The organism is Arthrobacter sp. 05L421 (genome assembly GCF_056397785.1).
Window position 1 is genome coordinate 114,842 of the sequence record NZ_JBFTOC010000002.1, and the last position, 53,481, is coordinate 168,322.

The following is a 53,481-nucleotide window of genomic DNA, read 5'->3' on the forward strand; positions in this document are numbered from 1 at the left end:
CAGTTTGGCAGGAAGGACGCGGTGTTGCCCGCCCCACGCCGCTCTTCCCAGCGGAGCTCCGGCGATAAGCGCGCCCTGGAAGATGGTCAGGCCGGCCAGAAGTGCGCAGGCGAGTGTCGCGAAAAGCTGATCTAACGGCATCTAAACCCATCCTCTTGTCCAGTCCTAGGCAGCGTGGTGTTCCTGTGCCCTGTTGTGGTGGCTGTGGAGAGCATATTCGTGAAACCGGCAGAATCATGGCAATCACCATCCGCGCCCCTCCCTTCCGCGCCGGATGGCCCTTCGAATGGCCACCGGGAGAGATCCGGCCAATACAGCAAGCAGGAGGCCAAGCACGATCAGTCCGGAAACCCGGATAGAGGCGCCTCCGGCCGGAAGGTCCAGATGCGCCGTGGGATAGTCGATCATCTTGGCTGCCGATACAGCCGTCGCACGGTCGGTGTGCTGCGCCAGATACTCGATGGCGCCGTCGAACCCGAGCGCTCCGTCGGCACCAGTAAAGGCATCGACGGGCGTGCTGCGGGACGCGGCCCAGTCACGCAATTGCGGATCAATGTCCTGGGCCCGGGCCGCGCCGGGGGCGATGAACCGGTCCATCGGGGGAGCCTGATGTTCCGGGACGGTCAGGAGAATGAGACCATGCTTGGTGGTGACGGTATCAGTGGCGCCGACCGCCACGGCCCGGGCGGCGAAGGACATGTTGTAGACCTCGAAGGCGCTGGCGACGTCGATCTCACCCACCCCGTTGAAGAGCCCGACGCCTATCGTCGGCCGGAGCCACGGGACGAGGGCGTTGAGTCCGACAGGAATGTCCGCGGCGGAGAAGGACTGGACGGGTATCTGCGCTGGCGACGCCGCCTGCCAACCCGGGTATTTCATCAGCCGGCCGACTCGTCCGGCTTCGACGGCACCCGCCATGTCCTCCATGACTTTCAGGGCGCCGGGGATGCCGGAGGTTACGCCGGCCGTGGTGGTGATCCTGCCGTCCTGAACAAATCGCAGACCTCCCGTCCACTGGACCTCGGGATGGCTCTGCTTGAGGGCACCCAGACGGGACCAGTGGCTTGTCGCCTTATGCCCATTCAAGAGGCCGGTCCCGGCGAGGACGCTCGATCCGTTGCAGACGCCCAAGATGCGCGCACCGCGACCTGATTGCTCCACGATCCACTCGCGCATTGCGGTTTCCTCCGGGCCCTCCGGGGCGCCGACGGCCGGCACAACGACGACGGCCGGCTGCCGGGCCTTGCCCGATCGGACGTCCTCGAACGTGTACGTGGGCACTATCGCCGGACCCCCGTCTATTGGCACAGGGGCGGACCGAGCGGCAATTGTGTACACCGAAAAATCCGGCGAGCTGGCAAATACTTCGTAGGGGGCCAGAACATCACTTCCAACGGTTCCTGACGATCCCAGGACGACGGCGACAACTATCGGGCCGGAGGAGGAGGGCCGATTCACGGGCAGCTCCTTCGGCTCTTGGCCGGCGGGGCGGACGTGACTTTCCGCATCCGCCACCGACGCGCCCGCGAAAGCCATCGCAGTCACAGCGAGGAGGAAGAAGCCAACCGAGAGAGCGGAATGAATGATTCGTGTAGGGAGGGATGCCATTTGTGAGTCTCGATTCCGTATGGAGTTGCGGGGCCATCGCCTTCCATGTGCCCCGCCTTGCTCTTTCACGCTACGGATCGCCCCCTCCACCCACATCGGCCGCGAGGACTCTCTTGGACCAGCCCAACCGGTACCGGGGTACTACGTGACCGCGCCCTAGGGCTTCGCCTACCTCGCAGGTTGCACGGTCCACTCCGCGGTGACCGACCGGAATCCCGGCGGCGGCCGCATGGCGTGGCTTTGCGCCACACTCCGTGCGCAGCGAAAACCGGGGTACTCTGAGGCGCATGGAGATGCGCCTCGAGGTTGTACAGGTACCCGTCAGCGATGTGGACAAAGCCAAGTCGTTCTACACAGACCGGCTTGGGTTCGCCCTGGACCACGATGTGGAATACATACCGGGCATCCGGGTCGTCCAACTTACGCCACCCGGCTCCGCCGCCTCCATCGTCATCGGCACGGGAATGACCAGCATGCCGCCGGGCAGCCTGGAAGGCCTGCAACTCGTGGTCCCGGACATGGCATCCACAAGGGCTGAGCTTCTACATCGCGGAGCGGAGATCAGCGAGGTCCAGGACATGGGTGGAATCGCCTTCGCCTATTTCAGCGACCCGGACGGCAACCGCTGGGTCATCCAGGAAGCTACGCCGCCGGACGTTCGGGAAGCCTTTCAGCGCTAGGCGCATCCGCCGTGCGATTCGATCGATCTGAGCTTAAGGCGTTCCGGGCAGCGGCCTCGAACCTTGGGCGCTCGGGACTGACACGGCCATCGAGTAGTAGAGATAGTCGCTGTCCGCGTGGGTCCGTTCAAAGCCGGCCTGTTCGTACAGTTCCCGTGCGGGGTTGACCTGGTGCACTCCCAAGGTAAGCGTGCTTGACCCGCTGGCTGATGCATCGGACACGAACCGCTCCAGTAGGCGTTGACCGAGTCCCTGTCGCCGGAATTGTGGCAGGACGTGGATGGTGACCAGTACTGCCACTCCCTCAGGCAACGGCATCCACAGCATGATGCCTGCCGGCTGACCGCCAACGTCGATAACCCGAGCTCGGGAGAGGTTCGTTGTCCAGAGCTCCAGATTCCGATCAACCGCCTGCAGCCATTTGTCGACGTGTTCGCTCTCAATTTCCCGCATATACAGCAGTTCGGACCTATAGAGCATCGGCAGGTCTGTCGGCTCGGCAGGGCGCACGGCCAGTGCGGCGGGCCGGCCGTGGGAATTGACCGAACTTGGCGCTTCCGTCATCAATATCTCTCTTCTTCGAAACAGCTGGCCCGACCGTGCCTATGTCGGCACTGCACTGTGTCCGACTGCAAGGTGAGCCTACCTGCGGCGGAGGGCGTGGAGGAGGTACTGCCAGTACACGTGTCGGGAGGCACTCCCTCATTCTTCAGGATTGCAGTTGGCCGGACTCGTGGCCTATACCAGCAACCGTTCCCCAATCATGAACGACCGGACAGAAAGGGCTGCCAGCGCAGCGGCCCACAAAAACCACGGCGAGCTTTTTCCGGGGCATGTCTCGACCCTGGCGGTCACCGACCCCGAGCTCATCGGGTATTTCGACAACTTCGCCTTCGACGAGGTGCTCCGCCACGGAAACCTGGACACGAGGACCTGGCTCATGGTGCAGCTCGCATCGATGATTGCCTCGCAGGCCATAGGGGAGTACCACGTCATGCTCGGCGCGGCGCTCGCCGTGGGCATCATGCCGGTCGAAGTCAAGGAAATTGTCTACCAGGCCGTCCCGTATGTGCGGATGGCCAAGGTTGTCGACTTCATTCACGCAACGAATGACGCCCTTACCGAGCGGGGCATCGAGCTTCCACTGCCGGGCCAGTCCACCACCACGCCGGCCGACCGTGCGGAGAAGGGACTCGCCGTGCAGAAGGACATCGTCGGGGGTGACGTTATCGAGGGCATGTATGCTTCGGCGCCCGACGACGAAATCCACTTCCAGCGCTACCTCTCAGCCGATTGCTTTGGAGACCACCTCACACGCACCGGCATCGACGTGCCCACGCGCGAGTTCCTTACACTGGCGATGCTCGTCTCACTCGGTGGGTGCGAAGCCCAGGAGTCACTTCGACAGGGATACGCAACACGCGCCCTTGTCCGGCAACCGACGACTTTGACGCACTGATTGCCCGGTGGAAGCGGACGCGGCCGGCGGGCTCGACGGAGTCCGCGACACGGCGAACATGCCACTGGCCGACGAGCCAGCTCATGTGCGGGACGACCTCGCCGCCGTCGGATCCTGGCCCCGGGAGCGCCTGGTGGCGTATGGCCACGACCCGGATGCGCGCCCCGACGGCACCTTCCGGAGCCTCGTTCCACCTGGCAGTGTTCAGCGGCGCTGGAAAAGGCGGTCAGGAGGCCGCAGGCTCTGCGGCCAAGCCCGGTGGAGAACCGATGCTTGCCGGGGATGATTAAGGCAGACTGGTGGCGTGAGTGGAATCCGGTGGGTGCTGCACGTCGATCTCGACCAGTTCATCGCGGCGGTCGAAGTGCTCCGCCGGCCGGAGCTTGCCGGCAAGCCGATCATTGTCGGCGGGCGGGGCGATCCCACCGAACGGGCCGTGGTGTCCACCGCATCCTACGAAGCCAGGGCGTTCGGCGTGGGCTCCGGAATGCCCTTACGCATTGCGGCCCGGAAGGTACCCGACGCTGTGATCCTGCCCGTCGACCAGGAGGCGTACCTGGCGGCGTCTGAAACCGTGATGGCTACCCTGCGCGCACAGCCCGGCGCCACCGTGCAGGTGCTGGGTTGGGATGAGGCCTTTGTAGGCACCGAAACAGAGAATCCGGAGGCCTACGCCCGGCAGGTGCAGGCCGCAGTCCTGGAGCGAACCCAGCTGCATTGCAGTGTTGGCATCGGCGACACCCTGGTCCGAGCCAAGGTCGCCACCGGTTTCGGCAAGCCGGCCGGCGTCTTCCGACTTACTGCCGGGAACTGGCTCGACGTCATGGGCAGTCGGCCCACCAAGGACCTGTGGGGTGTCGGAACCAAAGTGTCGGGCCGGCTGGCCAAACTTGGCATCAACACAGTCGCCGAGCTCGCCGGCTCCGACCCCCAAGACCTGGTCCCGGAGTTCGGCCCCAGGATGGGGCTTTGGTACGCGGAGCTCGGACGCGGGGACGGCGCCAGCGTTGTGGACGACACCCCGTGGGTTGCCCGCGGGCATAGCCGGGAGACCACCTTCCAGCGGGACCTGACCGAGGCCGCTCAGGTGGACGACGCCGTCAGGGAGCTGACAGCGCGTGTCCTTGAGGATGTTGTGGCCGAAGGACGGCCTGTGATCGGGCTGACCCTCAAGGTTCGGTACGCGCCGTTCTTGACCAAAACCCACGCGAGGAAGATTCCTGAGACATTCGACCGGAACGAAATCCTCGCGCAGTCCTTGGACCTCGCAGAGGGAATCGAAGCCGGCCGTCCGATCCGGCTGCTAGGCCTGCGGGCCGAAATGGCAATGCCCGACGACGCCCGAAAGGGACATACGCCGACGCGCGGCGGTTGGTGACGGCGTCGTACCCTTCCTTGCCAGCGCGGATGAATAGCTTCGCGGCAGTAACCGTCCTTGTTGTCCAGCGCGCCGGAACGCCGAAGGGAAACTCTCCGTCGACGTCTCGGGTCTGCGAATAACATCTGAGGGTTAGCGGCCGTTGTATTCGTCGTCGGTGATGTGCTTGCCCCAGGTCGTGGTTGTGGCGGGGTCCTCGCCGTTCTGAAGCATGGCGATGTGCTCCATGAAGCAGCCGGGGGCGGCAGCGTGCCAGTGCTCTTCGCCGGGCGGGGTGTAGAGCGTCTGGCCGGGGTGGACCTCGATGATCCTGCCGTCCCGGCCGCCGAAGCGGCCGACGCCTTGAGTGACGCGCAGGTACTGGCCGTGCTTGTGCGAGTGCCAGGCGGTGCGGGCACCTGGAGCGAAGCGAACGGTCGCGACGACCATCGTCTGGTCCTTCTCGTGAGGCAGTGCGATCGGATCCAGCCAGACGTCGCCGGCGAACTGGGCCGCCGGGTTCTTCGTGGTCGGCGCTGAGGGTTCGATGTTCATGATTTTCCTTATTTGTTGTCTGTGAAGAGTTGCTTGGCGATGCCCATCGCGGACATGCCCTTGGGCCAGCCGGCGTAGAGCGTGACGTGGGTGATGGCTTCGATGAGCTCTTCCTGGGTCATACCGTTTTCGAGGGCGCGGCCGAGGAGGGAACCCAGCTGTTCGGTGTTCCCTCCGGCGGTCAGCACGGCTACTGTGATGAGGCTGCGATCGCGGGCGCTCAGTTCGGTCCGGTTCCAGACGTCCTTAAAGAGGACGTCGTCGGTGAGCTCGGCGAGCTTGGGAGCGAAGTCGCCGAACATTCTCCGTCCGCCCCCGACCTGCTTGGGCTGCTCTCCCTGCCGCGGCGGTCGCATGTCTGTCACCGCCGTCGTGCCTGCGCTGTGAGTTCATGGGCGCCGTAGCTGTTGTCGTCGGGGTTGACGGTGACGCCGGGTGCGACGATTTGGTCGATGCGGTCCAGCACCTCGGTACCCAGTGTCATGTCAGCGGCGGGCAGGTAAGACTCGAGTTGTTCCATGGTGCGCGGGCCAACGATGGCGGCCGTCACGCCCGGGTGGTTGATCGCGAAAGCGATCGCCAGCTCGATGAGGGTCAGTCCGTTGTGTTCGGCGAGCTGGGCAAGTTCTTCGACGATGTCAAGTTTTCGCTGGTTCGCCGGGCTGCTCATGTCGAAGCGGGCGTTCGGACGTGCAGGGGAGGTGGGCGTCGATGCCGAGTCCTTGCGCCAGCGCCCTGAAAGCCACCCGCCGCTGAGCGGGCTGTAGGTGAGCGTACCCATGCCGTGGCGTTGGGCCGTGGGGAGAACGTCTTCTTCGATGCCGCGGACCAGAATCGAGTAGGGCGGCTGCTCGGTGACGAACCGCTCCAGGTTGCGTTCCCGGGAGGCCCACTGGGCCTCCACGATCTGGGACCCGGAGTAGGACGAGGAACCGAGGTAACGGACTTTGCCTTGGCGGACGAGGTCGCTGAGCGCTCCGAGGGTTTCTTCGACGTCGGTATCGGGGCTGGGGCGGTGGACCTGGTAGAGGTCGATGTAGTCGGTGTTGAGCCGGCGAAGGGAGTCTTCGACTGCTTGCATGATCCAGCGGCGAGAGCCGCCGCGCTGGTTGGGGTCCTCGCTCATGGGCATGAAGAACTTGGTGGCGAGGAACGCCTCGTCCCGTCGCCCGTCGAGTGCCTGTCCGACTATTTTCTCGGATGCCCCGCCCGAGTAGACGTCGGCGGTGTCGATGAAGTTGATGCCCGCGTCGAGGGCGCGGTGGATGATGCGGATGGAGTCGGCGGTGTCGTTGTTGCCCCAGGGGCCGAACATCATCGCACCGAGACATAGGGGGCTGACCTGCACGCCGGTGCGGCCCAGGGGACGGTATTCCATAGTGGTTTCTTCTCTCTGTCTTAGGCTTCGGGGATGACCATGGCGAAGCGATCCTCGCGGGCTTCGTCCGGGTCCGGACCGTTGCGGTTGCCGGTGTTGAGCGAATCGATGGCGGTGAGTTCCTCGGCACTGAGTTCGAAGTCGAACACGTCGAAGTTTTCGGCGATGCGTGCCGGGTTGGTCGATTTCGGGATGGCGGAGCGGCCCTGCTGCAGGTGCCAGCGGAGCATGACCTGGGCCGGACTCTTGCCGTAGGCCCGTGCGATGGTGGCGATTGTCGGGTCTTCCATGACGTTCCGGCGCTCCTGGCCCCACCCTGGGTAGAAGGTGATGCCTCCGATCGGTGACCAGGCCTGGGTGAGGATGCCGTGCTGGGCATCGACTGCCTGTACGTCCGGCTGCGTGAAGTAGGGGTGCAGTTCGATCTGGTTCACGGCCGGGACGACGTCGGCCGCGTCGAGCAGTCGCTGCAGGTGGTGCGGCATGAAGTTGCTGACGCCGATCGCCCGGACGCGCCCGTCGGCAAGCAGGCTCTCCAGCGCCTTGTACGCGGCGATGGTTTTTTCGAACCGGTCGGGGGCGGGTTGGTGCAGGATGAGCAGGTCAAGATAGTCGACGCCGAGCTTGCCCGTCGCTTTGTCCCAGGCGTGAAGTGTTTGGTCGTAGCCGTAGTCGCTGACCCAGACCTTGGTCTCGATGAACACCTCCGGACGGTCAAGGCCGGAGGTGCGGATGCCCTGCCCGACTTCCCGCTCGTTGCCGTACGCGGCGGCGGTATCGATGTGCCGGTAACCGGTGCCCAGCGCGGCCTCGACCGCGGCAGTGGTCTGCTCCGGGGCACTTTGGAAAACCCCCAGGCCCAGGGCTGGCATTGTGACGCCGTTGTTGAGGGTCAGTTTCATGTTCATGCCTTTCACGATATTGAGACGTACGGAATTGTGGGAGTGCACGTCATTACCCCCTTCTTGTGGATGGCGTTGTTGGTTCAACCGACCTCTTGGACCTGCGGCGCAGGGGCGGTCCTGGCGTGCTGCTTCTGTGTGCGGCGGGCGGCAAGATCGGCGGGCAGGATGGCGGCTGTGGTCACGATCAGGGCAAGGAGCAGGAGAATGCTGCCCGTCGTGAGGGCGACGCTGACCTGCGAGGCCAGGTGCGCTGCAGCGGAACCCGCCGCCGGGACGGCCGCTGCCGCCGCGACCGCGATGCCAAGCCCCAAGCAGGTGCCGACCTGATGGAAGGTGTTCACCAGGCCCGATGCCGCGCCGGCGTCGGCCGCGGGAGCGCCGACGATGCCGAACGAGGTCAGCGGCGCAAACGCGAGGCCCTGGCCGGCGCCGATGAGGACCATCGGCAGCGCCACTCCGGTCAGATAGCCGGAGTCCACACCGACTCGGCTGAGCCAGAACATCCCGGCAAGAGTGATCAGGATGCCGGCCACGAGTGGAACTGAACCGGGCACTTTACCCATGAGCCGCGGAATGCTCATTGCAACAGCGAAGTTGACCGCCGTCATGGGGAGGAACCCGATGCCGGCCTGGAGAGGGTCGAAGCCAAGTACTTCCTGGAGGAACTGGGTGGTGAAAAAGAAGAATGCGATCATCGCGCCCAGGTACAGAAAGCGGGCGACATAGGCGCCGGTTCGGCGGCGGCTCGCGAACAGCCGCAACGGCATGATGGGCTGGGCAGCCCTGCGCTCGATCAGGACGAACACGATCAGGAGCACGACGCCGGCGCTGACGGCCGTGATTGTGACCGGGGAAGCCCAGCCGGCGTCGACGGTGTTGATGATGCCGAATACGAGAGCGCCGACACCCAGCGTGGCGCTGACTGCCCCGGATAGGTCAAAGCGGCCGCGGGCACGGCCTGATTCCGTGAGGAACCGTGGGGCGAGTGCGATCATCGCGGCGCCAATGGGTACGTTGACGAAGAACCCGGCCCGCCAGGAGATCCAGTGGGCCAGCGCCCCGCCGATGACTAGACCGAGGCTGGCGCCGATCCCTGCGGTGGCGCCGTACAAGGCGACGGCCCGGGTGCGCTCGCGGCCTTCCGGGAAGCTGGCCGTGAGTAGGGAGAGTGCGGCGGGCGCGACGATCGCAGCCCCGACACCCTGCACGGCACGGCCGGCGATCGCCCACCAGCCAGTCGGTGCCAGTCCGATCAGCAGCGACGCGATCGAGAACACAACCAGCCCGAACACGAAGACCCGCCGGCGTCCGAGTAGGTCTCCTGCCCGGGCACCGAGGAGCAGCAGGCCGCCGAAGACCAGCGTGTACGCGTCCTGAACCCAGGTGAGCTCACCGGTGCTCAGCTGCAGATCTGCCTGCAGGCTCGGCAGGGCGGTGAAGATAACCGAGTTGTCCAGCAGGATCATGAAGTAGCTGGCGAGGATGATCGCCAGAATCGCAGCCGGGTGGGCTGTTGTGGGTTCAGGTTTCATGCTTTCAATGCAACCGTGATTCCTCACGGGCCGGGAGTCACGGTTGTTCCGGGTAACGCCAGTGCCTCCCTCGAGCATCACCCACCGCGTAGCGTGGATGCCATGACACACAGTGACGACGTGCGGAAGTTCCTGACCTCCCGCCGCGCAAAGATCACGCCGGATGAGGCCGGGCTGCCCGTCTACGGCGGCAACCGGCGCGTTGCCGGCCTGCGCCGCGAGGAAGTCGCGATGCTCGCCGGAATGAGCATCGACTACTACATACGCCTGGAACGGGGGAACCTTTCAGGCGCCTCGGACAGCGTCCTCGAAGCCCTCGGGCGTGCCCTGAAGCTCGACGACGCCGAAACGGCCCACCTTTTTGACCTTGCCCGGGCCGCCACCGCCGCTCCCCGTGTCCGGCGCAAGCGCAGCCCCCAGACGGTCCGGCCGAGCGTGCAACGCGTCATTGATGCGATCACGGCCGCACCGGCCTGGGTCCGCAACGACCGCGGGGATGTCCTCGCCGCCAACGAGCTGGGCCGTGCGCTATATCTGGACTTGATGGCCGAGCAGACCACTCCACCGAACAGTGCACGCTTCACCTTCCTGAACCCGAAGGCCCGGGACTTCTTCGCCGATTGGGAACGCGCGGCGGATGACATCGTCGCTGTTCTGCGGTCCACGGCCGGGAAAAACCCCTACGACAAAGACCTCACGGACCTGATCGGTGAACTCTCAACCCGAAGCGAGGAGTTTCGTACCCGTTGGGCGCGGCACGATGTGAAGTACCATCGCGCCGGCCGGAAGCGGCTTCATCACCCAATTGTTGGGGACCTTGACTTGAGCTTCGAAGCGCTTGAACTGCCCGCCGACCCGGGAATGCGCATCAACGTCTACACAGCAGATCCCGGAACGCCCTCCGAGGACGCGCTGAAAGTCCTCGCCAGCTGGGCCGCCACCCAGCGGACCACCGCAGTGACCGCAGTGAAGGAGAAAAAATGAACGACCGGCCCTCCACTGTTCTGGTCGTCGGGGCTACCGGCAGCATCGGCCGCTACGCCGTGGCCGAGGCGCTGCAGCACGGTTACGCGGTGCGGGCTCTTGTGCGTGACCAGGCCCGCGCGGTCCGCATTCTTCCCGAAGGAGTGGACTTGGTGATCGGGGATCTGACCCGTCCAGATACTCTCGGCCCGGCTGTCGACGCAGTCGACGCGATCGTGTTCACGCACGGATCCACCACCGGCGAACGGGACGTGCGGGACAACGACTACACCGGCGTAGCGAACGTCCTCAAAGCCTTGGACGGCCGCCGCGCCTATATTGTCCTCATGACTGCTATCGGCACGACCCGGCCCGGCGTCGCCTACGCCCAGTGGAAGCTGCGCAGTGAGCGGCTCATCCGCGCCAGCGGCAACCCCTACACGATCGTGCGGCCCGGCTGGTTTGACTACAACCAGCCAGACCAGCGGACGATCGTCATGCTCCAGGGCGACAGGCGACAGTCCGGCTCACCCGCCGACGGCGCTATCGCCAGGGACCAGATCGCGCGCGTACTCATCGACAGTCTTCACATTGTTGCCGCCGACCACAGGACTCTCGAACTCGTCGCCGAGCACGGACCCGACCAAGATAACCTCACCGCCGTCTTCGCCTCCCTGTCGCCAGACTCGGATGCATCTCTCGATGGAGCCGAAGATATTGTTGACCTCCCCATGGAGAGTGAGCCGGAAATGTTCCGCCGCGACCTCGCAAAAATCAGAGCAGGAAGCCTCAAAGTCGGAGATCCGAACTCCTAGTCGACTGAGGAGAGGATCTCGACTTGCGGTCCATGGGTGCGGTTATTCCTCAACAAGTGTCACTTTATTCATGTTTGACCCCTAAAATCTAAATAGCAGGGTGACTATTTAGACTTCCGGAGGATCCATGACCCGTTGGCCCGCACACGGTAGCAAGACGATGCCGTGGAAGTCGTCCGGGCGGCCGCCGCGCGAAGACCGGGAATTCACCGAAGTTGTGGTCTCGCTGCCACCCATGATCGCCGGGAGCTGGTTCGAACCGGGCCGCGAGACCATTGTCGCCCTTGAGGAGGCCGCGGTTGCCATAGCTTCCCTGGACGTCACGGCCGGCGCGCGGATGGCCGCCATCAGCGGGTTCCTGCTCCGCAGTGAGGCTGTCTCCTCCTCCAAAATCGAGCACGTCAACGCCAACCGCGACGACTACGCCCGGGCCATGATCGGGCACAAGGCCAGTGATGACGCCCGCTCAATGGTGGCTGCAGCCGATGCCGTACAAGGGATGATCGACGACGCCGGGCGAACCGGGGAGATCCGGTTGGAGGCAATGCTGGGTGCCCATCACACGCTCATGAAGGATGACCCGATGGACGGCCCACACGCCGGCAAGTTCAGGGACGTTCAGAACTGGATCGGCGGCAGCGACCATTCACCGCGCGGCGCCATCCATGTCCCGCCCCCGCCGGAGCTCGTGCCGGAGCTGATGGAGGACTTGATGGTCTTCTGCAACCGCCGCGACGTCCCCATCATGGCGCAGGCGGCGATAGCGCACGCCCACTTCGAATCCATCCACCCGTTCACCGACGGCAACGGCCGGATCGGCCGGGCCCTGATCGGTGCGATTTCCCGGCGTCGGGGGCTCACAAAGAACACGGTCACCCCGATCGCGTCGGCGATGGTCGCCGACGTCGACACGTATTTCGGCCTCGTCAACAACTACCGCTCCGGCGACGCCGATCCGTTCGTGCTCTACCTGGCCCGTTCCGCGGTCCGCGCCTCGAACGCCGCCCGGGAATCCGTGGCCGCACTCGATGCCCTGCCGGCGATGTGGCTGGAGCTGGCCAGGCCACGCAGAGGCTCCGCGGACGAAAAGATCATCCCGTGGCTGCTGGAGCGGCCCGTGTTCGAGGCGCACAGCGCTGCCCATGTTGCCGGCGTCGCCGAAAGTTCCGTCTACGCCGCGCTGCAAAGGCTCTCCAATGCCGGGGTGATCACCCCGGTCACCCAGTCAAAGCGCAGCCGTGCCTGGGCGGCGACCGAAGTCCTGGACGAGGTGGACCGGCTCAACAACCGGCTGGCCGACGCCGGGAAGACCGGCTGAGCCGGCGACGACTTCTCGCAGGCGGTCAGGTGGCCTTGATCCTCACGCGGCGTGAGGATCTACCGTTGTGCCTATGAAACAGACGAGCGGTGCAGCAGGTCAATGGAGCATCGGCGAACTCGCGAGGGCGAGTGGCGTCACGGTCCGGACCCTCCATCACTACGACGAGATCGGACTGCTGTCAGCAGGCCAGCGGACCGCCTCCGGTCACCGGCGCTACACCGAGGATGACGTGCCGCGGCTGTACCGGATCCGGGCGCTGCAGATGCTGGGCCTCCCGCTGGCCGATATCGGCGCCGCGTTGGCAACCCCTGCCGATGACATGGCCTCGCTGCGCATCCTCCTGGAACAGCAATTGCAGCACATGAGCCGGCACGCCGAGCAGGTCCACGCCGTCCAAAACCGGCTACGGGACCTGCTTTCCCGCCTCGACATTTCACGCAGCGAGGGCGCCGCCATGCCGTCGCCGGAACAGTTCATGTCAACGTTGGAGATGATCACAGTGCTCGAAAACCACTTCACACCAGAACAGCGCCAGGAACTGGCCGACCGCAGGGCCGAACTCGGCACCGACCGCATCGAGGCCGCCAAGACCCGATGGGCCGCGTTGGTCGAGGAAGGCCTCAGACACGTCGAGAACGGGACGCCGGTCTCTGATCCCTCCATTCGGGAGTGGGTCAGGACATGGGACGAAATCGGATCCATGTTCCACTCAGGTGAGCAGACCAAAGCCGCCGCCCGTTCCATCTGGCAGGACAATAGGGGCGCCCTCAGCGCGGATCTGCCATGGTCCTCGGAGCAACTTGCCGGGCTCCTGGCCTACCTGCAAAAGGCAAGAACGCAACCCTGACCACCTGTGCTTCCTGACAGTGCCTTTTGGCACTGCTTTTTGACGGTGCTGGATGCAGAATGGAAGGAAGCCGGCTGATTCCTCAGCCCCTCCAGCGTCGAGGACGGCACATCATGACGAGTAATAAGACACGGACTGCACTCGTGTTGGCCACGGTTTTGATTGGGCTGAGCGGCTGTGCCGGAGGCGGCGGAACACCGGCGTCGGCCCCGGCCACGACGGCCGGGACCTCTTCCAGCATGTCGATGGAGCCGTCTGCCCCGGCGGGCTCCACTTCCGGGCCGGGAAGCGGAGCGGCAAACACCGCCGCTGCGACAATCACGATCAGCAACTACGCCTACCAGATCCCCGGCTCGGTCGCTCCCGGTGCGGAGGTAAAGGTGACGAACATGGACAGTGTCGAGCACACGGTGACCGCAGACCAGGATGCGAAGCTCTTTGATGTCGAGGTCAAGGAAAACGGCGGTACGGCCACATTCAAGGCACCCTCCACGCCGGGCACTTACGCGTTTCACTGCAGGTACCACTCCAACATGCACGGTTCTCTGACGGTCAAGTGAGGACGACGCCGGCTGGGTCGGGCACTTGACGGTCTCGATCGAAAAAGGTGCCGTGTCGTGGCTACCCAGACCCCCTCACCGTCGCTTGACCCATCCCTCGTTGATGACTTGAGTTCGGCTCTCCGGGGCTGGCTGTTCCGTCCTGAAGAAACCGGCTACGACGACGCCCGGAAGGTCTTCAACGCGATGATTGACCGCCGTCCGGACCTGATCGTCCGCCCCGCTGACGTCGAGGATGTCCGCCGAGCGGTGACCTTCGCCCGGGACAACAATATCCCTGTTTCCATTAAGGGCGGCGGTCACAACGTGGCCGGGAACGCCGTCGGCGCGCATGGGCTCATGCTCGATTGCTCTGGCATGAGGAATGTTCAGATCGATGCTGAACGGCGCGTCGCCGTAGCTGGCGCGGGTGCGCTCCTGGCCGATCTTGATGTTGCCACTCAGGCATATGGCCTAGCCACGCCGCTCGGAGTTGTCTCGGTTACCGGCATCGCCGGGTTGACCCTGGGCGGTGGCATCGGCTGGCTCAACGGCAAGCACGGGCTCACCTGCGACAACGTGCTGGCCGCCGACGTCGTGACGTCCGATGGCAGGCTGCTGACGGTGAGCCCGGACCAACACGCAGACCTCTACTGGGCCCTCCGGGGTGGAGGCGGCAACTTCGGCGTTGTTACGTCGTTCACCTATCGTTTGCATCCCGTCGGGCCGGTTCTTGCCGGGGCGCTCTCGTTCCCGGCCGAACGGACGGGGGAAGTCCTGCGGTTTTACCCCGAATTCGCCGCGTCTTGCCCCGATGAACTCTCGATGTCGGCGAGTCTGGCGCGTGACGCCTCGGGGCGCCCTGTGTTTGGCGTAGGCGTCTGCTGGAGCGGAGAGCATGATGAGGCTGAGCTGGCCCTCCGACCGCTCCGCGAGCTCGGCCCAGCTGTCGACGTGGTGGTGCCAACCGACTACGTCGTCCTGCAGAGCGCTCACGACGCGGGCTTTCCGTTGGGCCAGAACCACTACTGGAAATCGAGCTTTTTCACCGAGTTCACCGCCGAGGCTGTCGATATCCTGCTCCAGTTTGCGACCGAGATGCCTTCAGCGGCGAGTGGCATTGGAATGCAGCAACTACATGGTGTGGCCGCCCGGGTCGACCCGGCAGCCACGGCATTTCCCCATCGGCGGTCGCAGAGCGAGCTCCTCATCCTGGCCCAGTGGGCCGACCCGGCAGAGACGGAGCGCAACGTCGGCTGGGTCCGCGCGTTCTTCGAGGCGATGCAGCCCTTCGCCGCGGGCGGGGTTTACGTCAACGATCTGGGCCAGGAGGGGGAGGAGCGCGTGAGGGCAGCCTACGGCGCCAATTACGATCGGCTGGCGGCCGTCAAAGCCACATACGACCCAACCAACCTCTTCCGATCAAATCAGAACGTCCGCCCGATCGCATAGGAAGTGCGCCGCTGGGATGGGACGATAGCCGACGACGGAGGCGGCCGGGGCAACCATCGACCGGTCCGCGGGCATGAAGGACCCTCTCATTTGCCGCAGTCGGCCCACGCGTCACCCCCCGCTTCGCGGCCATGCGGCCTTTGGCCAATCTGGCCCGCAGTGAATATGTCAGTCTGAACGGAGCCCACTCGGACGGCCCGAAAGGTACCCACCTGAGCGACATACCGAACCTAATGACGGGGGCTACTCCGGGGACTGCATCGGAGGGCAGGGGGTGTCGCCGTAGGAGCAGAAGACGCAACAGTCGCCGGCCGTGGGGTTGATGGGTGCGCCGCAAGCGGTGCGCCGGTGAAAATACACGCACGCGTCGGTGGGCATGTCCCGTATCTCCTGGCTGCCGCAGTCCGGGCAACTCAGAGTGCTGGTGAGCCGTGGGCTTTTCATGCCCGGGTTGTGGCCGTGCCGGCCAGCCGTTGGATGATGGCGAGGCCGGACGGTGTGCCGGGCCAGTGTCGTTCCAAGGGGCCGTGGCCCGCTTTTCGGATGACTGCGCGCAGGACCACGGCCACGATGATGGCGTCGTCGGCATACCCTATGACCGGAAGGAAGTCCGGGACCAGATCAATGGGTGAGGCGAGGTAGATCAGCAGCAGGACCAGGCGGACCCGGATTCCGCGCGGCAGGGTCCGGTCCGCGGTCAGCCGGCGCAGCAGGACCAGCAGGTCCGGCAGCAACCGGAGGGCGTCCCTCATCCTCACCGTTTCCGGGTGTTTACGGGCGTAGAGGCCGAGAAGGACAAGCAGCACGGCGTAGATCAGGACAACGCCGCCGACAGCGGCGATCGCTGCGTCCCCCCAGTTCATGCCGTGGTCTCTTCGGCGGTGTGCTTGAAGGAGTTGCGTGCCTCGCGGATGGCGTAGTAGATGATCACGGACCCGGCTAGCGGGTCGGCCCACCACCATCCGAAGAGGGCGTTCAGGACCAGCCCGGCCAGGACTGCGCCCGCCAGATACGCATCGACCAGGGTCACTTTCCCTTCGGCGCGCAACACCGGATTGCCCAGGGCGCGTCCGGTGCGCATTTTGCCCCAGGTGAGAGCGAGCATGACCACGAAGGTCAGGGCCGTCCAGACGATGCCCAATCCGGAGGTTGCGGGCCTGAGGCCGGCGGCAATGACGATGGCCAACTGGATGAGGAGGTAGGCGGCGAGGACCGCGAAGGCCACCCCGATCAGGCGCATCGCCCGGGTTTCCCGGTCTTTGTGGATGCCTTTGAGCTGCCAGACCACGACGAGGGAGGCGAAGATTTCGATGAGGCAATCCAGACCGAATCCGGCCAAAGCCGGTGATCCGGCACCAAGGGCGGCGGCGGCCAGGACGCCGAGGCCGATCACGTTCCAGCCCAGAGTCGCGTATTCCAGGCGCAGGCCTCGGCGCAGCAGTATCCCAAGGTCCGTCGTTGTGGTGGTCCCGTTAGTTCTGGCCATGGGTTTCTGCTTCCTTACGGTGGGTCTGTTCCTGGTCATTCGCGCGGCGGCCATTAATGGTGGCTGGCCCGGGGCTACATCGGCAGGTCGGTTCTCAGGTCTTTAGCAGCAGTCTTCACCTCGCCACGCCTCGCGGCCTTCCTTGACGGCGACAGCGGCGACGAGAAGGCCAACGACGGGGTCAAGCCACCACGCGCCGAAGAGCGCGTTGCCGGCCAGACCGATCAGGACAGCGGCTGCTGTCGCGGCGCAGAGCAGGTTCTGGGTTCCCTCTCCTGCTGTGGCTCCGGAGTTCAGCCGGGCACCGAGGCGGTGTTTCGCGATGCCGAGTACAGGCATGACCACGCTTGCCGCGGTGAGCACAATACCCAGGAGGCTGTTTTCGGCCCGGTGCCCGGTCGCCAGATCGATGACTGATTGGATTCCAATGTAGGGGGCCAGGAGCCAGAAACTGATGGCCACCCCTTTTTGTGCCCGCCCCTCTGCGGTATCGGAGAGGGTGCGGGACCCGGTGAATCGCCAGATGACAATGATGCTCGCCAGGCCCTCGACGGCCGAGCTGAGCGCCCAGCCGATCAGGGATACGGAGCCGGCGGCGCCGCCGGCGACCAGGCCGAGCGAACCCTCCAGAACCATCCAGACCAGGCTGAACCAAGACAGCAACCGGACGGTACGGGCGTTCCTGATCCAGGCGGAGTCCGGAACGGCGGGAACGTCCGGAGTGCAACAGCCGTCCGCGCAAGAGGACGCTTCTTCGGGTGCAGGCTTGTTCCGGCCCAGGGGCAGGGGCGGGGGCCCGGTCATCAGTGCGTTCCTGTCTCGTGGACGGCGTGGCCGGCGGGTTCGAACTGGAACGTGGAGTGCTCGACGTCGAAGTGCCCGGTCAGGCAACTTTGCAGCTCATCGAGGATGAGGGGGGCGTGTCCGTCGTGGAAGCAGCTCTCGTCCAGGACGACGTGTGCGGACAGCGCGGGCAGGTCAGAAGTGACGGTCCAGACGTGCAGGTCATGGACGTCATGCACATGGCCCGATTCAAGGAGGTGTTCTCTGACCTGGTCCAGATCGATACCTTCCGGGGCTCCCTCCAGGAGGATCCTCCCGGAGTCCCGCAGCAGGCCCCATGCAGCGTGGAGCATCAGGGCCACGACGATGAGGGATGCGATCGCGTCGGCGCGGGTAAAGCCGGTGGTCAGGACGACGAGGCCGGCGATCGCGGTGGCAATGAACCCATACAGGTCGGTGAGGATGTGCTGGAAGGATCCTTCCACGTTCAAGCTGGACCGGTTGGCTTTGGCTAGCACCCACACCGCCACCAGATTCACGATGACCCCCAGGATGGCGACGACCAGGACGGGTCCACCTGAGACTGGGGGCGGATCAAGGAGGCGGTGGATGGCCTCAACCGCCACGAGGGCGCTGATGACCAGCAAGGTGATGCCGTTGGCGGCAGCAGAGATGATCTCCGCGCGCTTGAATCCGAAGGTCCAGATCCCACGCGCCGGACGAGCGGCCAGGTTCATCGCCCACAGCGACGCAGCGATCGCGCCGGCATCCGTGAGCATGTGCCCGGCGTCCGAGAGCAGAGCCAGGGACCCGGAAATGACCGCGACAATCACTTCGACGATCATGAACCCGACAATCAGCGCCAAAGCGGTAACCAGGTACCGCCGGTCAGCGTTCGTCGATATTCCGTGGCCGTGGCCGTCGTGTTTGGACGCGGACGTCTTCCCTGCCTCGTCGCGCGGGTGGTCGTGAACGTGACCGGCGCTCATCGCACGTTGTCGTTCTGTGCGGGACCGTTACCCTCGGGATGAAGGGCGACAGTGTGTCCGGTATGGGTCAACCCCAGGTCCAGCAGCATCCGCACGTGCGCGTCATCCAGCCGGTAGTACGCCATCCGGCCCCGCCGGGAGACCGAAACCACCCGGTGGGCGCGCAGCAGGCGCAACGCATGGCTGACGGCGCTCTCGCTCATTCCCGTCGTCGCAGCGAGGTCACAGACGCACAGTTCCCCGGCCTCCAGTAGTGACGTCAACAGCCGCAAGCGTCCCGGATCGCCCAGAAGGGAGAACACATCGGCCAGTTCTGCGATGTCGTGGTCTGAGGGCATGGCCTCCCGGACAAGTTCGACCTTGTCGGGGTCGACCAGATTCACAGCGCATTCATCGACAGCTTCACGGGCAGCCACGTAACCTCCAACATCTGAACAATTATTCAGATGTCAGTATAACTAAGGCAAACCGAAAGTACCTAGCCACAGCTTGCAGTCGAGGGTGGGCACCGGTCGGGCCGCCCTAGTGGGTCCCGATCAAGTTGACACAATCACCGCAGCCAGTAGCCTTCTGGGATGGTCGAGGACGAGAAGGAACTGACAGGGGGAAACGCGTCGGAAAGTGTCGTGCGCGTAGGTGACACCGTCCGAAAACCTTGGCTGGAAAACTCTTCCGCAGTGCAGAGCTATCTTGGTGCGCTCCGGTCATCTGGCGTGGATGTTCCTCAGCCCCTGGGCCGGGACGACGACGGCCGACATGTGGTCGAGTACATCGAAGGAGTACTCGCGCTGGATCAGTTGCCGCTCGGGCAGGACGATTTGCTACGGGTTGGCCGGATGATTCGGCAAATCCATGATGCGAGTGAAGGAGTCGTGTTTCCCCATCCGGACGACTGGCACATGCTGCTGCCCGCTGAAAATCCGAATCTGATGTGCCATAACGACCTCGCTCCGTGGAATCTCATCAGAGGAGACCGCTGGGTGTTCATCGATTGGGATGGCGCCGGTCCCAGCACGCGGCTGTGGGATTTAGCGTACGCAGCGCAGTCGTTCGGCCAGCTGTGTGACGGGCAACCACTGGAAGATGCGGCTTTGAGATTGCGCGCCGTTGTTGACGGGTACGAAGCCGATGGCGCGCTACGCAAGGCGCTGCCGGCCGCGATGGCGAAACGAACAGCGGCGATGTTCAATCTCCTGAAGTTCTCGAACCAGACAGGGTTCCAGCCCTGGGCCGACATGTACATTGATGGACACGGCGAGCACTGGCGAGCCGCTGCTCAGTACGTCGTACTGAATCAAGCGGTCTGGGAGCAGGCCCTAGCGTAGCTAGGCGAAAATAGTGTCGGCCATGCCGCTGCTCGCATGCCAGAATCCTCATATGAGCAAGGAACGCAGTGAACTGAAGAGCACCGGATACGAGATCTTCATTGGTATCCTTTCGGTCCTGTCGATCGTCAATCTCGTGCTCTTGTATGTCGTGCGGGACACGTCGCTGGACACCGTGCTCACGGTGATGAACGGCATTTTCAGTGTGATCTTCCTCGCCGACTTCCTCTACCGGATTGTCACCGCGCCATCGGCGGGCGCCTATTTCTTCAAGCACTTTGGCTGGGCCGACCTGTTGGCCAGCGTGCCGTTGGCGCAGTTCAAGATCCTGCGGATCTTCCGGCTGGTCCGTGTGTACCGCCTGCTCCGCGAGGTCGGCGTCCGCACTGTCGGCCGCGCGCTGATCAAAGACCGGGCTGGCAGTTCCCTGTACGTACTGTTGCTCATGGGCATTTTGGTCTTGGAATTCGGAAGCCTCACGATGCTCCGCGTCGAGCAGTACGCCCCCGGGGCCAACATCACGAGCGCCTCGGATGCCATCTGGTACACGATCGTCACGATCTCGACAGTTGGATACGGTGACCAATATCCGGTCACCGATCTGGGCCGTGTCATCGGGTCAGGCATTATCGTCCTCGGTGTGGGTATCTTCGGCACCTTCACCGGTTACCTGGCCAACTTCTTCCTGGCTCCCAAGAAGGATTCCGCACCGCCCGTCGATGCGGCTGACACGAGTACCGGGACAGTCGAAGGGCTCCGCCTGAGCCTCGAAGAGTCCGAAGCAAAGCTCGCCCAGATCAGAAAGCTGCTAACCGGGCCAACCCAATGAACGCGCCGCTCCGAACCAAGAGCGGGTGTTTCCGGTGGGTCGCGGCATCCATCATGACCTGTGAACGGTAGCTCTTAGACTATTTAGGCGTGGCCGTTGGCTATGGAGGTGCTGCTCCAGGACGTCCCGGGCGGTGGTCCATTTTCGGCTTCCGTACCGGTCGTTGTTGATGTAGCGCAGAGTCGCGTCTCCGCTGAACATGCTGGCGAAGTACTGCATGCCCTGCCACGGCGGGAACGGTTCGGTAGAGGCAAGCACGATGGCTCTGACTGCCCGGCTCATGGCAGTCAGTGAACCAACACTGCCCGCGTAGAGGAGCCGGAACTGCGTTCCGGTCAGGTCGGTCATGGTGGAGGCCAGGGTCCTTGCCGTGGTCTGGTCCCCGGCGATCTGGAGGACGCGGGGCGCCCTCTCGTCGACGGCGGCAGCGGCTGTGTAGGTGGCGGTGTCGTCTTTGGTGGTGAAGTCGAGCACTTGGTCGGGGTCGGACCAGAAGAGCACACGGCGCCGTGAGAACAGGATCATTGGTGCCTGCCCGGAGAGCATGTCGGTGAAGGCGCCGTTGAGGATCGATGTGGCCTGGATTTGAGTGGTGTCCAGTCTCTGAGCGAAGTCTCTGCGAAGCTCCAGATTCCGGTTGCTTCGAGGCCGGATGCCACGGTAATCGATGGAGAAATCGGACGGGATGAAACGGGGCACGCCCACCGCGGCCGCCGCCTCCAGCAAGCGCGATTGAGCACCCAGGATAACGCTGTCGAGACCGTTGATCGCCGAGACCACACAGTCAACATCCGTGCAGGCCCTTCGGAGAGCGTCCGGATCATCGTAATCGGCCTGGATCACTTCGGCGCCCCGGGCGCGTAGTTGTGCGATCCGTGCCGGGTCGGTCTGTGGCCTAGCCAGGACCCGAACGGTGGCCCCCAGGGCGATCAGGTTCCGCAGGATTAGACCGCCGAGATCGCCGGTGGCGCCGGCGAGAAGGACTGTGCCCGGAGTGGGTGTCGTTGCGGTCATGGATTGCACCTCAAGTGATGTCTGGTGGAAGTCCGCTAAAGACTACCAACAGCGGGGGAGAGGGATTCCGGGTGCGGCACCGGCCGGGCGCCCTCAACCGAGGGGGTCGAAGGCCCAACCCAACTCATCTGGGGGCTCGCCCCTAGGAACCGATGTCCGCCAGTGTCAGCGCCGGCGGCGAACTTCCGTCGATGTCCAGTACGCCAAACTCCTTGGCAACCGCGGCGGCGACCAGCACGTGGCCGGTCCGCGCCATCAGGTTCGGGTCGTGGAACAGTGCGTTGATCACGCGGCCGATGAACTCAGGGCTTTCGCTGGTCGACAGATCGAACGCGCCGCTTTTCGCCGCAGCCACAACCGCCTCGGTTCGAACCAGGCCGGGGTAGAGCGAGGCCACCGGAACAGCGAACGGTTTTAGCTCGACGGCCATGTCGGAGGTCATCTTGTCCGTGGCAGCTTTTGCGATGCCGTAGATCGTGTTGCCGAGGTGACGCTGCGCCGACCAGAAGCTGATGTTGATGATCAAGCCGTGGTGCCGTGGCGTCATCATCCGCGCCGCATGGGCCGAACACACAAATGCCGCTCGCACTCCGGCGTCCATCATGCCGGTCCAGCGATGCGCCGGCTGATCCCAAAACGGCGCAGGCCACGTGAACGCGCCGCCTTCGACCATTTTCTCGTAGCCGCCCCAGGCGCAATTGACGAGGAGATCGAGGCGGTCGCACTCGGACCGGATCGTTTCGAACACGTGCGCCGTTTCTTCGTCTTTGAGATGGTCGCAGCGGAGGCGCCGGATCCCCGGCGGCAGGTCCGCCTGGTCGATCGAGCGGCCCGAGCCGTAAACTCGAAACCCCGCTTCCAGCAGGCCAATCGCGATGCCCCGGCCGACGCCTCGGCTGGCACCGGTCACGAGCGCCACGTCTCCCGTCGGCGCTTCATTGCGTTCGCGTTCGCTGGTCATGCTGAGCGGCCCCCGCCTGCGTTCCGTTGCGTTCCGTTCCGTGATCCCCATGATAGGCCGGAGCCGGCGCCTTGGCGCCCGGCCCCCGCACGTCGCTTCGCGCCGCTCAGCGTTCCCCACATCGTGACCGTCGGGTGGCAGTGACGGTCGTTGGCCGACGTCAGGGTTTTGAGGATGACGAGTTGCTGGGTGGCCCGGGTCATCGCGACATAGCGGTCCACCGCGCCCTCGATGCCCGTGTCGAACGCGCCCGGGTCGACGAGGACCACCAGGTCGAACTCGAGTCCCTTCGCCAACTCTGGGGTCAGTGACCTGACGCGGGACGTCGCCCGGAACGGCCCGGTCTCGATGCCCCTAGGGCCGATGACGCAGGCGGTCCCGTCGGCATGCGCGGCGAGCCAGGTGTCGAGGCTTGAGCCCAGCTCCGCCGTCGACCCATGGACAACGGGGATGCCGCTGCTGCGGATCGACGTCGGCACGTTGGCGTCCCAAGTCGCCCAACTTGTCCTGCAAATCCTGCCCGCGCAGCATCGACATCACCAGGATTTCGGAGTCGTCGGCCGCGATCAGGTCGTCGACCACACGGTCCATAAGCTCTCGCTCCGCATCCACGACGGCGTCCTGCCGACGCTTGCGCCGTGAGGCCTCGGGGTCGCCGAGCCGTTGCCGGGCCGCATCCAGGAGCGGCAGGTCGGACACCGTCCAGGCCCGGGCGTCGTGGCGCTGCAGCTTCGTGACCTCGCCCGGACGGAGCCAGGGGGCGCACATGTACAGGTATGCGGGCACCGGCCAGAGGTCGCCGACAAGGTCCGGGTAATTCAGCAGCGGCCACGCCCTGCTGAACGCGTTGACCAGCTCCATGTTCTGCGCCAACGCCCTGCGGAGCAAGCCGTCCTGGACGTCGTCGCCGTCGTACTTGTCCACAAGGATTGTGAGCAGTTCCTCCCAGACGTCGTCGCGTGCCACGTTGTGCGGGGTGCCGGGCTCTGGTGCTGCGAACGCCTCGGCCCACTCGTCAACGCTGAGCCAGAGGTCGGCATACGGCGTCTCGATCTCCATCCCCTGGGTGGGCGGTTCCGCATAGAACCTGACGGCCGGTTCGATGGCTTTCACCATGCCCGCGGACGACTTCAGGAGGGCCACGTCCGGGTCGGTCTCGATCGCTGCGGCGGATCCCTCGGGGACGAGGTCCCGCAGCGTGCAGGTCCGCACGCCTTCCTCGCCGAGGCAGGGGAGGGCGTCGGCAACGTAGGCGAGGTAAGGCCGGTGCGGTCCAATGAACAGCACACCACCTTTGCTGTGGGCACCACGGTGACCGAGGCGGGGGTCGGCGTAAAGGAGGTAGGAGGAGCGGTGCAGGGCGACGACTGTCTTCCCCGTACCTGGACCGCCGTCGACGACGAGAGCGCCGCGGGACGGTGCGCGGATGATGGCGTCCTGGTCGGCCTGGATGGTGCCGAGAACGTCCCGCATCCGGGCGGAGCGGCTGCTGCCCAGGCACCGGCCGCTTCACGCCGCTGCAGGGCGCGAACCCGACCATCGGCGCCGTCGATGCGCCCGAGGAGGTGCCGGAAACCCGGATCGAGGCGATCTATCCGCGCTCCCGGCGCAACGCCCTCGTCGATGCCGCCCTGTCCGCCCATCCCTACGATACGCCGGCGTTCATGACCTTCCCGGTCGATGCCAGCGTGCCGGATGGAACGGGCCACGGGGGCTAGCGCAGCAGGGGAACACGAGGTTCCCGACGCCGGAACGGGCAGGATGACGCCTCAGGCCGCTGCCGGCGCCATCCGGAGTGCCAGCATCCCGCCTTCGAGGAGTTCAAGTTCGACGATGTGCAGCGTGTGCCGGGTTCCGTCCTCCGGCAGCATCTTCTTGCCACTCCCGAGCACGATGGGCGAGAACAGCAGAACGTACTCGTCGGCAAGGTTCTCCGCCATGACCGTCTTGACGAGCGTCGGGCTTCCCCAGACGATCACGTTTTCCCGTTCGCGAAGCGCGCGGACCCTGCCGGGTGTGTCGTCGGCGATGACCGTGCTGTTGTTCCAGTCCGCGTGGTCCATGGTGGTCGACGCAACGTTGTCCAGAGCGGTAGAAGCAGTGACAGTGAGCCTGTCCATGAGTCTCTCCTGCGGGTCGGTGCCGTTTGGCCTTTATCCGCGGCTTCTGAGCCGGAGTGTTCGTGCCTCATGGATGGCGGCCAGGGCAACAGCGCTGGCTGCGAGCCGGAGGGCGTGGACCCTGTACCACCGTTTCAGCAGCGGATTGCGCCGCATCTCGCTGAGCGGTTGTGGGCTGAAGAACAGGGCGGGGTTGATGGACCGGAGCAGATACGCGGTGGCGGCCGCGCCGGTCGTCGAACTGGCAGCAGCGACTATCAGCCATGGCCTGCTGTCGGCATGCTTCCAGCCTGCCACGAGGGCAGCGATGGCCGCTGGTGCGTTGATCGGGGCGATCGGGGCGTAATACCGGCCGGGGCTACCCGCGCCAAAGGGCGACCGGGGGAGTTCACGGCTTGCTTCCGCGGCCGCGACGCGGTGAGGGATCTTGACGAGGGCCTCATAGAGATTGCCGAAGAACCAATGCGCATGGCTGAACTCCGCCACACCCAAGAGCCGAACGGTGAGCAAATCCCGGCGGCCGGAGGAAGTCTGTCCCATGCCGACAATCTACCGCCGATGCTGTTCGCCTGGCCACGCAATCCGCAGGAAGTGGAGATGCTGAAGGTCAACATCGGATCAGTGTTGCACGGTTGCGCCCCGGAGGGGATCGGTCATGGCCCCTGCGTGACGCTCGGATCCTCGATCGCCACGGTGCCGGCGTCGCCGTCCACGCGGATCCGCTGGCCGCTGGTCAGCCGCTGGGTGGCGACCCCGGTGCCGAGCACGGCGGGGATGCCGTACTCGCGGGCCACGATCGAGCTGTGGCTCAACGGTCCGCCGACGTCGGTGACAACGGCCGATGCCATCGCGAACAGCGAGGTCCAGGCGGGAGTGGTGATGCGGGCCACCAGGACATCGCCGGGCACCATCAGGCCGAAATCCTGGGGGCCCTTAAGGACGCGGGCCGGAGCGGTGACCCGGCCCGAGCTGGCGCCGACGCCCTTGATGATGTCGCCCAGTTGGTCCTGTGAGCCTGCGGGCATCATTTTCCCGAAGGCCCCCTCCATCCACCGGCTTTCCGGGAGCAGTTGCGGGGCAGCGGCTTTGGCTTGCCCCCGCCACAGCATCTTGCGCTCCTCGACGGCGTCGGCGCGGACGGGCCGGTCGGCTCCGGTAATTGCCACAGTGGTCAATGCGCCCGGCGCGGCGAGGCCGAACTCGACGGCGCTTTTCAGCTCATGGCGGCGCAGCCAGAAGACGTCGGCAGGCTCGGCGATGACGGCGGAGTCCACCAGCCGCCGTCCGAGTTCGAGCAGCATCCGCCGTAGCAGCGGCCAGGCCAGGCCGACGTCGGCCAGGGCGTCCTCGCGGACCGGGGCGGCATTCTGAGCCCACCGGAGCAACCGGAGGAACGCCGCCTTGCGTTTCGGCCCGAGCCGGCTGATCGCCTGGTTGGTTTGGTTCTCCCTGCGCTCGGCCGACAGTCGCTGGCGCTCGTGTGGGTCGTTGCCCTGTCCCCGCAGATAGAACTTCACCGTCTCCAGCAGGGTCGAGGGATCGTCGGCCGGCAACGGGCTGACGAAGTCGAGGTTGTAGACCGCATGGCCGAACCGGTCGAGGTGATCCCGGAAGCGGGGATGCCATTGCTGCCAGAGCGCCTGATCGACGCCGGCCGGCGCGATCCCGGAGCGCTGCGCGTCGACCAGTCCCGCTGTGGTTTCGTTGAGGATCGCCGGGGCCAGCCCCGGAACTTCCCGGGCCCAGGCCGCCAGATCGAACAGCGACTTCTCCGCCCGGATGGGCTCGCTGTCGTAGCCGAGGAGGAACGTCTGGGCGGGAGGATCTCCGTCGCGCCGAACGAACCTGTCGTAGTAGGCCCGGAACGATATTTCGCTTGTTGCGGCGATGGGAATGATTGACTGCACGGCCGTGTAGTAGACGGTGCCGGCGTCCAGCAACGCCTGCACGCCCTCGAACAGTTCCTGGCCGGAGAGCTCCTCGACGGGGGACGCGGACCAGTCTTTGATCGCCTGCTCGTAGCGCGGATGCGAAAACTCCCGCCAGCCGGCCACTCCCATGTGCGCCTTGCCTCTGACCAGCGCCCGTACTGCGGTCAGCGACTTGCCCATCATCCGCCACATTCCCGAGGTGCGGTAGTAGTAATAGGCGTAGCCGTTAATGGTGGGCAGTCCCACGTCGTCATCGCGGATGACGTTCTTCCCGACCGCCTCGGCCATCAGGGCTCGCAACGAACGGGCCACCGAGCCGTCTATGAGGTCGGCGAACAGCGGCGAGAGCGGGTCGGGCAACTGTTCCACGATACTCGCCCGGAAGTACATCCCCTTCGGGTACGGCACCGTCCAGACAGCCGGCGTGTCAGCCGTCGGTTCAGGCAGTGCCGTGATGGGCCGGGATTGCAGGATGAAGAACTCGCCGGCGGCCCGTGCCCACTCGATGTCCTGCGGCACCCCGAAATGATGAGCAATCCGCGACCCATAGCCGGCCAGTGCGGCCGCCGACTGGTTGTCCAGAACGGGCTGACGACGCCGCGCGGCCGGCACCGGCTGCTCCCGCGTGCCGTGGTCCGCGTAGACAGTCATGACCTCCTTATCAGCCGTGCGGCGCGACAATACCGAGCCCGTGGCTGCCTCGACGACGACGTCATCCGTGGTCACCGTACCGCTGACCACAGACTCGCCCAGACCCCACGCGGCACTGATCACGATCTGGTCGCGGCGCCCGTTAGCCGGATTGGCGGTGAACATGACCCCGGCTGCCTCGGCGTCGACCATCTGCTGGACCACCACCGCGAGGCGTACTGCGTCCGGCCCGACGCCCTCGCGGGCCCTGTACGCCATGGCACGCGCCGTCCACAGTGATGCCCAGCAATCGGTCACGGCCTCGGCCAAAGCGTCTGTACCGCGGACATTAAGGTAGGTTTCCTGTTGCCCGGCGAAGCTGGCCGAGGCGAGGTCCTCGGCCGTGGCAGAGGAGCGCACTGCCACAGCCGAATCCCCGTTGCCCAGGCGCCCGTAGGCATCGCCGAGTTCTGCTGCGATCACGGCCGGCATGGTGCCGCCGGTGAACAGGGCGCGGATCCGCTTCGAGGCATCCTCGTAGTCCTGTGGCGCCGCCAGCGGCGGCAGTGCGGCCAGTTCGCGGATGCCGGCCTCGAGGTGGTTGGCAGCCACAAAATCCGCATAGGCCGCGGTGTTCAACACAAACCCCGGAGGAACCGGGAGCCCGGCCTGGGTGAGGCCGCCCAGTCCGACGCCCTTGCCGCCGGCCACATCGACGTCGCCGTGTCCCACATCGGCGAAGTCGTTGATGTAGGTCATGACCGTGCGTCCTTTCTGCCCGGCGCCGGATAACTTGTTGGAACCCGATTCCCAACATACTGGCACTGCCGCAGGCCCGAGGCCATAGCTGCACCTGCCGTCGGTTCTAGTCCTTGTCGAGTTCGTCAAGGAGGGACTTCGCCGCTTTGGCGATGTCGTCGTGGTCGTTCTGGGCGGCCCGGCTCTCGATGGCAAGAATCGCGCAGCGGTGCAGCCGCCGGAAATCCCCAAAGGGAAAGCTGTAACGTCCCTTGGTGTCGTCGGGTTTCTCGGTGTCTTCGCCCAGATGCCACGTGCCGTACTCGGTGTAGCCGTGCCGGTCGATGAACGCGTTTTCCTTGTCAGCGTCAGGGGCGTGCTCGCTCCAGTCGCCCCGGGTATCCCGGGCAATCGTTGCGTCCTTGATCAGACGTCGGGCATGGCGCAGCGCCTCGGTGTTGAGCTTGATCGTCATGGGGGTCGTTTTCGCTCTCTGGGTGCCGGTCAGGTCAGGGAGTTTTCGGGTGCCTCTGGCGGCTGGCCCGCACCACGTGAGACGTAAACTTTCGTGCCCGCACCTCTGCTCACCGTTGTGGGGCGGTTGGAGCGAAGACCTCGGCCGCGGGAGACTTCCGGAGTCTGTGCTCCACGAAGGCTTGCGGGGCAGCCGGGCCAGTCTTGGGCTTGGGCATCGTGCAGTGTGAAAGCCGGCTGTGTCAGGGGAGCACCCCGGGCGTTGCGTCCCGGGGTGTCACAGCACCGGCCAGCAGCCGTCTAAAAGAAATCGCAGTCCGCCCCTAGGGGAAGATCATGCATGCAATGGCTCTAAGCCCTGCTTCGGCGCCCGGCAACGGCGCCATAGATCAGAAGCACAATGACGGCCCCAAGAATTGAAAGGAGCCAGGTCCGCAGGTCAAAGAAGTCCGCGAGGCCTCCTCCGAAGATCAACGAACCTATCCAGCCTCCGAGGATTGCGCCTACGACGCCGACAACGAGTGTAATAAGCCAGCCGCCTCCCTGCCGTCCGGGAAGGACCGCCTTGGCGATAGCTCCTGCGATAAGGCCGAGAATGAGGAACGCAAGAATTCCCATTACTGTACTTCCTTTCGGTAGACCGGTCGTGGAATGCGGCCGTAACCGCGATTTAATCAGCATGCGTTGTGTCGTGCAATACCCGGTGTCGTGGTTGCTGTTTGCGGCGCTCCCTTCGCGGCCTTGCATGCAATGGATGCGGCGGCTGGCCCCGGGTCACGGATGGCAGGGAGATGGGGATCCGCGCGCGGGAGCCTAGTCCTTTGGAGTTGCCGGGTCAGGTTTGGCCGCCGAAGGGGCACTGGCGCCTGGAGTCCTCGGCCGGGGGGTCTGGAAGAAATCCACAAACCGTGCGAGTTGTTCCGACAGGATCTCCCACCCGTCGAAGTCCGCGGGGACGGCAGCCCTCTCTGCCTGGCGGGCCGCACGCAGGGCGACACTTCCGGCGTCCGTTATCTGGACGTGAAATTGACGTCGGTCAGCTGGATTGCGTGTCCTCGTGACCAGACCTCCCTCTTCCAGTCGGGCGAGGACGCGCCCGAGTGTCTGGCTCTGTACATGAACCTTGGCGGCGAGCTGTTCCTGGTACATGGGGCCGGGTGCCACGGCTTCCAAGGCGATGACGGCTGCACGTGTCAGTCCCAACGGTGCCAGGGCATCGTCGTGGAGCCGCTGGACTAAGCGGGCCGCTGCGGTCAGAAGCCGGTAACCGTCCCAGGCGTGGGGCTCAGGGGCGTGGATCACGAAGAGGGCCTTCCTGATTGGGTGGCAACGAAATCACGTTGTCAGGGACGGCGCCAATATGTGCCGACGTCCTGCTCCACACTAAGCATGTCTTGCATCAATTTTGCAAGCATGCTTACTATTTTTCATGCGGGAAGCCCGCGCCGCACGCTGTTTCCCCTTCGATTTTCGCTAAGGCCTTGCGAAGCAGATAGCAAGTGTGCTTACTATCTAGTTAGTAACCGTGCTTACTAATTCATCCGGTCCGCCAGCCACGATCCCAAGCAGACCATTCCTGAAAGAGAGCAACGATGACAGAGAACCCATGGGCCCAGGCAACACCCCAGGCTTCCACTGACCAGTACGCCGGCGTTGGCGTGGTGCCCCCTCAAGGTGCGGAGCGCGCTGGCTCAAAACCGGAGGCAGCCAAGGAGGAAGCGGCGGACGTAAAGCGTCAGGCCACAGACGCAGCCCAGAACGTCGCGGAAACGGCCAAGACGGAGGCAGCCAACGTCGCCGCCGAGGTCAAGACGAATGCCATGGGCCTGCTGCACCAGGCCAAGTCTGACCTCACCGATCAGGCAGGGACCCAGCAGCAGAAGGTCGCCGAAGGCCTGCGATCCGTCGCCGGCGAACTGCATTCCATGGCCGCTGCCTCCGATCAGCCCGGCGTGGCCAGCGACCTAGTCCGCCAAGCCGCAGAGCGGTCCTCCGCCGTCGCGTCCTGGCTCGATAACCGCGACCCTGGTTCGCTCCTGACGGAGGTAAAGTCCTTTGCCCGCCAGCGCCCGGGCACGTTCCTCTTGCTCGCGGCCGGGGCCGGTGTACTGGCCGGGCGTCTTAGCCGCAGCCTGAGCGCCGGGGCCCCCGAGACGACCGGAATCACGGCTACCGGAACGTCCGCCGCCGGCCGGATCCCCGATACCGGGGTAGCGGTTCCGCCGCCGCCGGTGCAGATGCCGGCTCCGCAAACCACGACGGCGGGCTACGCGGACACGTATCCTCCGAATCCGCTGGACTCCGAGTTGGGCGCTATCGATCCCCTCCGCGACGCCGCGCCGGGCCGCCGGACCTCTGAGCCCCTTGCCGGCGAGCCCCTGCGGTCGGCTGATCCGTTGCGCGATGACCCCTTTGACGGCGGCCGTCGATGAGCAGCGAAATCCCTCCCACCGCCGCCCACGCGAAGGCGGAGTCCAATTCCCTGGGTGACCTGCTGGGCGAGGTCACGCGGGACATGTCCACCCTGATGCGGCAGGAAGTGGAACTGGCCAAGGTCGAACTCAAGCAGTCCGCCACCCGGGCCGGCAAAGGGACCGGCCTGCTGGCCGGCGCCGGCGTCGCTGGCCACTTCGTGCTTCTGTTCCTGTCTGTGGCGCTCTGGTGGGCGCTAGGGACCCTGATGGGTCTGGGGTGGTCCGCCGTGGTGGTCGCGGTCATCTGGGCCATTGTTGCCGCCATCCTGGCGGCCATGGGCCGCAAGGAACTCAACGCGATTAAGGGCATGCCGCAGACCGCCGAGACCCTGCAGGAAATCCCGCCCACTTTGAAACCCAACTCTTAGATCCAGCGAGGAAACACGATGAGTGAAAACCCGGATGTCATCCGAGCAGATATTGAAGCAACCCGCGCCCGCCTGGGCACCAACGTGGACGCCGTCGCAGACAAGGTCACGCCGTCGCACATTGTCCAGCGGCAAACAGACAAGGTTAAGGACGCCGTCTTTGGAGTGAAGGAGAGGGTCATGGGAGCCGCGGACCACACCGCCGACAACGTCCATTCAGCCGCAGGAAGCGCCGGCGCGCACGTGAGTGACGCCGGTTCAGCGGTCGCGGCCGCGCCGACCCAGCTGAAGGCGAAGACCCAGGGGAACCCGCTGGCCGCCGGGCTGATCGCTTTCGGCGCCGGCCTGCTGGTGTCCTCCCTGATTCCGGCCAGCCAGAAGGAGCGTGAAGCCGCTGATGCCCTCAAGTCGGCCGCCGAGCCGCTGACGGCGGAACTGACGGACGCCGCCAAGCACGTGGCCGAGGGGCTCAAGGAACCCGCCCAGGAAGCTATGGAAAACGTCAAGGCCACTGCGGCGGACGCTACCGAACACGTCAAGGCAGACGGCCAAACGGCTGTGGCGGACGTCAAGGACCGGACCGCCGAAGCCAAGGACAACGTTCAGCAGGCCTGAGGCCGCATCTGAATCCAGCCGGCCGCCCTCGCTAATGCGCTGGGCGGCCGGCCACTTCGCTTAACCCCAAGAAGGACTTTTCCATGGCCAAGAACCCTGCCAAGGCAGAAAATGACTCCATGACCGACGCCGAAACGGACCATAGCAGCACCGCCAAGGCCCGCACGGCGCCCGCTCCGGACGACTCCCGCAAACCGGACAGCCCCACCGACGTCACCAAGCCATCCTGGAAGTACATCGCCAAGAAGACCCTGCGTGAATTCACGAAGGACCAGTGCCCGGATCTCGCCGCAGCCCTGACGTACTACTCGGTTCTCTCCATTTTCCCGGCGCTGTTGGCCCTCGTGTCTTTGCTGGGCATATTTGGGCAGGCCGGGAAGACCACATCTGCGCTCCTCGAGATCGTCCAGGGCTTCGCGCCCGGCGACACAGTGAACGCCATCCGTGGGCCAATCGAGCAGCTCAGCAGCTCCTCCGCTGCCGGACTCACCCTGGTACTCGGCATCCTTACCGCCCTGTGGTCCGCCTCCGGGTACGTCGGGGCGTTTGGCCGGGCCATGAACCGGATCTACGAAATCGACGAGGGCCGGCCGTTTATCAAACTTCGGGGCACGATGCTCCTGGTCACGATTGCCACCGTGCTCATCGTCTTGGTGCTCTCAGCCATGCTGGTCCTGAGCGGGCCGGTGGCCGAGGCGGTCGGCAACGCAATCGGCCTGGGGGACGTCGTCCTGACGGCGTGGAACATTCTCAAGTGGCCGGTGATCCTGCTGCTCGTGATCCTGGCGATCGCCATCCTCTACTACGCCACGCCGAACGTAAAGCAGCCCAAGTTCCGCTGGATGAGCCTGGGGTCCACAATCGCCTTGGTGATCTTCCTGCTTGCGTCCCTGGCCTTCGCCTTCTACGTTGCCAACTTCAACAGCTACGAGAAGACCTACGGCGCGATCGGCGGCGTCATCATCTCGCTGCTGTGGCTCTGGATCCTGAACATGTCGCTGCTGTTCGGTGCCGAGTTCGACGCCGAGATGGAGCGTGGCCGCCAGCTCCAGGCCGGCATCGAGGCCGAGGAGACCATCCAGCTGCCGCCTCGGGACACGAAACAGAGCGACAAGCTGCAGGCCCGCGAGGAAGAGGACATCCGCCGCGGGCGGGAACTGCGGGAACACCAGGGGGACCAGCACGAATTGCGGGACGGCAACAACCATCCCAGAGACAACGAGGGAGTGGACCGCACCTAGCTTTCGAAAGAGTCAGGCCTCGCTGATTGCGGCGAGTTTGACGCCGTTCTTTTGTCCTTCCCAGGTGCCCGTCAACGTGAGCCGGCCGACTGGCTGCTCGCTAAGGTCCAGTCGCCGGACAACGACTAAGTGGAGGCCGGCAGTCTCGATAGCCGTGCCGGCGTCGACGGGGCGTGGGGTAGCCGAAGTGACGTCCGGAACTGCATCGAGTTTCGGTCCGGTGCTGTGCACGAAGACCGACTGGGCCAGGAGTTCTTGTGTTCCCCCTTTTTGGAGGTATTGCTCAGCCTGCGGGCGGCCCAGCATGATGCTCGCCGCCAGCGCTGCCACGTAGATGGGATCGGCGCAGGCATCGTAAACCCATCTGGGGCCGAGAACCGAGTGCTGCATCGTTCCGACTAGCCATGGTTCCGCTCCGGCCAGGGGCTGGGCCCTGTACGTGAGGGGAACTTGAACGGTGGATCCGCCCACCGAGACGATGATCGTTTCAATGCCGACCTCACCGGCGGGGTCGTCGAACCGGTAGGAGCCTACTTTGCGCAATCCTGCCGTGCCGGGCTCAGTGAACCACGGCTGGCTGGGCAGCCACTCTTCGAGAAGTTCAAGTTTCGTCGGCTGCAGTTCTGCCTGATGAATGATCGCCATGGCTGCAAGCCTAAACCCGCGGCCCGGGGGTGTCCCCGCAGAATGAGCCCATGAGGCTATTTGAGTCCGAGATGTCAGTTATAGATGCGGCTTTGGATCTGGCTGCCACGCTCGGAAGCCTAATCACAGGGTCGCTGCAGCTGCGATGGATGCCGCCGGGACGATACACCGGAGTGAATGTCTATCACTTCACCGGCGGCCCGCGCGCCGAACTCGTCGCTCTCCGTGCGGCTGCCGCTGCTGGGCCGGCCCCCTTCTGACGATCGCCGCGGCGGGGAACGAAGGGCGCGGACTCATCCCCCCGTGCGGAAGATGCCGTCAGGCCATGCTGGACGACGACCACCATCCGCTACGACGATCCCGATAGCGCTCGGACCTGCCTTATTCGTGTTCGAAGATGACCAGCGGCGCCCAGATGTCCAGCGCTGCCTAGAAGTCCAGCGCTGCTCGGCGCTGCGGCGGGGGACCCACCACTGTCAGGTCCATCTCGGCCTGGGCCCGGCCGAAGCCCTCCATGTCCATGTATGGCTGGCCGCCCTCCGTGTACATGTAGTCCTCGGTGGGCTTGTTGAAGTATTCGAAGAAGCCGTTGAAGACCGAGGGCGTCAGGAAACCAACCATCTGGGTGTTGTGGGAGTCGAAGGCGAAGGAATGGATGGTTCCCGCCGGAGCGTGGAGGAAGTCACCCTTGGTGAGCAGCGCCTCGCGGCCGTTGGCGTAGATCCACATCCGGCCCTCCGTGCAGAGGAAGTTTTCCGTGTGCTGTTCATGGAAATGCAGCGGAATGTAGGGAGATTTGGCGCCCTTGGTGTGGACGGCAAAGTAGTTCGATCCCGTGTTCGCCGGCCGGGACAGGTACGTGAACATGGTCTGGTAGCTGACCAGCCGCTCGCCCTCGCCGGCGCTGAGGAAGTATGGGCTCTGGGCGGACGGCAGTCCGGCGTCCTGCCGGAAGGACGGCGCCACCCGTTCGACGTCGGGGAACGTCATGCCGAATTCTGCGCCCACCTCGACGCACTCCCGCAGACTGAGCTTTCGTCCCGCCGTGACAGGAGGGACGTGCGAATCGATGGGGGTGCCGACGCGTTCGTAATAGGCCTCGGCGCCGCCAGGAGTCATCCAGTTCAGGAACCGGGTGTAGTGGCTCGCCATCCGGTACGCGTGCGGGGTTCCTGGCGGGATCACCACGGAATCCCCGGGAGTCAGGATCCGGCTTTCTCCCGGCAGCCAGACATGCAGGATGCCGTCGAAGACGTACAGCGTCTTGTGTTCCACGGCATGGGTCACAAACGGCGATTCGGCTCCCATGCCGCCGGAGATGTAGGCGGCGCTGAAGATTCCGCCGGTATCCGCCGCCCGGGCGATAACTGTGACCAGCTGGCCGTTGATCTCATAACGGGCGCCCTCGCCCGACGCCATGTAATACGGGACGGCGTCGCCGGGAAGCACATTCGCCACCGGCAGCTGCTTGTTCATTTCCTCAACGCTGAGGGACATCGCATCCTTCTTTCCTGTCAATGGACCGCGGGCTGTCCGCAAGACTGCCTTGGATTCCCCGCCGCGACGACATCCATTTCCAATGGATGAAACACTTCTGCCGCTTCGCACTGAGGAGAATGAGAGCGGTGGGGCCCACCCGACGACCGCCGGCGCTAAACGTTGACCGTCAGCGTGACGGGCGATGCCGTCTCCGGCCCGCCACATCCGACTGTTCCGCCGGTCCGCTGCCACGCTAGGGACGTCTTTTTCTCGGCGAGAGTCTTTCCTGTTGAGTCGAGAGCGCGGACGACCACTGATCCGGGGGAGTCGATTTCGAACCCAAACCGCCAACTGTCCGAGCCGATCTTCTCTACAACGATGCGACGCACGGTGTGACCACCGCCCGGCGCGGTACCGAGACCGTTGGCCCCGGTTGGAGTTGCCGTCCCGGATGGAGGTACGGCCTGCGGTGCTTGGCTCTCCGCCGCCCGGGAACATGAGTCCGGGGTGCACAGCTGCACCCACGACACGTTGCGGGTGTCCCCATCCAGGGTCACGGTGACGAAGTTGATCCACGCGATGGCCGGGCAAACTCTCGCGCACCCCCCGACCGGCACCAGTGACGGCAGCAAGACTGTCAGCCATGCAAGGGATCGCAAGAGCCTCATGCGGCCAGCATAAGTCCCGGTCACTTAAGAGGCTACGTCCACGGTCTGCAACGAGTCGGGCTTTCCTATGCGAACATCACTGAGGCCGCCAATGGCGCGATGAAGGTGCGATTGGGAGTGGCTGATACAGGGCGGCGTCATGCGCGTGGGCCTAGATGTCAGCGGCGTTCGCCGATACGGTCTAAAGTCCCTGTTTTCGTGTCAGTCCTCCCGGCTACTCTTGCGTGAGGCGCATGGCGGTCCGTAATGCGAGCCGGTGCGCCTTCAGCCAATAACAATGGGGGTACGTTGTCCAACGATTCAGTCATGACCTGGCTTCCCGGTGATGCGGGCCGCACAGCGGCGACAGAGCCTTCCGCACGGGGCGACGCCGTCGCCCCGTGTTGGGACCGGGTCATCCCGCCGCCGTCTGAGGGTGCCAGTCGCGTTGCCTACTGCCGCGACCATTGGCCGCCCTTGTAGGGGCACGGCGGCGGCAGGGCCCTGGCGCCGGCATTGTTTCCTACCCCGCAGCGTACCGGGGTGGCCTCGCGGACGGCATTGTTGGCTGCTATTTACCTAGGATTTACGTGGCCGGCCTTGTGGGCGTTTCAAGGCCGCAGCGAGACTAATAGGACGCAGCTGACGTCATCAGTTCAGCAGCGAGGACAAACCAAACCACTGGGAAGCAGCGAGGCTTTCCCGTCTCTACCGTGGCGATGATGCCCGGACGGGGAGCCCACACATCGGAGGATCGTCATGGCCGGCACATTTGAACTCTTCGTAGATGCTGATGCTTGCATCAGGTTCCGGCTCAGGGCACCGGATGGGGCGGTACTGGCCGTCTCTAAGGGATTTGCAGACAAGCCTGCTGCTGTTGCCGGCATCAGGGCCATGCGCGAGTACGCCGGCATGGGGCTGATCAGTGACCTGTGCCCGGACGAGTTGCGCGCAAGTCCACCGGCACCGCGGACTAGGACCGCCCCCACACCGGTGCCCGGCGTTGACCGACGGGTGCACGACAACGATCTCCGCATCCGCGCCCGGGCCCTCCGCCGTCCGGCGCACGGGCCCGGCGCAATCGGCGTCGGCTGATCCGGCAGCATAAGCAGGAGCCGGGGCCCGACGGGCCGAGGCTGACCGACTCAGGCGGATGCTTGGATGCCGAGGCGCTGTTACGGGTCCATTCCAGCGTGCATCGTAACGAACTCGATCTTGTTCGCCGGCTGGACCGTTTTCTTGGGGGCCCGCGAGAACCCCTTGGCGTCCAGGTGATTCTGGGCCCGGTACTCCGCCACGGCGTCGTCATAGAGACCGTTGAGCCGGCGCCCGGAGTAGACCTGCTCTGAACCGTCAGTGAACGTGATGCTGATCTGTGACTTTTCCGGAAAATGCCTGTTCATGCGGATGAAGCCCTCGGCGTCTTGCTTGAGGTTGATCATGTGGTTCCCACTTTCGTGATCGAGTTGATCCAGTCTCGCGCCTTGGCTGCCACTAATCCAACCGGCCGGCTCCAACGTGGGTGGCGTGCACCTACTCGGAGGCATAGGCGTCCACCGCTTGCTCCAGCACGTGGCTGTAACGGTCCCAGGAGGCGGCGGGTGCGGCGGCTACCAGGACACTGCCGCCCCGCGTTCCGGAAACGAGACAGGCGATCTCCCGGTATTTGTGGCCGCCGATGCGGGTTACATATGTGTCCTCCACACAGGAGCCCGGGCCTCCGCGGAACCGCATGCCGGCACGCTCCGCCAGCCGGTTCGCAGATGCGGCGTGTTCGCCCGTGAGGTGGGCGAGCCGGAATTCTGGCCAAGTGGACTGCGCTTCGTCGCCTAGTTGCGGCGTGGCGTTGAGATAAATTCTGAGATCACCGTTGGGCGCCGTGACGGTGGCAGATACCGTGCCCGGGTCGCCCGGTGTGGGAGTTGCACCGGGCGGGATGGACAACACCGCTGTTGCTTTCGGCAGTGCCAAGGACTGCCACCCCGCCGGGGCAGGGCCGGCGTGGAACCAGGAGAACGGTGTTGCGCCGGACGGAGAAGCCGCCGGTACCTGGTTCCCGGTTCGGGAACCGCAGCCACCGGCGCCCAGCACCGCCGTCGTCCCTAGCAGCGCGACGAACAGCAACGACTTTCGGCTTCGTGCTCTAAGCCCCCCGATAGAGCTATTTGTTGCCGTCACCGTCGTCCGGTCCTCCGTTGTTATCGCCGTCCTGGTCGTTCCCCCGAGGCGACGGGGCGGGCGGAACCATGGGCCGGGGAGTCATGGCGGGCGGGATCATCGGCCGCGGGATCATGGGATTCGGAACCATCGGCCGCCGGGCCGGGGCCGCCGGCGGAACGACGTGTCGCGGTGCCGGGGCGGGCGGCCGGACCATCGGGGCCGGCACCATGGCAGGCCGAGGCGGCGGTGCCGGAGCCACCTGGGGCGGGAGGGCTGCCGGAGCCGGCGGTGCCGTAGCTACCTGGGACGGGGCCGGCGCTGGAGCCGGGTCAGGGCTTGCGGGGACTTTGGGCGACGGCGAGGGGCTCCCCGTCGCGGGAACTGACGGCACTGTGTAGGGGGCCGGTGCCGGCATTGCAGGGTGCCCGGCGAAGCAGGCCGTCAGCAGCAAAGTAGTGCCTAACGCCGCGGCGGCTGACGCCGGGCGGGAAATCTTCATTGTGCTCTCCTCAGGGAAGGCCGGCCAGGGACGGCCGGGCTGTCCCTACAACGGTCCCGGCAGCCTGAGGGTTCAACGGCGCCCCGCCGCTGCCGAAGCAGGGGCCCGGTGAACTGATCGTAGGCCGGCGTCGTCCTACATCTAGGAGGCGGAAATGTCCGATCAGGAGGCAGAGCTACTGCGGTCGCTGCACGAGGCCTACGGCCCGGCGCTTTGGCGATTCGTCATGAGAATGACCCGTGACAGTTCGCTGGCCGATGACGTCGTACAGGAGACGCTGATCCGGGCCTGGAAACACCCGGCGATTCTGCAGCGCCCGGAAGCGGCGGTGCGGGCCTGGCTCTACACGGTTGCCCGCAATCTTGTCATCGATGACCGGCGCAGCGCCCGCCGTCGCCACGAAACGGAAACCGACCAGCTGCCTGAGGTTCCGGAGGCGGACCGGGTGGACAGGATCTTGGATGGGTGGTTGGTATCGGATGCCCTCGCTGGATTGTCCGCCGAGCACCGGGCCGTCGTAGTTCACTCGTACTATCTGCGGGAGACAACGGCCGAGATCGCGGAAAGTCTTCAACTCGCAGAGGGCACCGTGAAGTCACGGTTGCACTACGCGCTGAGGGCAATGCGGCTGGCTCTGCAGGAAGGGGGCGTGACGCCGTGAGCTACAACGGGACCGATGAGTACCGCCGCTGGGATGCCGCGTACGTGCTGGGATCCCTGGTGTCCTCTGAGCGCCACGAGTTCGAGGAGCACCTCTCAGGCTGCGAGGGCTGTAGGGCCGCCGTCGCCGAACTTGCCGGACTGCCGTCACTCCTTGCCACACTGTCAGCCGAAGAAGCACAGGCCCTCGGGCGGACCGACGGCGAAAGGCCAACCCCGAGGTTGCAACCCGGGCTGGCGAAAAGGGTCCAGCATGGACGGCGGCGCACCCGCCTGGCTGTCGCAAGCCTCATGCTGGGCGCCGCTGCTGCCGCAGGCGCAGTCACCGTTGCGGTTACGGCCTCCCCGCCGCCGGCCGCTCAGACCCAGGCTGCGTCCGCAACAGCACTGAACTTCACCCCGGTAGCCGACAGCACACTGATGGCCACGGGATCCCTGACCAGGCAGGCGTGGGGAACGCAGATCGACTGGAAATGCACGTACACACCTACCCCGGCCGACTACGCCCCGCCCGGCGCCGTCCGCACTCCGGAGGAGTACGGGTTGGTGGTTGTTGACTCCCGCGGTGCCGCCACACAGGTGGCCACCTGGACGGCAACTCCCGGAACAGTGGCCACGCCGACAGCGACCACGCAGACCCGGGTTGAGGACATCCGCCGCGTCGAAATCCGTGCCGTGGCCAGCGGACGGACGGTCCTGACTGCGCACCCATAACCCCGGCCACGCGTATTGCAGAGACAATGGAGGCGTGACTTCCGCGACCGCACCCTTGGACCCAGCCTGCTCCAAGGGCCTCTTCGACCTCGACGCCATCGGGGCTGGCCTGACTTTTGCGGTATCGCTGGAGGCTCTGGCGGCGGCGCTGCAAGGCGGCGGTGCCGGGGGGTCCGCGGTGGTGCAGGCTCCTCCTGGCACGGGCAAGACGACGCTTGTGCCGCCGCTGCTGGCTAACATCGCAAACGCCAACATCGCGAACAGCGGGCGGCCCGTCCGCGGCGGCCCTCCGCGGATCGTGGTCACCCAGCCGCGCCGCGTCGCTGCCCGCGCGGCCGCCCGGCGCTTGGCCGCCCTGGACGGCACCCGGCTCGGTGATCGCGTGGGCTACACGGTCCGCGGGGAACGCCAGACAGGCCCAGGCACCGTCATCGAGTTCGTTACCCCCGGCATCCTGCTGCGCCGCCTCCTCGCGGAGCCGGGGCTCGAGGGCATCGACGCCGTGGTCCTCGACGAGGTCCACGAGCGCGGGCTGGAGACCGACCTCCTCCTCGGCATGCTCATCGAAGTCCGCGAGCTGCGCGGTGACCTCACGCTCGTGGCCATGTCGGCGACCCTCGACGCGCCCCGCTTCGCTTCACTGATCGGGGAAACGGCGGCCGGAAACGACGACGGCGGCCCGGCGCCGGTTGTCGACTGTCCGTCCGCGCTGTTCCCGCTGGAGGTGGAATGGGCCCCCGCATCGGTGCCGCGGCTGGACGAACGGGGAGTGGCCCGGGCCTTCCTGGACCACGTGGCCGACACGGCCGCTGCGGGGCATGCCGCCGCGTTGGCTGGCGGGCGGGACATTGACGCCCTGGTGTTTGTTCCCGGTGCCTGGGAGGTCTCCTACATTGCGGCGCGGCTGCGCGGCCGGAGCGGCGCTGAGGTCCTGGAACTGCACGGCCAAGCCGGCCCGGCCGAGCAGGACCGCGCCGTCTCCGGGCGTGAGCCCGGCGGGGCTGCCCGGATCATCGTTTCCACCGCACTCGCCGAGTCCTCCCTCACAGTCCCAGGCGTCCGGCTGGTGGTTGATTCCGGGCTGTCCCGCGAGCCGCGCCGCGACGCCGGCCGCGGAATGTCCGGCCTCGTCACAGTGTCCTGCTCCCGGGCATCTGCGGAACAACGCGCCGGCCGTGCCGCGCGCCAGGGTCCGGGCACCGTGATCCGCTGCTACGACCAGAGGGCCTTTGGCGCCGCGCCAGCCCACCAGACGCCCGAGATTGCGGCCGCTGACCTGACCGGCGCCGCCCTGCTCCTGGCATGCTGGGGAGCCCCCGGCGGGCGGGGACTGGCCCTGCCGGACGCGCCGCCCCAGGCCGCCATGGACGAGGCCGTTGAAGTGCTGCGGGAACTCGGCGCCGTCGCTCCGGACGGTCACGCGACCGGGTTGGGCAAGATCCTGGCCCGGGTCCCGACGGACCCCAGGCTTGCCCGCGCCCTGCTGGATGGTGCCGCGACGGTGGGCCACCGCACGGCGGCCGAGGCTGTCGCCCTGGTCTCGGGGGACCAGCGTGCCCCGGGCGCTGACCTCACGCGTCTGGTCGCCGCGTTGCGAACGGGCCGGGATCCTGGATCTCGGCGCTGGGCGGAGGACGTGCGGCAGATGGAGTCGATCGCGCGGCAGGAGTCCTCCGGCGTCGGGCCCTCTGTCCCTGCCGGGGCGGTGGGCGCCGCGGAGGCGATCGGGTTCGTCGTCGCGCTGGCCTTCCCGGACCGGGTGGCGCGCCGCGTTCCCGGCGAGGGTCCGGCACAATACCTCCTGACGTCCGGAACGCGGGCCGGGTTGCCGGCCGGCAGCCCCCTGTCCGGGCACGACTGGCTGGGCGTGGCCGAAGTATCGCGCGCGCAAGGGCGCGACGCCGCGGGGACCGGCGCCGTCATCCGCTCTGCGGCGCCGCTGACGGCGGACACCGCAGAGGCCGCCGCCCGCAATCTCCTGAGCGAAACGCTGCACGCGCGGTTTGGCCAGGGCCGCGTCTCGGCCCGGCGGGAGCGCCGCCTGGGCGCGATCGTGCTCTCGTCCACCCCGGTAAGGCCTTCTGCGGAGGAGGGCCGTGCAGCTGTGGCCCGCGCCCTGGCGAGCGAGGGGCTGGCAAGCATTGGATGGTCGACGGCGGCGGATGGCTTACGCCGCCGTCTTGCCCTCCTGCACCGGGAGCTGGGCGGGTCATGGCCCGACGTTTCCGAGCCGGCGCTGCTGGCCCGGCTGGAGGACTGGCTGGCCCCGGAGCTCGCTGCACTGGCCGGCGGGGCATCCACGGGCGGCATCGACCTCGCCGGTCCGCTGAGCCGGCTGCTGCCGTGGCCCGAGGCTGCCCGGCTGGGTGAACTGGTACCGGAATCGCTGGCGGTCCCCAGCGGGTCACGGATCCGGATCGATTACCCGGATGCGGGAGACACCACCGGCAGGCCGGTAGTGGCCGTCAAGCTGCAGGAGTGCTTTGGCTGGGCAGAGACGCCGCGGCTGGCCGATGGGCGCGTGCCGGTGCTGTTCCACCTTCTCTCGCCGGCCCGCCGGCCCCTGGCCGTGACCGACGACCTCGCGTCGTTTTGGTCCGGGCCCTACGCGCAGGTCCGGGCGGAAATGCGCGGCCGCTATCCGCGGCATCCGTGGCCCGAAGACCCGTGGGCCGCACCCGCGACAGCCCGAACCAAGCCCCGGAACTGACCGCGGGGGCCGGCGGCGGGGCGCCGCCGGCTGAGCTCTCGCGCCGGCCGGGCAACAGGGGCATGATGAAGTTGCACGACGCCGGCGTGCCTCCTGGCCCGCGGGATGCCGGGCAAAAAGGCCGGTCCAGTGGCAAATAAAGCGTGATCTCAGCCAAGCGATGAAGAGTGATGGCCATGCATCTTGCGTTCGTCTCCATTCCCGCCTACGGACACGTGAACCCGACCCTGCCGTTGGTGGCGGAGCTGGTAGGCCGGGGGCACAGGGTTACGTACTTCACGTCGGCCGACTTTGGACCGCAGATCCGCAACGCCGGCGCGGATTTTTACGCCGCCGGCGGGAACTGGATGGCGTCAATGCCTGCCCTGGCGCCCGGGCAGCGGGCGCAGGCGCACCTGATGCTGCCGATCATGAACCGAGTGTTCGAGGACATCAGATGCAGCTTTCCGGCGCTGGTGGACCGCCTGCGGCAGGACCGGCCGGACGCCGTCTGCTTTGACGCTATGACCCTCAGCGGCAGCATGGCCGCAGAAAAGATCGGCGCCCCGGCCATTGCGCTCATGCCCACCTATGCCAGCAATGAACATTTCTCGCTGAGGTCGCTGATGCCTGGCCCGCCACCGGAAGGAGCCGACGCCATGGCCAAGGTTGCGCTGGCCATGAGCCGACTGCTGGCCGAGTTCGCGGCCGAGCAAGGTGTGCGTACGCCCCGGATGTTCGACGGGCCGCCTGCACCGTTCAACATCGTGTTCCTTCCCCGCGAGTTCCAGCCCATGGGGGACACATTCGATGACCGGTTCCGGTTTGTCGGGCCCAGCGTGGGCGGCCGGGACAGCGACGATGAATGGATACGTGCCGGAGCGGGTCCGCTGCTCTTCATTTCGCTGGGGACCACCCCACTGAACCGCCGGCCTGACTTCTTCCGGATGTGCCTTGACGTCTTCGGCGGCAGCGACTGGGATGTCGCCATGGCCGTCGGGGACCAGACCAACCTCGCCGATCTCGGGGCTATCGCACCAAACGTCCAGGTCCGGGCTTTCTTCCCGCAATTGCAGGTACTGCGCCAAACCGCTGTCTTCATCACCCACGCCGGCATGAATTCCACCATGGAGGCGCTCTATTTCGCCGTCCCGCTAGTGGCTGTGCCACAGCAACCGGAGCAGGTTGCCACCGCCCGCCGGCTGGAAGAACTGGGTCTTGGCCGGCACCTTGCGGCTGAAGACGTCGGGCCCGAGGCGCTCCGGGCCGCAGCCTCCGCGCTCCACACTGACGCCCAGGTCCGGCGGAACGTGGCTGCGATGAGCGAGATTGTCCGGAGCGCGGGAGGTGCCGTGGCGGCCGCCGACGCCATCGAAGCGCATGTGCTCCACGGCGCGGGCCGGTTCGGCGACGTCGGTTAGGGCAGTGGCCTCGCGGCATATTCGCCGTGTTTCTTGAGGAACTCAGCCACCGTGGCGGCCAGGGACGCCCCCGCCTCGTCGGCACTGCGCTTGGCGCCGGCAACGGCAAAAGAATGGTCGCCGCCCTCGCGCCACTCCACGGTCGCGGCGGGCCCGATTTTGCCGGCCACCGCCTCCAGGAGTTCCGGGGTGGCGAACGTATCGCGGGTGCCCTGCAGGAAAAGCATCGGCAGCGCCAGCCCGTAGAGGTGCTCATCGCGAAGTTTTTCCGGTTTGCCCGGCGGGTGCAGCGGATAACCCAGGTAGACCAGTCCGGCAGCCGGCATGCCTTCCGCCACCGCCATTGAGGCCATCCGTCCGCCGAAGGACTTCCCGGCGGCCCACAGCGGCCGGCCGGCGGACCGGGACGCAGCGGCGTCCATGGCCGCCCGCCACGCGGCGATCGCCGCCGGTGGCCTGTCAGGGAACTTCCGTCCTGCCTCGCGGTAGGGGAAGTTGAAACGCAGGGTGGCGACGCCGAGGTCGTTCAGGGCGCGGGTGAAGCCCGCGAGGAACGGATGGTCCATCCCCGCACCGGCGCCGTGGGCAACGACCAGGGTGGCGAAGGAGCCGTCGGGCTCGGCAAAGACGCCCGACACTGTGGCGTCGCCGACCTCGATGGTGATCGGGAACTCCGGCGTTGTCATGCGTCCATCATGCCGGTTCAAGGGCCGTTCTGCCGCACGGCGTCTGCCCCACCGCTCTTCGGGGCTGGGCCTCCGTTCCGTGACCACGACGCCGCACGCCAGTTCGCCGCTGTCCGCCCGCTGTGCCCGTTTCGCCCTTCAACTGTCCCCGCCGCCGGGGTAGGTTGTCCCCATGGCCAAGGAAGAAGTCCACCTCAGTGTCAGCGGTCCGCACGGCGACCGGGAGTTGCGGGTGTCGAGCCCGGGCAGGGTCGTCTGGCCAAGCCTGGGACTCACCAAGCTGGACCTGGCCCGGTACATGGTGGATGTCGGGGATGCCTTCCTGGCGGCGAACGGGGACCGGCCGGTGACGCTCCAGCGGTTCAAGGACACGGTGGACGGTGAGCAGTTCTTCTCCAAGAACCCGCCCAAGGGTGCCCCGGATTTCATCCGTACGGTCGACGTCGTCTATCCCAGCGGACGCTCGCACCCCCAGCTGGTCATTGACGAAATCGCCGGGGCGGTGTGGGCGGTGCAGATGAATACGGTGGTCTTCCACCCGTGGCCCTCCCGGTCCGGCAACCCGGACAATCCGGACCAGTTGCGCATCGACCTCGATCCGCAGCCCGGTACCGGTTTCGCGGACGCCGTTCCGGTAGCACTGGAGTTGCGGCGCGTCCTCGCAGAGGCCGGCCTGGACGCCTTTATCAAGACCTCAGGCAACCGGGGGCTCCATGTCTTTGCCCCGATCGAGCCGACCCGGGAGTTCCTGGAGGTGCGGCACGCCGTCATTGCGGCGGCGCGGGAACTCGAACGGCGCCTACCCGAGCTGGTAACCACCGCCTGGTGGAAGGAAGAACGCGGCGCCCGCATCTTCGCCGACTTCAACCAGGCGAACCGCGACCGAACGATAGCGGGTGCTTACAGCCCGCGTGCACTCGCCAACGCGACAGTGTCCTGCCCGCTCCGCTGGGAGGAGCTCGAATCCGCGGATCCGAATGCCTTCACTATCATCACCGTCCCGGAGCGGCTCAAGGCCACCGGCGATCCCTGGGAGGGCATGCATTCGGGCGGCGCGGGCACCGTCGATCTACTCTTGGAATGGTGGGACAGGGACGTCGAGGCCGGCCTGGGGGAGCTGCCGTTCCCGCCGGACTATCCAAAGATGCCCGGCGAACCGCCGCGTGTCCAACCCAGCCGGGCGCGCAACAACGGCTGACGTATCACCGTCAAGGGACGAATCAGGGGTCTCTACCGTTGGTAGTAGCAGAGGGCGGCTGCGGCGGGCCCACGGGCCCATCATGTCCGGGCGGTGGACTGCCCACACGGCCGTTGGCCAGCACCCCTCCACGGCTGGCCGATGCCGTGGAGACAGCCATCCGTCTAGGCGCCCGCATCGAATTACCGGCATGAGCAAGGCAGAGAAGAAGAAGCTGCGGTATTGCGATTACTACTGCTTCATGTCGCTGAAGGACTTCGCGGCCTGGGTCGACGCGGACGACGACCGGGAACCCGTCATGTCCTACGCCGCGCCGCCTACCAGGTAAGCTTCTGGGCTTTGATTTCGTAATGACCGTCACGCTGCGTGAACGTGGCCCGATACCCGCGCTTGACCCCATTGACCACCATCTGGCAGTCCGTATGTGTGTTCACCTTGATGTCCGGGAAGTTCTTGCACTCCACGACGGAAATCGTGATGCCAGGCTTATTGGGTTTGGCGCGGGCCTTGATCCGCTCGGCCAGAATCTTGCCGCTGGTCTGCGGATCGAAGACCACCACCGACGGCGGGGGAGTCGCCGTCACTGTGGTCGTGCGTACCGGCGTGGCCGGAGGTGCAGCGCATCCTGCCATCAGGAGCGCTCCGACCATGGTTGCTGCGCATGCGGTTCTGAATGTGTTCATCGTCGATCATGTCCATCCGACGCCCGTCAACGGAGCTGCCCGAGACCCAGGCTGCCCACGCCAAACTATGCCCTGTCCGGCTTGGGGAATCCTTGGCCCCTGGGCCACGGTGCTAGCGGCGCGGGCGGGCGGTCCGCAGTATGCTGCGGATCGAAACGCCGACGGCGCACACCAGCGGGGCCAACGCCACAAGCACCACCACGGTGTTGGGCCGGAACCTCATGCGGCCCGAGGCGCCCTTGGCGTAGACACCCAGAGGCAGCACGAGCCCGCCGCCCCCGCCGCCACTTCCGCCGCCCGTCTGGGCATCTTCGGTGCTGCTGCCTCCGCCGAAGCCGAACGTCACCACAGCGACGGGGATGACATCTTCCCCTGCGATGCTCACGGCGGGGCCGTACGCCCGGGAAACACCCACATTCTTGAATGTGTCCACGAGGGACGAGAAAGACTCAGACATAGGACACACCATAGGCAACCGCACCCGCTAGCGCCAGAGCCGCCCGCCACCGCCCGGCCGCATTGGAAAGGAGCGGGGAGAGGACTGGCCGGAAGGGGCTGGCCCGAAGGGCTGCAAAAGGAAACGGTACCGGGGCTCTGGTTGCGGGCACTGTCCTGCGCTTAGATTTGGAACTGCCGGGCGCAGCCCAGGGCATTAGAGACGAGTCACGAGAATCGAGGCACCGGACATGGGGACATCTACGAATGCGGCTTCACGGCTTGCCGACGCATTGGCAATCATCCTTGGCACCGACGGCATCCCCCTGCGGCTGAGGGCCTGGGACGGCTCGGAAGCGGGCCCGGAGAATGCACCCGTTGTCGTCTTCCGGTCCCGACGGGCACTTCGCCGGATGCTGTGGTCCCCCGGGCAGCTCGGACTGAGCCGAGCCTACGTCGCCGGTGAAATCGAGGCCCCCGGCGACATTTTCGCCGCCTTTGCCGCCCTTAGCTCGGCCGGAAAATTCGCCGAGCCCGGACCGTTCCGGCCGCCGACACCCCGGGAGGTGCTTGCGCTGCTGAGGATTGCCGTCCGGCTCGGCGCGCTGGGACCGAATCCGGCACCACCGCCCGAGGAAGCCCGCGTGGGCCGGTACGGCAGGCGTCACTCCAAGGGCCGGGACGCCGCAGCCATCTCCCACCATTACGACGTCGGCAACGATTTCTATTCTCTCGTTCTGGGCCGGTCCATGGTCTACTCCTGCGCGGTCTGGGAATCCGACGCAACCGGGCTTGACGCGGCACAGGCAGCCAAACTCGATCTGGTCTGCCGGAAGCTGGGACTCAAACCGGGCATGCGGGTGCTGGACGTGGGATGCGGCTGGGGGAGCTTCGCACTTCACGCCGCCCAGCACTTCGGGGCCGACGTCGTCGGCGTGACGCTCTCGGTCGAGCAGGCGGCCATGGCTCGCAAACGGGCGGCGGACGCGGGGCTGACGGAGCGGGTGGACATCCGGGTGCAGGACTACCGCGATGTGGATGACGGGCCGTTCGATGCGATCAGTTCCATCGGCATGTCAGAGCACGTAGGACGCGAGCAGATCCAGCACTACGCCTCCCAGCTGCACGGGTTGCTCCGCCCGGGAGGCCGGCTGCTCAACCACGCGATCTCGTGGAACGCCGGGCCCACCGCGGCGGACCCGGATTCCTTCATTCCCCGCTATGTCTTCCCGGACGGCGAGATGCTCAGCCTTTCCGACATGGTCGCGGCCCTAGAATCGGCGCACCTGGAGGTCCTGGACGTTGAGGCGTTGAGGCGCCACTATGCCCTGACGCTCCGGGCCTGGGTGCGGAACCTCGAGGAGCACTGGGACGAGGCCGTGCGGTTCGCTGGCGTGGGCAGGGCCCTCGTGTGGCGGCTCTACATGGCCGCCAGCGCCCTCGGTTTCGAGGGCGGCCTCACGGGCGTGAACCAAGTCCTGGTCCAACGCCCCGGCGGCGCGGAACCCCCGTTGCGCCGATCCGCATGGATCTGAGGCCGCTCCCATCCGTTGACGCCGGGTCCGGCCCCGACGAACCGAGTCCCGCCCGATGAGCCGGGTCGCGCCCGATGAGCCGGGTTCCGGAGGCTGACCCACGGACCGCGCGAAGCTAGGCTGTCTTCATGAGCAATACCGAAGTTGCGCCACAGGAAATCCTCTGCGAAACGGAGGGGACACCCGCCGGCGTCGAACTCCTGGCCCCGCGGCAAGTCCCACTGGGCGGCCCGCGCGCGATGGACGTGCGGCGCACGCTTCCGCAGCGCCAGCGCAGCCTCATCGGGGCGTGGTGCTTCCTGGACCACTATGGCCCGGACCGGGTCGGCAATTCTGGCGGCATGAAAGTCCCGCGGCACCCGCACACCGGGCTGCAGACTGTCAGCTGGCTGTTCACGGGGGAGATCGAGCACCAAGACTCGGCCGGCTTCCACGCAGCAGTGCGGCCCGGTGAAGTCAATCTCATGACCGCCGGCCGCGGCGTCAGCCACTCGGAATTTTCCACCCCGGACACAACTGTCCTGCACGGTGCTCAGCTGTGGGTGGCGCTGCCGGACAGGGCACGCCACATGGCACCCACGTTCGAGCACTATCGCCCGGAACCTGTCAGCGGAAGCGGCTGGACCATGCGGGTCTTCCTGGGCGCGCTTTCCGGGTCCGTCTCGCCCGTCGCCACCCACACGCCCCTGCTGGGCGCGGAGATCCTGCTCGGGGCAGGTGCCGAACTGACCCTCGAAACAGATTCCTCCTTTGAACATGGCCTGCTGGTGGACTCGGGCAGCCTGGCCCTCGACGGACACCCCGTCCCGAAAGACCACCTCGGGTACGTGCCGGTCGGACGCGGCTCCCTGGCGTTGTCCGCAGGCCCGGACGGGGCCCGTGTCCTGCTGATCGGCGGCGAGCCGCTGGGCGAAAAGATCGTGATGTGGTGGAACTTCGTGGGACGCAGCCACGACGAGATTGTCGCGTACAGGGCCCAGTGGCAGGCCGAGATCGGCGCGCACGACGGCGCTGAAAACGGTTCTGCGGACGGTTCCGACGCCGGCCCGGCCGGAGCAGCGGCGGCCGCCGCTCCGGCGGCAGGCACGGACCTGCGGTTCGGCCCTTTTCCGCCCGGGGGGCCCGCCGCCCTCCCGGCCCCGGCACTGCCGAACGTCCGCATCAAGCCACGCGGCTAGGCCGTGCATGAGCCGTGCCCAGCGGCGTCCAACGCCTGCACCAGTCCAGTATCCTCAAGCCAGGCCACCGCGCCAACCCGCCCCATCCCAGGAGACCACGCTGACATGATCACCATCAGGAACAACCCCGAGCGCAACCGATTCGAAGTGCTCGCCGACGACACCGTGATCGGCCAGGCCGCGTACGTGGACGACGTCGGGGAGGCCCAACGGATTTTTTACCACACGGTGATCAATGAGGAATATGGCGGCCAGGGGCTGGCCGGCATGCTTGCCGCACAGGCACTGGATGAGACCGTCGCCGCGGGCCTCATGATCGTTCCAGTGTGCCCGTACATCAAGAAGTACCTTGCAAAGCACCCCGGCTATGCGGCCAACGTGCTGGCGCCCACTCCGGCTCATCTGGAGTTAGTGAAGGCTTGGCTGGCCCAACGCGTCCGGCAGTGACCGTTCCTGGCGCTCAGGGATGCGCGATGAACCGCTCCACACGCCGGTCGGGGATGAGCCAGATCGCGGCAACCACCGTATAAGCCGCGATGCCCAAGAGCGGGTTCACGAGGCTGAGCCCCATCCCGGCGATGTACAGCACCGGGGATCCCTTGCCCTTCCAGTCCTGCCCCATGGCCTCATCCAGCGCGCCACCGCGTCCCTGCTGGCCGATCAGCGCCGATTTCAGGATGTAGTAGGCAATAGCGGCGAGCAGCAGGTTCAGACCGTAGACCAGGACGGGGACCTCTGCCAGGCCGGCGTCATTTATCCACCGAGTAGTGAACGGGATGAGGGACAACCAGAACAGCAAGTGCAGGTTTGCCCAGAGAACGCCGCCGTTGATCCTCCCAGCCAGATGAAGCATGTGGTGGTGGTTGTTCCAGTAGATCCCGACATAGATGAAGCTCAGCAAGTAGCTGAGCAGTGTTGGAAGCTCGTGGAGCAGCGCCGTCCAGGTGGGTTCGGCGGGGACGTGAAGCTCCAGCACCATGATGGTGATGATGATCGCAAGCACGCCGTCGCTGAACGCCTCCAGCCGGTTCTTGTTCATGGGCCGCCTTTGATCAGGGCATCGTGGCAGATGCAACGAGGAACTGCCGACGCCGTGACGTGCGGTTCGTAAGAAACGGTACCGTCAAGTTTGTCTTTCGGCGAGGACGGCTCAGCCCTCGGCCTCTGCTTCAAGCTCTGCCTCGGCCATTTCGAGGGCAAAGCCCAGTGCGCTGGCGAGGTTGCCGGCTGCCGCCACGATCCGGGGAGTCCCAACGATGGGAGCGACCGCGATGAGGATGCCTTGGACGTCCTCCAGGGTGATGCCAACGTCCATTGCGGTGCCGGCGTTGAGCAGGTAGGAGGCGGCCGGGGCGTCCACTGCAGCGAGCACCGCAATCCGGGCCAGCATCAACTCGCGGGGGTTGAGGGTGGAGCGTTCGAGCGACACGGCAGTGATGTCGGCGAGGGCGGCGAGGACGGGAGCTTCTTCTTCGGCCATGGTCATATCTCCATCTGATTGCGGTCTGGTGTGCCCAGTGGGCAATGAGAGCGGGTTTGCCCACTCGACTGCAACGTAACCCGACACAGTGGAAGAAGGCATCACCCGAACGGGATGAGCCGATTGACAGCCGTCCGAGCGTGGCCGAAACCGTCAGCAGCGCGTTGACGAACGCCCGCGCAGGGGTTCGGCAAGGCATCGCCAACGCGTTGACGAGGGGCCGCTTCGGGGCCACAATCGCATTAGCTCGACCCAAGGCGCGTTCGCGCGCTCAACAGGACTGACCCAGGCAATCAGTGCCGGTGGCGGTTCCTGACGTCAAAGGGAGGTCGCCGAGCATGGCTGAGAAGAAAGTCAAGCATTTGAGCGTCGAGGAACGCGAATCAAAAGGCAAGGGCAACCGCAAGAAGACGCCCGTCTCGAGCCACACCGGGTGGAAGCCCGCTGCCGACAGACCCGATCCGGTGGCACTCCTCGAGGAACAGAATTTGACCCGGGAGCAGGACCTCGTGCCGGTGCGCCACGGCCGGATGTTGGTCTCACCGTTCACGTTCTACCGGGGTGCGGCCAAGATCATGGCCGCCGACTTGAAGGACACGCCCCGGGCCGGCCTGCGCGTCCAGCTGTGCGGCGACGCCCACCTGTCCAACTTCGGGGTCTTCGCCTCGCCAGAGCGCAACTTGCTGTTCGACCTGAACGACTTCGACGAGACACTCCCGGGACCGTTCGAGTACGACGTCAAGCGGATGGCGGCGAGTTTCACGATCGCGGCGCGGAACAACGCGTTCACCAAGGACGAAACACGCGACGTGACACTGACGGCGGTTCGAGCCTACCGCGAAGCGATGGCCGAGTTCGCGCAAATGCGCACCTTGGACATTTGGTACGCGCGTCTGTCCGAGGAGCAGTTGATGGAAGCCATCAACCTGGCAGTGGCAAGCCAGAAGGGGAAGGCTCTCAAGAAAGCTGCCCAGGGCATGGAAAAGACGGCTCGACAGAACGTCGCAAAAGCACATACCAGGGACAGCCTGCAGGCACTGTCGAAGCTGGCCGAACGAGTTGACGGAGAGTATCGAATTGTCAGCCAACCACCGATCGTCATTCCCGTCCGGGACCTGGGAGATACGTACGGTATGTCTGGCGACGAGGTTGAGAAGGCGGTTCGTGAACAGCTCCGGGCCTACCGGGCCACACTGCCGGACGACCGGCGTCACCTGCTCGAACAATTCGAAGTCATCGACGTCGCCCGCAAGGTGGTGGGCGTCGGCAGCGTCGGCACACGGGCGTTCATCGCCCTGCTCCAGGGCCGCGATCAAGAGGATCCCCTGTTCCTCCAGGTCAAAGAGGCCACGAAATCGGTGCTTGAGGACCACTTGCCGAAGAGCAAGTTCAAGCAGCCGGGCGAGCGCGTGGTGCAGGGGCAGCGGATGATGCAGGCCGCAAGCGACATCTTCTTGGGCTGGACCAAAGGCGTGCAGGACAACCGGTACCTGTATTGGCGCCAACTGCGTGACATGAAGGGCTCAGCCGTGGTGGAAGAGTTTAAGCCGCTCGGTATGGCCTTCTATGCCAACGCCTGCGGCTGGACGCTGGCGCGGGCGCACGCCCGGTCGGGCGACCCCATCGCGATCGCTGCCTATCTCGGCAAGAGCGACAAGTTCGAGCGCTCAATCACCGACTTTTCCGAGCGTTACGCGGATCAGAACGAAAAGGACTACCAGGCGTTTGCCGATGCAGTGCGATCCGGCCGCCTGGAAGCAACTGAGGGCCTCTGATTCCGGATTATCAGCGGAAGGCGGCGCCGTGGGTGAAAGGCTCGAAGGACGACAGATTTCGCTCTGGGTCGCCACGGCCGGTGCCATCCGCTATCCCTCCCTGGACTCCCACCTGGAGGTCGACGTGGCCGTCGTTGGCGGAGGGATCGCCGGCCTGACTGCGGCGCTGGCCCTTAAACGTGCCGGCCACACCGTCGCGGTCCTGGAG

60 protein-coding genes and 1 pseudogene (2 of these 61 only partly in view) are annotated in these 53,481 nt (G+C 65.8%); 29 read left to right on the plus strand and 32 right to left on the minus strand.

Annotated elements, in window-relative coordinates; genetic code table 11:
• Together AC1DKQ_RS03460 and AC1DKQ_RS03465 are read right to left on the minus strand one after the other, a co-directional pair.
• Nucleotides 1-141 carry the 5' end (the start) of a hypothetical protein gene (locus tag AC1DKQ_RS03460; protein WP_476884620.1) on the minus strand. The gene continues 246 nt to the left of window position 1, outside the view, so 141 of the gene's 387 nt are visible here — the first part of the coding sequence; its start codon is at nt 139-141; the stop codon falls past the left edge of the window.
• Between the two features lie 102 nt (nt 142-243).
• Nucleotides 244-1,704 carry a DJ-1/PfpI family protein gene (locus AC1DKQ_RS03465; RefSeq protein WP_476918214.1) on the minus strand — a complete coding sequence of 487 codons (1,461 nt, stop codon included), beginning with the start codon at nt 1,702-1,704 and terminating at the stop codon, nt 244-246.
• A 191-nt stretch (nt 1,705-1,895) separates the two neighbouring features.
• Here AC1DKQ_RS03465 and AC1DKQ_RS03470 point away from each other — a divergent pair, with 191 nt between their 5' ends.
• Entirely contained in the window at nt 1,896-2,288 is a 393-nt protein-coding gene (locus AC1DKQ_RS03470; RefSeq protein WP_476884619.1) for a VOC family protein, read from the plus strand.
• 33 nt (nt 2,289-2,321) lie between these two features.
• On the opposite strand, the gene AC1DKQ_RS03475 is transcribed toward AC1DKQ_RS03470, so the two are convergent.
• Nucleotides 2,322-2,852: a GNAT family N-acetyltransferase gene (locus AC1DKQ_RS03475; protein ID WP_476918215.1), complete on the minus strand. Its 531-nt coding sequence runs from the start codon at nt 2,850-2,852 to the stop codon at nt 2,322-2,324.
• Between the two features lie 199 nt (nt 2,853-3,051).
• On the opposite strand from AC1DKQ_RS03475, the gene AC1DKQ_RS03480 reads away from it, so the two are divergent.
• Together AC1DKQ_RS03480 and AC1DKQ_RS03485 are read left to right on the plus strand one after the other, a co-directional pair.
• Nucleotides 3,052-3,747 (plus strand): carboxymuconolactone decarboxylase family protein, encoded by a 696-nt coding sequence (locus AC1DKQ_RS03480; RefSeq protein ID WP_476918216.1) that lies wholly within the window; start codon nt 3,052-3,054, stop codon nt 3,745-3,747.
• A gap of 304 nt (nt 3,748-4,051) precedes the next feature.
• Nucleotides 4,052-5,125 carry a DNA polymerase IV gene (locus tag AC1DKQ_RS03485; RefSeq protein WP_476918217.1) on the plus strand — a complete coding sequence of 358 codons (1,074 nt, stop codon included), beginning with the start codon at nt 4,052-4,054 and terminating at the stop codon, nt 5,123-5,125.
• A gap of 132 nt (nt 5,126-5,257) precedes the next feature.
• On the opposite strand, the gene AC1DKQ_RS03490 is transcribed toward AC1DKQ_RS03485, so the two are convergent.
• The 5 genes from AC1DKQ_RS03490 to AC1DKQ_RS03510 form a co-directional block, all read right to left on the minus strand.
• Nucleotides 5,258-5,659 carry a (R)-mandelonitrile lyase gene (locus tag AC1DKQ_RS03490; protein WP_476884615.1) on the minus strand — a complete coding sequence of 134 codons (402 nt, stop codon included), beginning with the start codon at nt 5,657-5,659 and terminating at the stop codon, nt 5,258-5,260.
• Between the two features lie 8 nt (nt 5,660-5,667).
• The gene (locus AC1DKQ_RS03495; protein WP_476918364.1) at nt 5,668-6,015 is read right to left on the minus strand and encodes a carboxymuconolactone decarboxylase family protein; all 348 of its coding nucleotides are present in this window, start codon (nt 6,013-6,015) and stop codon (nt 5,668-5,670) included.
• Nucleotides 6,016-6,020: 5 nt separating this feature from the next.
• Complete coding sequence (locus tag AC1DKQ_RS03500; protein ID WP_476918218.1) at nt 6,021-7,037, minus strand: aldo/keto reductase; 1,017 nt, start codon at nt 7,035-7,037, stop codon at nt 6,021-6,023.
• Between the two features lie 20 nt (nt 7,038-7,057).
• Entirely contained in the window at nt 7,058-7,939 is an 882-nt protein-coding gene (locus AC1DKQ_RS03505; RefSeq protein WP_476918365.1) for an aldo/keto reductase, read from the minus strand.
• A gap of 83 nt (nt 7,940-8,022) precedes the next feature.
• Complete coding sequence (locus AC1DKQ_RS03510; RefSeq protein ID WP_476918219.1) at nt 8,023-9,474, minus strand: MFS transporter; 1,452 nt, start codon at nt 9,472-9,474, stop codon at nt 8,023-8,025.
• Between the two features lie 102 nt (nt 9,475-9,576).
• Here AC1DKQ_RS03510 and AC1DKQ_RS03515 point away from each other — a divergent pair, with 102 nt between their 5' ends.
• From AC1DKQ_RS03515 to AC1DKQ_RS03540, 6 genes are all read left to right on the plus strand, one after another.
• Nucleotides 9,577-10,458: a helix-turn-helix transcriptional regulator gene (locus tag AC1DKQ_RS03515; protein ID WP_476918220.1), complete on the plus strand. Its 882-nt coding sequence runs from the start codon at nt 9,577-9,579 to the stop codon at nt 10,456-10,458.
• The gene (locus AC1DKQ_RS03520) at nt 10,455-11,252 is read left to right on the plus strand and encodes an SDR family oxidoreductase (protein WP_476918221.1); all 798 of its coding nucleotides are present in this window, start codon (nt 10,455-10,457) and stop codon (nt 11,250-11,252) included. The genes AC1DKQ_RS03515 and AC1DKQ_RS03520 overlap by 4 nt, the downstream gene beginning before the upstream one ends.
• Before the next feature lie 127 nt (nt 11,253-11,379).
• Nucleotides 11,380-12,570 (plus strand): Fic family protein, encoded by a 1,191-nt coding sequence (locus tag AC1DKQ_RS03525; protein ID WP_476918222.1) that lies wholly within the window; start codon nt 11,380-11,382, stop codon nt 12,568-12,570.
• A 73-nt stretch (nt 12,571-12,643) separates the two neighbouring features.
• On the plus strand, nt 12,644-13,420 hold the full coding sequence (locus tag AC1DKQ_RS03530; protein WP_476918223.1) for a MerR family transcriptional regulator: 777 nt from the start codon (nt 12,644-12,646) through the stop codon (nt 13,418-13,420).
• A 113-nt stretch (nt 13,421-13,533) separates the two neighbouring features.
• Nucleotides 13,534-13,980: a cupredoxin domain-containing protein gene (locus AC1DKQ_RS03535; RefSeq protein WP_476918224.1), complete on the plus strand. Its 447-nt coding sequence runs from the start codon at nt 13,534-13,536 to the stop codon at nt 13,978-13,980.
• A 57-nt stretch (nt 13,981-14,037) separates the two neighbouring features.
• Nucleotides 14,038-15,411 (plus strand): FAD-binding oxidoreductase, encoded by a 1,374-nt coding sequence (locus AC1DKQ_RS03540; protein WP_476918225.1) that lies wholly within the window; start codon nt 14,038-14,040, stop codon nt 15,409-15,411.
• A gap of 243 nt (nt 15,412-15,654) precedes the next feature.
• On the opposite strand, the gene AC1DKQ_RS03545 is transcribed toward AC1DKQ_RS03540, so the two are convergent.
• The 6 genes from AC1DKQ_RS03545 to AC1DKQ_RS03570 all read right to left on the minus strand — a co-directional run bounded on the left by AC1DKQ_RS03545 (nt 15,655) and on the right by AC1DKQ_RS03570 (nt 19,007).
• Nucleotides 15,655-15,855 (minus strand): GDCCVxC domain-containing (seleno)protein, encoded by a 201-nt coding sequence (locus tag AC1DKQ_RS03545; RefSeq protein WP_476884604.1) that lies wholly within the window; start codon nt 15,853-15,855, stop codon nt 15,655-15,657.
• Entirely contained in the window at nt 15,852-16,274 is a 423-nt protein-coding gene (locus AC1DKQ_RS03550) for a YkvA family protein (protein WP_476918226.1), read from the minus strand. The genes AC1DKQ_RS03545 and AC1DKQ_RS03550 overlap by 4 nt, the downstream gene beginning before the upstream one ends.
• Complete coding sequence (locus tag AC1DKQ_RS03555) at nt 16,271-16,897, minus strand: cation efflux transmembrane domain-containing protein (RefSeq protein WP_476918227.1); 627 nt, start codon at nt 16,895-16,897, stop codon at nt 16,271-16,273. The genes AC1DKQ_RS03550 and AC1DKQ_RS03555 overlap by 4 nt, the downstream gene beginning before the upstream one ends.
• Nucleotides 16,898-16,999: 102 nt before the next feature.
• Entirely contained in the window at nt 17,000-17,701 is a 702-nt protein-coding gene (locus AC1DKQ_RS03560; RefSeq protein WP_476918228.1) for a cation diffusion facilitator family transporter, read from the minus strand.
• Nucleotides 17,701-18,669 carry a cation diffusion facilitator family transporter gene (locus tag AC1DKQ_RS03565; RefSeq protein WP_476918229.1) on the minus strand — a complete coding sequence of 323 codons (969 nt, stop codon included), beginning with the start codon at nt 18,667-18,669 and terminating at the stop codon, nt 17,701-17,703. The genes AC1DKQ_RS03560 and AC1DKQ_RS03565 overlap by 1 nt, the downstream gene beginning before the upstream one ends.
• A complete protein-coding gene (locus tag AC1DKQ_RS03570) occupies nt 18,666-19,007 on the minus strand; it encodes an ArsR/SmtB family transcription factor (RefSeq protein ID WP_476884710.1) in 342 nt (113 codons plus the stop codon). Before AC1DKQ_RS03570 ends, AC1DKQ_RS03565 begins: the two co-directional genes overlap by 4 nt.
• A 237-nt stretch (nt 19,008-19,244) precedes the next feature.
• On the opposite strand from AC1DKQ_RS03570, the gene AC1DKQ_RS03575 reads away from it, so the two are divergent.
• Together AC1DKQ_RS03575 and AC1DKQ_RS03580 are read left to right on the plus strand one after the other, a co-directional pair.
• Nucleotides 19,245-19,994 (plus strand): phosphotransferase, encoded by a 750-nt coding sequence (locus tag AC1DKQ_RS03575; protein WP_476884599.1) that lies wholly within the window; start codon nt 19,245-19,247, stop codon nt 19,992-19,994.
• A gap of 52 nt (nt 19,995-20,046) precedes the next feature.
• Complete coding sequence (locus AC1DKQ_RS03580) at nt 20,047-20,823, plus strand: ion transporter (RefSeq protein ID WP_476884598.1); 777 nt, start codon at nt 20,047-20,049, stop codon at nt 20,821-20,823.
• Nucleotides 20,824-20,874: 51 nt separating this feature from the next.
• Here the strand turns inward: AC1DKQ_RS03580 and AC1DKQ_RS03585 are convergent, their stop codons facing one another.
• The 3 genes from AC1DKQ_RS03585 to AC1DKQ_RS03595 all read right to left on the minus strand — a co-directional run bounded on the left by AC1DKQ_RS03585 (nt 20,875) and on the right by AC1DKQ_RS03595 (nt 24,271).
• Nucleotides 20,875-21,837 carry an NmrA family NAD(P)-binding protein gene (locus AC1DKQ_RS03585; RefSeq protein WP_476918230.1) on the minus strand — a complete coding sequence of 321 codons (963 nt, stop codon included), beginning with the start codon at nt 21,835-21,837 and terminating at the stop codon, nt 20,875-20,877.
• Nucleotides 21,838-21,979: 142 nt separating this feature from the next.
• Entirely contained in the window at nt 21,980-22,798 is an 819-nt protein-coding gene (locus tag AC1DKQ_RS03590) for an SDR family NAD(P)-dependent oxidoreductase (protein WP_476918231.1), read from the minus strand.
• A gap of 354 nt (nt 22,799-23,152) precedes the next feature.
• Entirely contained in the window at nt 23,153-24,271 is a 1,119-nt protein-coding gene (locus tag AC1DKQ_RS03595; RefSeq protein ID WP_476918232.1) for a helicase domain-containing protein, read from the minus strand.
• Between the two features lie 92 nt (nt 24,272-24,363).
• Here AC1DKQ_RS03595 and AC1DKQ_RS03600 point away from each other — a divergent pair, with 92 nt between their 5' ends.
• The gene (locus tag AC1DKQ_RS03600; protein WP_476918233.1) at nt 24,364-24,516 is read left to right on the plus strand and encodes a hypothetical protein; all 153 of its coding nucleotides are present in this window, start codon (nt 24,364-24,366) and stop codon (nt 24,514-24,516) included.
• A gap of 51 nt (nt 24,517-24,567) precedes the next feature.
• Here AC1DKQ_RS03600 and AC1DKQ_RS03605 read toward each other — a convergent pair whose 3' ends face one another.
• The 6 genes from AC1DKQ_RS03605 to AC1DKQ_RS03630 form a co-directional block, all read right to left on the minus strand.
• Nucleotides 24,568-24,918: a dihydrofolate reductase family protein gene (locus tag AC1DKQ_RS03605; RefSeq protein ID WP_476918234.1), complete on the minus strand. Its 351-nt coding sequence runs from the start codon at nt 24,916-24,918 to the stop codon at nt 24,568-24,570.
• A 33-nt stretch (nt 24,919-24,951) separates the two neighbouring features.
• A complete protein-coding gene (locus tag AC1DKQ_RS03610) occupies nt 24,952-25,458 on the minus strand; it encodes a hypothetical protein (protein WP_476918235.1) in 507 nt (168 codons plus the stop codon).
• Between the two features lie 113 nt (nt 25,459-25,571).
• Nucleotides 25,572-28,238: a PEP/pyruvate-binding domain-containing protein gene (locus tag AC1DKQ_RS03615; protein ID WP_476918236.1), complete on the minus strand. Its 2,667-nt coding sequence runs from the start codon at nt 28,236-28,238 to the stop codon at nt 25,572-25,574.
• Nucleotides 28,239-28,344: 106 nt separating this feature from the next.
• Entirely contained in the window at nt 28,345-28,692 is a 348-nt protein-coding gene (locus tag AC1DKQ_RS03620) for a hypothetical protein (RefSeq protein ID WP_476884592.1), read from the minus strand.
• A gap of 350 nt (nt 28,693-29,042) precedes the next feature.
• A complete protein-coding gene (locus tag AC1DKQ_RS03625; RefSeq protein WP_476884591.1) occupies nt 29,043-29,309 on the minus strand; it encodes a GlsB/YeaQ/YmgE family stress response membrane protein in 267 nt (88 codons plus the stop codon).
• Between the two features lie 195 nt (nt 29,310-29,504).
• Nucleotides 29,505-29,993: a MarR family winged helix-turn-helix transcriptional regulator gene (locus tag AC1DKQ_RS03630; protein ID WP_476918237.1), complete on the minus strand. Its 489-nt coding sequence runs from the start codon at nt 29,991-29,993 to the stop codon at nt 29,505-29,507.
• 290 nt (nt 29,994-30,283) lie between these two features.
• Here AC1DKQ_RS03630 and AC1DKQ_RS03635 point away from each other — a divergent pair, with 290 nt between their 5' ends.
• The 4 genes from AC1DKQ_RS03635 (at nt 30,284) to AC1DKQ_RS03650 (ending at nt 33,389) form a co-directional block, all read left to right on the plus strand.
• On the plus strand, nt 30,284-31,123 hold the full coding sequence (locus AC1DKQ_RS03635; protein WP_476918238.1) for an ATP synthase subunit B family protein: 840 nt from the start codon (nt 30,284-30,286) through the stop codon (nt 31,121-31,123).
• Nucleotides 31,120-31,533, plus strand: coding sequence for a phage holin family protein (locus tag AC1DKQ_RS03640; protein WP_476884588.1), 414 nt, complete (start codon nt 31,120-31,122; stop codon nt 31,531-31,533). The genes AC1DKQ_RS03635 and AC1DKQ_RS03640 overlap by 4 nt, the downstream gene beginning before the upstream one ends.
• Nucleotides 31,534-31,551: 18 nt before the next feature.
• On the plus strand, nt 31,552-32,148 hold the full coding sequence (locus AC1DKQ_RS03645; protein WP_476884587.1) for a DUF3618 domain-containing protein: 597 nt from the start codon (nt 31,552-31,554) through the stop codon (nt 32,146-32,148).
• A gap of 83 nt (nt 32,149-32,231) precedes the next feature.
• Nucleotides 32,232-33,389: a YihY/virulence factor BrkB family protein gene (locus tag AC1DKQ_RS03650; protein WP_476918239.1), complete on the plus strand. Its 1,158-nt coding sequence runs from the start codon at nt 32,232-32,234 to the stop codon at nt 33,387-33,389.
• A gap of 12 nt (nt 33,390-33,401) precedes the next feature.
• Here AC1DKQ_RS03650 and AC1DKQ_RS03655 read toward each other — a convergent pair whose 3' ends face one another.
• Complete coding sequence (locus AC1DKQ_RS03655) at nt 33,402-34,034, minus strand: CG0192-related protein (RefSeq protein WP_476884585.1); 633 nt, start codon at nt 34,032-34,034, stop codon at nt 33,402-33,404.
• 429 nt (nt 34,035-34,463) lie between these two features.
• Nucleotides 34,464-35,531, minus strand: coding sequence for a quercetin 2,3-dioxygenase (locus tag AC1DKQ_RS03660; protein WP_476918240.1), 1,068 nt, complete (start codon nt 35,529-35,531; stop codon nt 34,464-34,466).
• A gap of 1,388 nt (nt 35,532-36,919) precedes the next feature.
• Between AC1DKQ_RS03660 and AC1DKQ_RS03665 the strand changes: the two genes are divergently transcribed.
• Nucleotides 36,920-37,255, plus strand: coding sequence for a YegP family protein (locus AC1DKQ_RS03665; RefSeq protein WP_476884583.1), 336 nt, complete (start codon nt 36,920-36,922; stop codon nt 37,253-37,255).
• 80 nt (nt 37,256-37,335) lie between these two features.
• Here the strand turns inward: AC1DKQ_RS03665 and AC1DKQ_RS03670 are convergent, their stop codons facing one another.
• Both AC1DKQ_RS03670 and AC1DKQ_RS03675 read right to left on the minus strand, forming a co-directional pair.
• The gene (locus tag AC1DKQ_RS03670; protein WP_476918241.1) at nt 37,336-37,602 is read right to left on the minus strand and encodes a hypothetical protein; all 267 of its coding nucleotides are present in this window, start codon (nt 37,600-37,602) and stop codon (nt 37,336-37,338) included.
• 91 nt (nt 37,603-37,693) lie between these two features.
• On the minus strand, nt 37,694-38,131 hold the full coding sequence (locus tag AC1DKQ_RS03675) for a hypothetical protein (protein WP_476918242.1): 438 nt from the start codon (nt 38,129-38,131) through the stop codon (nt 37,694-37,696).
• Nucleotides 38,132-38,406: 275 nt separating this feature from the next.
• Between AC1DKQ_RS03675 and AC1DKQ_RS03680 the strand changes: the two genes are divergently transcribed.
• From AC1DKQ_RS03680 to AC1DKQ_RS03700, 5 genes are all read left to right on the plus strand, one after another.
• A complete protein-coding gene (locus AC1DKQ_RS03680) occupies nt 38,407-38,718 on the plus strand; it encodes a hypothetical protein (RefSeq protein ID WP_476918243.1) in 312 nt (103 codons plus the stop codon).
• Between the two features lie 255 nt (nt 38,719-38,973).
• Nucleotides 38,974-39,480 carry a sigma-70 family RNA polymerase sigma factor gene (locus AC1DKQ_RS03685; RefSeq protein WP_476918244.1) on the plus strand — a complete coding sequence of 169 codons (507 nt, stop codon included), beginning with the start codon at nt 38,974-38,976 and terminating at the stop codon, nt 39,478-39,480.
• Nucleotides 39,477-40,193, plus strand: a complete 717-nt coding sequence (locus tag AC1DKQ_RS03690) for an anti-sigma factor family protein (RefSeq protein WP_476918245.1) — start codon at nt 39,477-39,479, stop codon at nt 40,191-40,193. The genes AC1DKQ_RS03685 and AC1DKQ_RS03690 overlap by 4 nt, the downstream gene beginning before the upstream one ends.
• Before the next feature lie 34 nt (nt 40,194-40,227).
• Nucleotides 40,228-42,903 (plus strand): ATP-dependent helicase HrpB, encoded by a 2,676-nt coding sequence (gene hrpB, locus AC1DKQ_RS03695; protein WP_476918246.1) that lies wholly within the window; start codon nt 40,228-40,230, stop codon nt 42,901-42,903.
• Between the two features lie 176 nt (nt 42,904-43,079).
• On the plus strand, nt 43,080-44,303 hold the full coding sequence (locus AC1DKQ_RS03700) for a macrolide family glycosyltransferase (RefSeq protein WP_476918247.1): 1,224 nt from the start codon (nt 43,080-43,082) through the stop codon (nt 44,301-44,303).
• On the opposite strand, the gene AC1DKQ_RS03705 is transcribed toward AC1DKQ_RS03700, so the two are convergent.
• Entirely contained in the window at nt 44,300-44,989 is a 690-nt protein-coding gene (locus AC1DKQ_RS03705) for an alpha/beta hydrolase family protein (RefSeq protein ID WP_476884575.1), read from the minus strand. The genes AC1DKQ_RS03700 and AC1DKQ_RS03705 overlap by 4 nt on opposite strands.
• Before the next feature lie 172 nt (nt 44,990-45,161).
• On the opposite strand from AC1DKQ_RS03705, the gene ligD reads away from it, so the two are divergent.
• Together ligD and AC1DKQ_RS03715 are read left to right on the plus strand one after the other, a co-directional pair.
• On the plus strand, nt 45,162-46,187 hold the full coding sequence (gene ligD / locus AC1DKQ_RS03710) for a non-homologous end-joining DNA ligase (RefSeq protein ID WP_476918248.1): 1,026 nt from the start codon (nt 45,162-45,164) through the stop codon (nt 46,185-46,187).
• A 190-nt stretch (nt 46,188-46,377) separates the two neighbouring features.
• A complete protein-coding gene (locus tag AC1DKQ_RS03715; RefSeq protein WP_476918249.1) occupies nt 46,378-46,515 on the plus strand; it encodes a hypothetical protein in 138 nt (45 codons plus the stop codon).
• On the opposite strand, the gene AC1DKQ_RS03720 is transcribed toward AC1DKQ_RS03715, so the two are convergent.
• Together AC1DKQ_RS03720 and AC1DKQ_RS03725 are read right to left on the minus strand one after the other, a co-directional pair.
• Complete coding sequence (locus AC1DKQ_RS03720) at nt 46,505-46,771, minus strand: hypothetical protein (protein WP_476918250.1); 267 nt, start codon at nt 46,769-46,771, stop codon at nt 46,505-46,507. The two genes, AC1DKQ_RS03715 and AC1DKQ_RS03720, sit on opposite strands and share 11 nt — an antisense overlap.
• A 211-nt stretch (nt 46,772-46,982) precedes the next feature.
• Nucleotides 46,983-47,327, minus strand: coding sequence for a hypothetical protein (locus tag AC1DKQ_RS03725; protein WP_476884571.1), 345 nt, complete (start codon nt 47,325-47,327; stop codon nt 46,983-46,985).
• A gap of 229 nt (nt 47,328-47,556) precedes the next feature.
• On the opposite strand from AC1DKQ_RS03725, the gene AC1DKQ_RS03730 reads away from it, so the two are divergent.
• From AC1DKQ_RS03730 to AC1DKQ_RS03740, 3 genes are all read left to right on the plus strand, one after another.
• Entirely contained in the window at nt 47,557-48,840 is a 1,284-nt protein-coding gene (locus AC1DKQ_RS03730) for a class I SAM-dependent methyltransferase (protein WP_476884570.1), read from the plus strand.
• 128 nt (nt 48,841-48,968) lie between these two features.
• Nucleotides 48,969-50,018: a pirin family protein gene (locus tag AC1DKQ_RS03735; protein ID WP_476884569.1), complete on the plus strand. Its 1,050-nt coding sequence runs from the start codon at nt 48,969-48,971 to the stop codon at nt 50,016-50,018.
• Nucleotides 50,019-50,123: 105 nt separating this feature from the next.
• Complete coding sequence (locus AC1DKQ_RS03740; RefSeq protein ID WP_476884568.1) at nt 50,124-50,465, plus strand: GNAT family N-acetyltransferase; 342 nt, start codon at nt 50,124-50,126, stop codon at nt 50,463-50,465.
• A gap of 13 nt (nt 50,466-50,478) precedes the next feature.
• Here AC1DKQ_RS03740 and AC1DKQ_RS03745 read toward each other — a convergent pair whose 3' ends face one another.
• Nucleotides 50,479-51,057: a TMEM175 family protein gene (locus AC1DKQ_RS03745; RefSeq protein WP_476884567.1), complete on the minus strand. Its 579-nt coding sequence runs from the start codon at nt 51,055-51,057 to the stop codon at nt 50,479-50,481.
• A 111-nt stretch (nt 51,058-51,168) separates the two neighbouring features.
• Nucleotides 51,169-51,498 carry a carboxymuconolactone decarboxylase family protein gene (locus AC1DKQ_RS03750; RefSeq protein ID WP_476884566.1) on the minus strand — a complete coding sequence of 110 codons (330 nt, stop codon included), beginning with the start codon at nt 51,496-51,498 and terminating at the stop codon, nt 51,169-51,171.
• A gap of 338 nt (nt 51,499-51,836) precedes the next feature.
• Here AC1DKQ_RS03750 and AC1DKQ_RS03755 point away from each other — a divergent pair, with 338 nt between their 5' ends.
• Together AC1DKQ_RS03755 and AC1DKQ_RS03760 are read left to right on the plus strand one after the other, a co-directional pair.
• Entirely contained in the window at nt 51,837-53,273 is a 1,437-nt protein-coding gene (locus AC1DKQ_RS03755; protein WP_476918251.1) for a DUF2252 domain-containing protein, read from the plus strand.
• Nucleotides 53,230-53,481 (plus strand): annotated as a pseudogene (locus AC1DKQ_RS03760) (NAD(P)/FAD-dependent oxidoreductase); its annotated part runs 336 nt beyond the window's last position; the annotation flags it as partial. The gene AC1DKQ_RS03755 and the pseudogene AC1DKQ_RS03760, both read left to right, overlap by 44 nt.

Bases quoted from the DNA above. Each gene is read 5' to 3' on its own strand.
- AC1DKQ_RS03615 (WP_476918236.1), bottom strand. From the start codon at position 28,238: ATGACCTACATCAACGACTTCGCCGATGTGGGACACGGCGACGTCGAT.
- AC1DKQ_RS03510 (WP_476918219.1), bottom strand. From the start codon at position 9,474: ATGAAACCTGAACCCACAACAGCCCACCCGGCTGCGATTCTGGCGATC.
- AC1DKQ_RS03525 (WP_476918222.1), top strand. From the start codon at position 11,380: ATGACCCGTTGGCCCGCACACGGTAGCAAGACGATGCCGTGGAAGTCG.
- AC1DKQ_RS03545 (WP_476884604.1), bottom strand. From the start codon at position 15,855: ATGAAAAGCCCACGGCTCACCAGCACTCTGAGTTGCCCGGACTGCGGC.
- AC1DKQ_RS03490 (WP_476884615.1), bottom strand. From the start codon at position 5,659: ATGAACATCGAACCCTCAGCGCCGACCACGAAGAACCCGGCGGCCCAG.
- AC1DKQ_RS03570 (WP_476884710.1), bottom strand. From the start codon at position 19,007: ATGCCCTCAGACCACGACATCGCAGAACTGGCCGATGTGTTCTCCCTT.
- AC1DKQ_RS03730 (WP_476884570.1), top strand. From the start codon at position 47,557: ATGGGGACATCTACGAATGCGGCTTCACGGCTTGCCGACGCATTGGCA.
- AC1DKQ_RS03495 (WP_476918364.1), bottom strand. From the start codon at position 6,015: ATGCGACCGCCGCGGCAGGGAGAGCAGCCCAAGCAGGTCGGGGGCGGA.
- ligD (WP_476918248.1), top strand. From the start codon at position 45,162: ATGGCCAAGGAAGAAGTCCACCTCAGTGTCAGCGGTCCGCACGGCGAC.
- AC1DKQ_RS03580 (WP_476884598.1), top strand. From the start codon at position 20,047: ATGAGCAAGGAACGCAGTGAACTGAAGAGCACCGGATACGAGATCTTC.
- AC1DKQ_RS03645 (WP_476884587.1), top strand. From the start codon at position 31,552: ATGAGTGAAAACCCGGATGTCATCCGAGCAGATATTGAAGCAACCCGC.
- AC1DKQ_RS03595 (WP_476918232.1), bottom strand. From the start codon at position 24,271: ATGCGGGACGTTCTCGGCACCATCCAGGCCGACCAGGACGCCATCATC.
- AC1DKQ_RS03555 (WP_476918227.1), bottom strand. From the start codon at position 16,897: ATGGCCAGAACTAACGGGACCACCACAACGACGGACCTTGGGATACTG.
- AC1DKQ_RS03605 (WP_476918234.1), bottom strand. From the start codon at position 24,918: ATGGACAGGCTCACTGTCACTGCTTCTACCGCTCTGGACAACGTTGCG.
- AC1DKQ_RS03620 (WP_476884592.1), bottom strand. From the start codon at position 28,692: ATGACGATCAAGCTCAACACCGAGGCGCTGCGCCATGCCCGACGTCTG.
- AC1DKQ_RS03590 (WP_476918231.1), bottom strand. From the start codon at position 22,798: ATGACCAGCGAACGCGAACGCAATGAAGCGCCGACGGGAGACGTGGCG.
- AC1DKQ_RS03520 (WP_476918221.1), top strand. From the start codon at position 10,455: ATGAACGACCGGCCCTCCACTGTTCTGGTCGTCGGGGCTACCGGCAGC.
- AC1DKQ_RS03715 (WP_476918249.1), top strand. From the start codon at position 46,378: ATGAGCAAGGCAGAGAAGAAGAAGCTGCGGTATTGCGATTACTACTGC.
- AC1DKQ_RS03500 (WP_476918218.1), bottom strand. From the start codon at position 7,037: ATGGAATACCGTCCCCTGGGCCGCACCGGCGTGCAGGTCAGCCCCCTA.
- AC1DKQ_RS03705 (WP_476884575.1), bottom strand. From the start codon at position 44,989: ATGACAACGCCGGAGTTCCCGATCACCATCGAGGTCGGCGACGCCACA.
- AC1DKQ_RS03625 (WP_476884591.1), bottom strand. From the start codon at position 29,309: ATGGGAATTCTTGCGTTCCTCATTCTCGGCCTTATCGCAGGAGCTATC.
- AC1DKQ_RS03725 (WP_476884571.1), bottom strand. From the start codon at position 47,327: ATGTCTGAGTCTTTCTCGTCCCTCGTGGACACATTCAAGAATGTGGGT.
- AC1DKQ_RS03665 (WP_476884583.1), top strand. From the start codon at position 36,920: ATGGCCGGCACATTTGAACTCTTCGTAGATGCTGATGCTTGCATCAGG.
- AC1DKQ_RS03745 (WP_476884567.1), bottom strand. From the start codon at position 51,057: ATGAACAAGAACCGGCTGGAGGCGTTCAGCGACGGCGTGCTTGCGATC.
- AC1DKQ_RS03505 (WP_476918365.1), bottom strand. From the start codon at position 7,939: ATGAAACTGACCCTCAACAACGGCGTCACAATGCCAGCCCTGGGCCTG.
- AC1DKQ_RS03515 (WP_476918220.1), top strand. From the start codon at position 9,577: ATGACACACAGTGACGACGTGCGGAAGTTCCTGACCTCCCGCCGCGCA.
- AC1DKQ_RS03565 (WP_476918229.1), bottom strand. From the start codon at position 18,669: ATGAGCGCCGGTCACGTTCACGACCACCCGCGCGACGAGGCAGGGAAG.
- AC1DKQ_RS03560 (WP_476918228.1), bottom strand. From the start codon at position 17,701: ATGACCGGGCCCCCGCCCCTGCCCCTGGGCCGGAACAAGCCTGCACCC.
- AC1DKQ_RS03700 (WP_476918247.1), top strand. From the start codon at position 43,080: ATGCATCTTGCGTTCGTCTCCATTCCCGCCTACGGACACGTGAACCCG.
- AC1DKQ_RS03470 (WP_476884619.1), top strand. From the start codon at position 1,896: ATGGAGATGCGCCTCGAGGTTGTACAGGTACCCGTCAGCGATGTGGAC.
- AC1DKQ_RS03610 (WP_476918235.1), bottom strand. From the start codon at position 25,458: ATGGGACAGACTTCCTCCGGCCGCCGGGATTTGCTCACCGTTCGGCTC.
- AC1DKQ_RS03755 (WP_476918251.1), top strand. From the start codon at position 51,837: ATGGCTGAGAAGAAAGTCAAGCATTTGAGCGTCGAGGAACGCGAATCA.
- AC1DKQ_RS03735 (WP_476884569.1), top strand. From the start codon at position 48,969: ATGAGCAATACCGAAGTTGCGCCACAGGAAATCCTCTGCGAAACGGAG.
- AC1DKQ_RS03530 (WP_476918223.1), top strand. From the start codon at position 12,644: ATGAAACAGACGAGCGGTGCAGCAGGTCAATGGAGCATCGGCGAACTC.
- AC1DKQ_RS03465 (WP_476918214.1), bottom strand. From the start codon at position 1,704: ATGTGGGTGGAGGGGGCGATCCGTAGCGTGAAAGAGCAAGGCGGGGCA.
- AC1DKQ_RS03550 (WP_476918226.1), bottom strand. From the start codon at position 16,274: ATGAACTGGGGGGACGCAGCGATCGCCGCTGTCGGCGGCGTTGTCCTG.
- AC1DKQ_RS03655 (WP_476884585.1), bottom strand. From the start codon at position 34,034: ATGGCGATCATTCATCAGGCAGAACTGCAGCCGACGAAACTTGAACTT.
- AC1DKQ_RS03685 (WP_476918244.1), top strand. From the start codon at position 38,974: ATGTCCGATCAGGAGGCAGAGCTACTGCGGTCGCTGCACGAGGCCTAC.
- AC1DKQ_RS03535 (WP_476918224.1), top strand. From the start codon at position 13,534: ATGACGAGTAATAAGACACGGACTGCACTCGTGTTGGCCACGGTTTTG.
- AC1DKQ_RS03475 (WP_476918215.1), bottom strand. From the start codon at position 2,852: ATGACGGAAGCGCCAAGTTCGGTCAATTCCCACGGCCGGCCCGCCGCA.
- AC1DKQ_RS03650 (WP_476918239.1), top strand. From the start codon at position 32,232: ATGGCCAAGAACCCTGCCAAGGCAGAAAATGACTCCATGACCGACGCC.
- AC1DKQ_RS03680 (WP_476918243.1), top strand. From the start codon at position 38,407: ATGGGCCGGGGAGTCATGGCGGGCGGGATCATCGGCCGCGGGATCATG.
- AC1DKQ_RS03660 (WP_476918240.1), bottom strand. From the start codon at position 35,531: ATGTCCCTCAGCGTTGAGGAAATGAACAAGCAGCTGCCGGTGGCGAAT.
- AC1DKQ_RS03635 (WP_476918238.1), top strand. From the start codon at position 30,284: ATGACAGAGAACCCATGGGCCCAGGCAACACCCCAGGCTTCCACTGAC.
- AC1DKQ_RS03740 (WP_476884568.1), top strand. From the start codon at position 50,124: ATGATCACCATCAGGAACAACCCCGAGCGCAACCGATTCGAAGTGCTC.
- AC1DKQ_RS03575 (WP_476884599.1), top strand. From the start codon at position 19,245: ATGGTCGAGGACGAGAAGGAACTGACAGGGGGAAACGCGTCGGAAAGT.
- AC1DKQ_RS03670 (WP_476918241.1), bottom strand. From the start codon at position 37,602: ATGATCAACCTCAAGCAAGACGCCGAGGGCTTCATCCGCATGAACAGG.
- AC1DKQ_RS03480 (WP_476918216.1), top strand. From the start codon at position 3,052: ATGAACGACCGGACAGAAAGGGCTGCCAGCGCAGCGGCCCACAAAAAC.
- AC1DKQ_RS03750 (WP_476884566.1), bottom strand. From the start codon at position 51,498: ATGGCCGAAGAAGAAGCTCCCGTCCTCGCCGCCCTCGCCGACATCACT.
- AC1DKQ_RS03640 (WP_476884588.1), top strand. From the start codon at position 31,120: ATGAGCAGCGAAATCCCTCCCACCGCCGCCCACGCGAAGGCGGAGTCC.
- AC1DKQ_RS03585 (WP_476918230.1), bottom strand. From the start codon at position 21,837: ATGACCGCAACGACACCCACTCCGGGCACAGTCCTTCTCGCCGGCGCC.